The following is a 47,250-nucleotide window of genomic DNA, read 5'->3' on the forward strand; positions in this document are numbered from 1 at the left end:
CGCCGTCATCGGGCCGAACGCCCAGTTATTGCAGAGCGTAGAGGGCAATTACACCGGCGCGCCGGTAAATCCGTCCCTGCCGCTGGACGCCATGCGAACCGCGTTCGGAGCCCAAAACGTCAGCTATGCCCCCGGTGCGTCGCTGGTTGATGGCATGCGCATGCCGGTGCCAGAAACCTTCCTGCATCCTGCCGCCGGGAGCGCCGTTGCCGGGCTCAAGGGCAAATATTTCGACAACAAGACGTTTACGGGCACAGCCAAACTCACCCGTGTCGATCCGGTGATCAATTTCGATTTCTATCGCACCGCGCCCGACGGCTTCGAGCCAATGAATTTTTCCGTCCGCTGGACGGGGGTTCTGGTGCCGCCGGTCGCTGGGACCTACAAGTTAGGCTTCCGGATGCAACCGCCTCGGCAAGGCCAACCCATGCCTGAGGTCAAGGTGTGGGTGGACGGCAAGCTGGTCATCACACCGGAATTGGCTCAGGCCGCCGGCAAGGACCAGGCCTATTGCGGGGGTGGCGCCTGCGCGCAGCCGCCGATGGCGCCGGTCGCCATCACCTTCACCGATACGCGGCCGCACGACATTCGTATCGATTACGTGCGGGCAGCCGAAGACCGTGCCATCTCGCTGGACTGGGTGGCGCCTGTCCAACCGCTGATCGACGGTGCCGTTGCCGCGGCCAAGGCCAGTGACATCGTCGTGGCCTTTGTCGGCCTGTCGCCGGATCTGGAAGGCGAAGAAATGGCGGTCAACTATCCCGGCTTTTCCGGCGGGGACCGGACCAGCCTGGCCCTGCCCGACACGCAGCAGCAGATGCTCAAGGCGGTAAAGGCCACCGGTAAAAAGCTGGTCGTCGTCTATCTGACCGGCGGAGCGATCTCCGACCCTTGGGTCGAGCAAAACGCCGATGCCGTCGTGCAGGCCTGGTATCCGGGCGAAGCCGGCGGCGAAGCCATCGCCCGCGTGCTTACCGGCAAGGTCAGCCCGGCGGGCCGCCTGCCCTACACCGTCTATCGCGATGTCGCCGATCTGCCGCCCTTCGAAGACTATTCCATGAAGCGCCGCACATACCGCTATTTCGACGGCCCGGTGCTATACCCCTTTGGGCATGGCCTCAGCTATACGCGCTTCGCCTATGCCGACGTTAAACTGTCGGCACCGGCGATCTCGGCCGGAGACGCGGTTACGGCCAGTGTCACCGTGCGCAATGCGGGTAAGCGCGACAGCGACGAAGTGGTGCAACTCTATGTCGCCAAGCCAGGCGATGCCGCGAAACCCGTTCTGGCGGGCTTCAGCCGCGTGCATCTCAAGGCCGGCGAAAGCCGCGTCGTCAGCTTCACACTGGATAGCCGCGCCCTATCGCAGGTCGATGCCCAGGGGATGCGCAAGGTCGTGCCCGGCGCGTATATCGTCAACCTCGGTGGCGGGCAGCCGGGCCATGCCGAAACGGTCTCAACTGGCTTGACCGTCAACGGTGAGGCCACCCTGCCGAAATAACCTCCGGCGCGCGTTGTGCGCCGGAAGCAACCGATTACCCCTTTTGGGCCAGCTCCGCCTTGAAGGCGTCCAAACTGAGCGGACGACCGAGGAAGTCCTGGATCAATACGTTGGCGTCTTCCGAACCGCCGGGTTCCAGCACCAGCTTGCGATACCGCACGGCCGTCGCCGGGTTACGGATGCCATCCGCCTTGAACCGCGTGAACAGGTCGAGCGCGATCGCCTTGGACCAGACATAGGTGTAGTAGATGGCGGAATAGCCGTCGAGGTGGCCGAACGCGGCATAGGAATGGGTGCCCGGCACGGGTGGGAACAAGGAATAACGGGCGATCTGCTCGTCATACATTTTCGACAGGTCGAAATCCGGCTTGCGGTTATAGAAGTTGAGCGAGACGGCGGCGTAGGCCAGTTGCCCCTTCCACTGACCGGCCTCTCCGAACCGGCGACCGGCATTCATCTTTTTGACCAGGGCTTCGGGGATGACCTCACCCTTGCTGTTGGACGCGAAGGTTTTCAGCGTATCGTAATCCCAGGTCCACTCTTCAAGAAGCTGCGACGGCGCCTCGATGAAGTCCCATTGCAGATTGCCCATGGACTGGACGCCATAGCGGGTGTGGCCTGAATAGAGGGCGTGGATCAGGTGACCAAATTCGTGCAGGAAGGTCGTGACGTCGTCATGATCCATCGGTCCCGTAGCGGGGAAATTGCATACCAGGGCGCCGACGGGCACCTGACGGCCTTCGATGCCGGTACGGATCGGGAACTGGGCGGCATGGTTGTATTTGCCTTCGCGCGGGCTCATGTCGAGATAGAACCGGCCGACCAGGGTCTTGCCGTCATAGAGTTCCCAGGCCGTGACCGACGGGTCCCAGACCGGCGTTTTCCATGGGCGGAAATCGGCGCCGAACAGGTCGTGGATCAGCTTGAAAATGCCAGTGCGCGCCTTGTCGAGCGTGAAATATTCGCGCACCACCTCGGCATCCACGTCATATTTCTGTTTGCGCAGCCGGTTCTGCATGTAGGCATTGTCCCAGCGCTGCAAGTCCTTGATCGACGGGTCGACCGTCCGCGCGAAGGCCAGCAGTTCGGCATAGTTGGCATCTGCGCCCGGCTTGGCAGCGACATTGACGTCGTCCAGGAAGCGCGCGGCGCGTTCGGGCGAACCGATCATCTTGTCGGCAGTTATCAGAGCGGCGTAGTCGCTGTAGCCCAAGGTCTGGGCCAATTCGTAGCGCTTTTCCAACAGCGTCTTGAGCGTCGCTTCATTGGCCGGATAACCGCGATTGGAGTAGGCCATCAACACCTTGCGGCGGGTTTCGCGCAGGGTGGCGAAATCGAAGACCGGCAACACATCGGGATAGGCAAAAGTGAGATGGACCAGACCATCCGCACCCGGCTTATGCGCAGTGATATAATCCTGCGGCAGGCCGGCCAGCTCTTCGGGCTTAAGCGCGATATCACCGGTGTCGTCGCGAATATTTTTGGCGAACAGAATGCCGGTTTCGGTGATTTCGGTCTGCAAGGCCGTCACCCGCGCCCGGGTGGCGTCGTCCTTATCCACACCGGCCAGACGATAATTGGTCAGCATCTTGTCGAGCGAGAACCGCGTCTTCGCATCAAGGCCGGTCGTCGGTATCGCCGCCAGTCGATCATAGATCGGCCGGGACAAAGAGACCGCCGTGGCGAGATCCGATATCTTCGGCAAGATGGCTTCGGCCGCATCGCGCACGGCCTTTACCGGGCTGGTCTGGGAGACAAGATAGAGTTCGCTGCTGCCATCGCTCAGAATGAGGGACAGGGTGTCGAAGGCGGCAAAATCATCGGCTAGGGTCGCCGGTCCCTCGCGCGCTTCCAACGCCGCCTTGGCCTCATTTGCCAGGGCCAGAGTGGCGTTCCCACGTGCGGTAATGGCGTCGGCGGTGGTCTCGGTCAGGTGCGATTGTGCCAGAAAGGCGTCAACCTTGGTGTCCAGCGCGGTCGGCTTGGCGCGCGCGGACAGGGCGGTGGTGGACAGCAGCCCGGCGGCCAGGGTGAGACTCATGAAATGGCGACGGTGGAAAGACATGAACAGCGCGCTCCCTATGATCAGGGTCGAAGTGTTAACCGCTTCTCGTTCTGCGCGCAATCACCTCTGTTCCGCGACGCCCTCGCGCTTCTTGGGCGCCTTGGCCCCCAGCGCTACGACGGCCATCAGCGCCGGCATCAGCGCCGCCTCCTGGCCCGGCACCGCGAAATAACGCGGCTGCCAGTCCGGCTTGAACTTCTCCTTGTAAGCGCGCAATCCCGCGAAATTGTAGAAGTCGCCGCCGACCTGGTAAATGACCGCCGCAATCTTGTACCAGGCGCGGCTGAGCGGTTTGGCGTCCAACCCGCCCAAGGGCGCCATGCCGAGCGAGAAGTGGCCGTATCCCTGATCGCGGGCATAGAGGATAAGTTGCAGGAACAGATACTCCATCACACTCGGCGGCGAGCCCGGTTCGTATCGCATCAGGTCCAGAGTTAGAAGCGTCTTGTCCTGGGTCGGCCACAGGTTAGCGAAGGCAACGATCTCGCCGCCAATTCTCACCACCGCCACCGGCGTCAGACGCACATAGTCCGGTTGGAAAGACCCCAGGGAATAGCCCTTTTCCTTGGCCGACTTTGTCTTCAGCCATGCATCGGAAACCGCTTTGAGGCGCGGCATGTGCGGCTCAAGAGCCTCCGGCGCTATCACCTCGAACACGGCGCCGAGGCTTTCGAAGCGTTTCAGGGTCTGGCGGAAGCCATACCCTTTCTTGCCGGCCAGATCGAAGGTGCGGGCGTCGACCATGGCTTCCTCCCCCACCTTGTACGGCCACAGGCCCAGGTCGAGAACCAGCGGCAACATGGACGGGCTGATCTGATAGAAGCTGAGGCGCGCATTGGCCATGGAGGCCATTTCCTTCAATTCCCAACACAGGGCAACGGTTTCGGCGCGCGGACCGACCGGCTCTCCCATCACTACCCATTGCTTGCCCGAAACGCCATACATAAGAAATGCGGTCTTATCGTCATTCCACAGGATGTGCTTGTCTCGCAGGAGTGCCAGCCAGGCCTGAGGATTGGACGCTTCCGCCACCACCGCCTTCAACTGTTCCATGTCTTCGGCTTCGGGCATGGGCGGCGTACGCCGGGCGATACCGAACAGGCGGTACAGCGCCAGCAGAACGATGGTCACCAGAATGATGACCACGCCGCGCAGGAAGCGGGACGTATTGGCGTGGTAGGAGAAATTGCTCCACAGCGACTGGGCGTAGGGAACATGTTTGTAAACGAAAAAGCCCAGCCAGATAATAAAGCCAAGGGTCGCCAGACTCACCAGGGGCCACACCGGATTGACGGACAGGCTGAGCAGGTTGGATCGCCGGTTGAAGGCGCTTTTGCACGGTATCAGCAACATCGCGCAAATCGCCAGGGTCGCCGCCGGGACAACCGCCAGTTCGCGGGTAAATGAAAACACCGCGCCGGCACTCAGCAACGCGATGGCCATGTACCAGGCAGTATCGATACGCTCCCACAGACCGCGTGCGACGAAGATCATCAGAACACCGATGACGGTGCCGATGGCATGCGAAAACTCGACGAGCCCCAGTGGCAGCGACCGTTCCACCAGCGGCATGACATCCGGATCGATCGGCGTCAGGACGGACACCAGGAGCAGGCTGCCGATGACGAACAGCATCATGGCGAATACCTTGGGGATAAGCCGCGTCGCGCTGTCGAAGAGGATGTGACGAAGGTCCGGACGTGTGGTCAATCGAGAACCCAATTGAAAGTGATTTCGAAGTCGCGTCCGACCAAGGGCTGGTCGGCGTCGTCGCGATCAACCTTAACAATGATGTCCTGGTCCAGGAAGCGTAGAATAGCGGTGTTGAACCCGTAACCGACCGGATCCTCCCTTACCGGCAAGCAATCCGTGACAGTCAGCTGTGCAGAAATATGGCAGACAACATCGGATTGGCCCTCGACATCATCATCTGCTGCCTGGCCTGGATAGAAATCGTTGGCTTGCGCCATATAGTCCCAGAAGTCGGTCTCGACGGTCGGCAATCCGTTTTGCGGCGGCAGTCGGACAAAAGCGAACTTTTTCGGGAGATATTTCAGGTTCAGCATCGAAGGCAAGGATTTCAGCGCCGCCGGGTGCGCGTCGAGCCAAGCCTGGGCAGTCATCGAACCGCGCAGGGCGCCATAACGGTAGAGCCGGGTGGCGGCCATCACGTCCTTCTGCGCCTCATAGATCGCAGCCATGTGCTCGGCCGCCGCCAGCGAGCCGCTGGCCATGGCTTTGCGAAACCAGGACGTGCGCTCTTCAGGATCAGACGACAACACACCCAGCCGGTCCATGGCGTCCGCATTTCCCCGCTGCGCAGCCATTTCATACTGCATGCGCGCGTGATCAAGGCTTGGACTCCCCTCCAGCCCTTGCTCGAAAATCAGTCCCTGGGCATAGAGCGCCTTGCCACCCCCAGCCGTGCCACCCAACCAACACAGGCTATCCGCCCGTTTGATATCGCGCGGCCGCTCCTCCCCCAGTACATAGAGCAGGCACAATTCGGCCTGAGCATCTGAATTGCCAAGCGTGGCGGCCTTTTCATACCATTTCAAAGCCAGGTCCCGGTTGCGCGCAACGCCATGCCCGCCATCATAGACGCGGGCGAGCAGAACCTGGGATACCGTGTCTCCGCCTTGCGCTGCCAGGCTGAGCCATCGGAAGGCTTCCGCCTGTCCCAGATGCTGACGGCTGGGAAAATAGTAATGCCCCAGCCACGCCTGGGCTGTCAGATCTCCGCCCTCGGCCGCCGCCACTTTGCCGCGCAGCATCACCGCCTTCAATTGCCTGTCAACGGCTTCGTGGGCGGATGCAATGGCGGCACGCGCGGAGGCGTCCGGTTCAGGTGCGGCGACATCTTTAAGGGTATCGAATGGCTGCGCCGGTGACGATTTGGGCGGCAATACCGTATTGGCGGCAAAACCGGCAAGCGGTGTTCCCGCAATGGCCAAGATGGCCACATATATCGAAACTACCGCTATCGTCCGCATGGCCCACCCCCGTTGAGTCGACCGTATTCACCACATTTCGGCGTCGCCGACAAGCTTAGCCCGCCTTGGCGCACCAGTTGTCACGAATATCCAGTTGCCGGCACAGCGACTTGGCCTGATCCTCACCCGCCACGGGACCGAGCTTTAGACGCACCATGGGCTTGCCTGCGGCCGTGGTGATTTTCTGATAGGTAGGCTTATACTGCTCGACGCCAGGGTAACGCGCCTGCAATCCCTGCCAGGCATCGCGCGCCGCGTCCGCCGTGCCGAAGGAACCAATCTGGATGAGGCGGCCCGACGCATTGGCATTCTGCATCTGTTCATTGGCGGCAATGGCCTGGGCGGGTTTGGCGCGTGTGTCTTTGAGCGCTTGAGAGGGGAGCGTTTGAGGGGAGAGCGCTTGTGGGGAGGACACCTGAGTGGCACGCGCTTCTGGCGCCACGGGCCGCGCGGTCAGATCGCCCTGAACGCCGGTATCGAGGGGTTGGCTGTCGCCGCCCGGCGGCAAGGACAGCGGATCGACGATGGCGATCTTGAACTTCGGATTGGCGATCGGACCATCGCCATTCCTGAGCAGGCCGCCCTTGCCCACAGCCAGGTCTTTGGCCGTATTGACCACCAGTTGGACATCTTCGCGGCTGATGCTTTTCGCATCCGCACCATCGGCCGGCGCGCCACGCGCGTCCACCGGCACTTCCTTTATCCGGGCAAGGGATTGCGTCAGCGTACGGTTGTCGCAGGCGGTCAATCCCGCCGTTACGGCAACGGCGGTGCACAAAATCAGCGCTTTACGAAGGGGGGCAAGATCAGTCATAACCCGGATTATGCGCCAACCCGGCCAAAAAAGGGTTAGCGACTATGGTTAATGACGGATTATTGATATGCCGGATACCGCCCAAATGCCCTTCAACACGACCCGCGTTCGCACACTTACCGATCTGCGCTCGGCGGTGGCCGCCTTGCGTGACGGCGGACGCACCGTAGGCTTCGTGCCGACGATGGGCGCCCTGCATGACGGCCATATCGCGCTTGTCCGCCACGCCAAATCGCTGTGCGACACGGTGGTCGTATCGATCTTCGTCAATCCTCTGCAATTCGCCCCGACCGAGGATCTCGATCGCTATCCGCGCGACGAAGCCGGCGACGTCGCCCGCCTCCAGGCCGTGGGCTGCGATCTGGTCTATCTGCCGACGCCCGACGTTCTCTATCCCAAGGGTTTTGTGAGCCGTATCGAAATGACAGGGCCGGCGCTTGGTCTTGAAACCGATTTTAGGCCCCAGTTTTTCTCCGGCGTCGCCACGGTGGTATCGAAACTGTTCAATCAGGTTCGCCCGGGTGTCGCCGTGTTCGGCGAAAAGGATTTCCAGCAGTTGGCGGTGGTTCGCGCCATGGTGCGCGATTTTGACATGGGCATCGACATCGTGGGCATGCCGACAGTCCGCGAACCCGATGGCTTGGCCCTGTCGTCGCGCAATGCCTATCTCAGCGCCGAAGAGCGCGCCATCGCACCGAACTTGCACACCGCGCTCGAAGCCATCCGCGATGGCAAGACAACAATCGATGAAGCGAAGGCCGGCCTGGTCGCCGCCGGGTTCGGTCAGATCGATTACATCGCCCTGCGCGACGCGGACACGCTTGGGGAGGTAACCGGCGATACCCGCGCTCGGCGGCTTCTGGCCGCCCTGTGGCTTGGCAAGACGCGTCTGATCGACAATATTGCGGCCTGATATCTACCAGACCCCGGCTTCCTTGAGCGCCCGCTGCATATCGGGCGGCAGGTCCGTTTCACCTTCGACAATGTCGCGCGGCGCTTCTTCGGGTTTGAGATAGCGCCACCCCTGAAACGGGCGACGCGGCTGGGCTTCGGTCAGGATGTTACGTGTGCGCAACCCGATGCGCCAATGGTCGGCGTCTTCATCGAACGAGACGATTTCGCGCCGGCACAGGATCACGCCCTTGATCACCCAGTATAGCGAACCGCCGTCCAAAAGCTCTTCCCAGCGGGTCGGGCGATTGCGTGTATGGATGTAGGAAATGTCACCGCGCGCCCGCTCCCAGCCCAACAGATCATCCAGGCTGTCCGCCCCTACACACAATTTTACCAGATGAATGTCGCTCAAGAGGAACTAGACCTTAACACGGTTAAAAAACAGGCTTAAATATTTAGAAGCAAATCAGGCGCACTGCTATAGCCAAGCCTGAAAAAAGTGTCCGGCGGTCCGGCGTCTACGCGCGTGCTGATCCGGAAAGTGCCTAAGGAACGTTTGACGTAAACACACATGGCGAAAGACAATCCTTCCCTGCAAAGCGCCCTGGAAAGCCTGTTCGGCACCACATTGGGCCAAGGCGCAAGCCTTATCTCCCTGCCCGGCGGATCGCAGCTGTTTAGCGCCGGGGACGAATCCGATCACCTGTACCTGTTGCGCTCGGGCCGCCTCGGCGCCTTTCGCCACGACGAAGATCATGACGAACTGTCATTGATCGGCATTATTCGCCCCGGTGAGCCGGTCGGTGAAATGTCGCTCATCGCCGGCACGCAACATACCTCAACCGTCATCGCTCTGCGCGATTCAGACCTGCTCGCCATGCCGCGCGACGATTTCTTCGCCGCCATGGAGTCGCGTCCCGAACTGACCCTGGCCTTGTCGAAGAAAATGATCGAACGCGCCAAGCGCGAGACACCCAATGTCACCCCTAACGTCTTCGCCTTCTACGCCATCTGCGAACGGCCGATCCGTGACATTGTCGAGCGGGTCGCGGTTCAGATTCGTGCGCTGGGCTACCGCGTAACCGTGATCGACAAGACCTTTCACGGCACCACGCCAGAAGCCTTCAGCCAGATCGAGGCGGAAAACGACTATGTGCTGCATGTCGCCGAATCCCACGAAAGTCACTGGCGACTGCTGAGCGCGCGCCAGGTTGATCACGTCTTTCTGCTGGCAGATGGCGAAACCGCTCCTGACGCGGCAGCCAGCTCCTGGGAAAAATCCATTCTGCATCGAGCGCCCGATTTGATCCTGCTCTATCCCGCCACCGTCGCCAAGGCGCATATACGTGGCCGGACCAAGGCGTGGCTGGACGTCATAAAGCCGACACGCTGGTTTCACATTCATACGGACGATGTCAGCGACGCGGCCCGGCTGGCGCGCATTGTTGCCGGACACAGCGTCGGCGTGGTCTTTTCCGGCGGTGGCGCGCGCGCATTCGCAGAAATCGGTGCCATTCAGGCCTTGCGCGAAGCCCATATCCCCGTCGATTTCGTCTGTGGGTCCTCCATGGGCGCCATTCTGGCTGCGACGCTGGCGATCGGCTGGGGTGAGGCGGAGATCGACGAGCGGATACGCGACGCCTTCGTCAACACCTCGCCACTCGACGATGTCATTTTCCCCTTCATTTCAATGGTGTCGGGGGCCAAGGTCGATAAACGGCTGGAAACGCATTTCGGCGATCTTCAGATCGAAGACATGCCCCTGCCCTATTTCTGCCTGTCGTCCAATCTGACCACCGGTGTTCTGAAGGTCCACAAAACAGGATTATTGCGTCAGGCCCTGCGCGCCTCCATATCGCTGCCGGGCGTGCTGCCGCCGGTGGTGGAGGACGGCGAAGTGTTGGTCGACGGCGCGGTCATGCGGTCCTTCCCGGCCACCATGATGCGCAATACGCACCTCGGCACCGTCATCGGCGTCGATGTGACACGGGCGCGCGGCCTCGATCCCCGCGCACTGAGCATGCCGAAAAACGTGGGAGCGTGGTTCGCAAGTGGCGACTGGCGTCGCGGCCCGCCGATCGTCTCCGTCATGATGCGTTCAGCCACCATTACCACGGCCGCCGACCTGGCCCTGTCGCGCGCGGCGACGGACCTGCTGATCATCCCCGAACCGGAAGGCGTCGAAATTCGCGACTGGAAAGCCTATGACAAGGCGGTGGAAAGCGGTTATCAGACAACCGTTGCGACCCTGAGCCAGCTCGATTCACCGGTGACGACCCTTCGCAAGATCGGCAAAAGCATCCATCCCAATATCCCGGCCTTCACGCCAGACGACTCCTACGTCGCGACAGCCAAGGAAGTGCCAAAAAAGCAGGGCAAGCTGCCCGTCAAATAGGCAAAGGGGCGTTACGCTTTTCGTAAAGCGTCTAGTCCTTAAGCCCGCCCAGCCGCTTCATGATCAGCCACACCGATATCGAGACGCACAGAATTCCCACGGCGGCGGTGGTGACGGACAGGAAGGTATAGTTTTCGGCGATACCGTTTCGAATGACCGTCTGATCATGAGTGGCTTGCCACCAGGCGGCGGTCGCGACACCCAGACACCCAAGACCAACGGCACTTGCCGACGCAGGCCACAGAGTCTTGACGATCATTTGCCACCAAGTCAGCCCCTCTTCTTCGTGGGTTTCCGACGACAAAGCAATCCGGTCGCCATTCATCATCCAGGCTTCGCTGTCGTCTTCGTAGGGTTCGGCATAGGCACCGACGGCGGGATTAGATGCCGGAGCCGCGCGTAGAAAAGGCTGTTCCGGTTCAGCGTAAGACGGATCGACGCCCTTCGCCGACGCTTCATAGTCCTGGGGCAACGGGCGCTGCATCTGTTCCCGCCAGTTGAGACCGGCCAGTTCAGCGGCATGGGGCGCATTGGATGGTGCTGACATATTGACGGGCGCGGGGCGCGGCACCTCGACAACCTGCGGCGTATGCACCGGCGATGCCGCAGCCGGCGCCGTGGGAATGGGCTTGGCGTAGGGATTCAACGCGGTGATGACGGGCGGCGCCATAGTAGTGGGATTGCCGGGCGTGTAGGACACGACGGGTGTGTCGTCGTCTTCCGGCTCTTGGGCTGTCTTTCCAAGTGTTTCCGCCCTGGATGACAGCTCGAATGGGGTCGATTCGACCGGCGACGGTGAAATCACGCTATGGTGCGTGAATGTCGGCTCAGGATCGGCGACGGGCGCCGCCACCGCCTGTGCCGCTGTAGGCGCAGGCGAAGGGCTAGCGGATAAAGGGCGGCCGAGTGTTCCACCCCCGTATGGCGAATAGAGACGCATCAACGCCGCCGCGGCTTCGGCCTTGCGCTGCTTTTCCGCCTCTTCTTCGGGCGTCAGCTGAACAGGTGCCGGAACCGGTTGTGCTGCCTGCTGGCGGGCACGTTCGTCGGCCTCGCGACGGGCCTGTTCAGCAAGCTCGCGCTCTCTTTGCTCGCGTGCCAGACGTTCTCGATTTTCACGCTCAAGACGTTCACTTTCCAGACGTTCGCGGTCCCGACGTTCCGTCTCCTGACGCTCAAATTCTTGGCGCTCAAGTTGTTGGCGCTCAAACTCCTGCCGTTCCCGATCTTGGCGTTCCCGCTCAAGCCGGGCCTGCTCCCATTTCTCTTCCTGGATCCGGGCCTGTTCCAGACGTTCACGTTCCAAACGCGCCTGCTCAAAGCGTTCGCGCTCGATACGTTCCTGTTCCAGACGCGCCGCCTCTATGCGTAACTGCTCCTGGCGGGCGGCCTCCTGACGCGCCTGCTCGGCATGCTCTTCTTCCAGCCGCAACTGCTCCAGGCGAATTTGTTCCGCACGCCACTGGTCCATCCGCTCCTGATCGAGGCGGACCTGCTCCAGCCGGGCGGCTTCAAGGCGCGCAGCCTCTTGGCGAGCCGCTTCCTGACGCGCCATTTCCTGAATATGCATCTCCTCGCGGACGCGCGCCTCTTCGCGCAGGCGGGCCTCCTCACGCAAACGGGCGTCGTCGGCGGCACGGGCGGCAGCCAAAGCCTCTTCGCGCGCACGCGCCTGCTGGCGCTGCTCTTCCTGGGCGCGGCTTATGGCCGCCTGAACCTCGGCGCTCATCTGCGGTTCCACAGGGGCAGCCGATGGGGTGTCACGCATGGCCAGGTTGGAGATCGCTCCGTGCGGCAGATGCTCCACAACCTGTTCCTGAGGCGGGGTATAGGGCGAAACGTCCGCTACACGCACAACGGTCGGCTTTTCAGCCGGCACCGGCTGTGCCAGTGGCGCGGGGTATGGCGCGCCCAGATCGATAATTTGCCGCTCATGTGCCGCAGGTGCCAGATGTGAAGGTGCCAGATGTGAAGGTGTCTGGGGCACAGGTGCTACAGACAAGTCCGGCGACGGGCTTGCATAGGGATTGAGGTAACTGGGGTCCGGCGCGCCGGGCGCGGACGCATAGGGCTGTGACGGCGCGGTGTAGGGCGCAGGCGTCACAGGCTGTGTCGGCGTTTCTACCGGCGTTGCGGGTGAGAAGGCGGTATCTTCGACGGGCCGTCCAAGCGTGGCGGCTGAATGGCTGGCCTCTTCGGGTGTCAAAAAGAGATTCTTTTCGGCCGCCCGACGACGGATCAGGGGCGCAAGCACATAGGTCTGGCCGTTGAATTCTGCTGAGCGCCAGCTATCCATCGCCAAGGCGGCGTCCGCAAAGCGGCCTTCATTGATACGCTTCAGCACGGTGGATTGGGCGAAATTGTCGGCACCGATATTGAAGCAGAACGAAACAAGGGCATCGAACTGGTTCTGGTTCAACTGCGTCAGGACCAGGCTATTGATCGAGTCCACGATCGGCAGCAGATCGAAGCGTAACAATGCGTCCGCGTCTTCCTGAGTAACGCGGGCGCCTTCGCGGGCGGAGAAGGTGTGTCCATAGCCGAGGGTCCAGCGTCCGTCGGGCAAACGGGCCGCGACCGTACGCAATCCTTCAAAACTCTTGATGAGCTCGACCCCGGCGCGGGAGACTTTATGACGCGCTCTCATCCCTGATCCTTGAACCCCAAATCCAGCATCCGGCGGATATGAACATCTCCGCCAGTGACCCAAAACGATACAGTTCGGGCCGGTACGCCTTAGGGGTAGCAAACCACAGACCGTTTAAGGTTTACAAGAGTATTATCGCCGCCAGTCCTAAGAAACTGAAAAAACCGCAGAAATCCGTCACCAAAGTGACAAAGATCGGCGATGCGCCGGCCGGATCGACACCGAATTTCGCGGCGGTCATTGGAATGAGCGTGCCCGCCAGAGCGGCCATGGTGAAGTTGACCAAGATAGCGCCCGCGATCACCGCCGCCAGCTTCACGTCATGCCAGAACAGCAGCACGACCACGGCGAGCCCAATCGCGACACAGGCCCCGACCAGCCAGCCGGAAATGACTTCGCGCCACAAGGTGCGGGCCGCATTGGCGGCCGTCAGTTCGCGCGCCGACAGGGCGCGAACGGCCACGGTCAAGGCCTGAGTGCCAAAATTGCCGCCGATTGAGGCGACGACCGGCATCAGGGCGGCCAGGGCGACCATCTTGACGATTTCATCCTGGAACGCGCTGATTACCGTCACCGAGGCGAACGCGGTCAACAGATTGATCAGAAGCCACGGCAGGCGCGACTTCACCATGCCTACGATGCCGGTGTCACGGCCTTCCAGGTCCGAAACGCCGCCCAGAGCCAGGATGTCTTCGCGGTTTTCCGCCTGGATGATGTTAACGATATCGTCGACCGTAATCTGGCCGACCAAACGACCGGATGCGTCAACGACCGGCGCCGAGATCAGGTGGTATTTTTCGAAGATATAGGCTACCTCTTCCTGGTCCATATCGACGGTAATTTCTGTCGTCGGGTCCATGAGTTGCGACAACACGGCCTCGCGCCTGGATCGCATCAACACGGATACGGCGATGGCGCCGACCGGCTTGTGCGAGGGGTCGATGACATAGATGTCAAAGAACAGTTCGGGCAGATCCTCGCCCGCTTCCCGCATGTGGTCGAGGGCGTGACCGACCGTCCAGAAACTTGGCGCGGCCATGACCTCACGCTGCATCAGGCGGCCGGCGGTCTCTTCCTCATAGGCCAGCGACGTGACGATGGCTTCGCGTTCGCTTTCTGGCATGGCCGCCAGAACGGCCTTTTGCTGGTCTTCCTCCAGATCTTCGAACACGGCGGCCGCGTCATCGGAATCCAGTTCCTGCAGGACCTCGGCGATATCAGCCGTGTGCAGGGTTTCGATGACTTCCTCACGGATGTCGTCGTCGAGTTCCGGCAGGATATCAGCCAGGGCATCGGACGGAATCCACGGGATAACCTCTTCGCGATAGTCTTCCGATAGAAAACCCAATAGATCGGCGATATCGGCATAATGCAGGGCGTCGAGCAGTTCACGCAGACGCAGGCCGTCGCCGCGATCGGCGGCATCGATGACCAATGAGATGTAATGCGGGTTGAGCGCGTAGTCGTCAGTAAGCGCGAAATCCTCGATCTGCTCCGGCGTGCGCAACTCGGCGTCGATTTCGTCGCGTTCGCGGCGGTCCTTCGGCGCAGGCGTGACCAAGATCTCAGTTTCGGCTGAACCGGCTTTTTGCGGGGTTTCGGACTTCTGGCTCATGGCTCAGGCTCCCCAGCTTGCGCCATGCGCATTTAAAAAGGCCGTATTCCGGATGGTGCGGTCGAGAAGACTCGAACTTCCACGGGTTGCCCCACAGCGACCTCAACGCTGCGCGTCTACCAATTCCGCCACGACCGCACGTCATCCGGAGAGGCGGGCAGATAGCAACACTTTGATGCTTTGGGAAGCCCTTAATCGCAAAAATCTGGGGGTAGTGAAAAATAAGGTCACCGCCAGCGCCGGATTGCCCCGTCAAAGCCTAGTTACCGATGGCCATGAAGTCGTAGACATTGGCCGGGCGGGTAACGACAATGCTGATTTTTTCTTCGAAAATCTGAATTTCGCCGCGGGCGACCGGATGGTTATTGGCCAGTATCCAGACTTCGTCATGCTCATGCGCGTCGAGCGGAATGACGGCGCCACGGCCCATACGCAGCAGTTGCGCCATCGGCAGAACCGAACGCCCCAGCAAGACCGAAATTTCGACGGGAACGGCCCCGACCTGCGAATTTGACACGAAATATGAACCCCAAAACGCCACACCGGCGCCCACATCGACAAGACTCCCTATATTAGGGTCTTGCGTCTTAAAACTTTATGACACATTGAGGCGACATGCTTTCCGAGACGTTAAATCCGCTTCCGTTCGCAAAAAAAGATGGCCTGCCGCCGGAATGGGTCGTGGCGCCGGCGCCGGTCCCCTACCCTGAAGCCCTTGCGGCCATGGAAGCGCGCGTGGCCGCCATCCATGACGGTACGGCGCGCGAACGGGTCTGGCTTGTGGAACACCCGCCGCTGTACACCGCCGGCGTGTCAGCCAGAAAAGAAGACCTGATTTCGCCCGACCGGTTCGACGTGTTCGATGCCGGGCGCGGCGGCCAATATACCTATCACGGTCCGGGCCAGCGCGTGGTCTATGTCATGCTCGACCTCAACGCCCGGCAAAAGGATGTTCGCGCCTTCGTTCAAGCCCTGGAGCACTGGATCATCGACACCTTGTGGCGCTTCAATGTGGAAGGCCACATCCGCGACGGCCGCGTTGGCGTGTGGGTGGAACGGCCAGACAAGGGATACCCCCTGACCGAAGACAAGATCGCCGCCATCGGCATCAAGCTGCGGCGCTGGGTCAGCTTCCACGGCATCAGCCTCAATGTCGAACCGGACCTGTCCCATTTCGACGGCATCGTGCCGTGCGGCATCACCGAATATGGCGTGACCAGCCTTCTCGACCTCGGCCTGCCCGTCACCATGGATGAGGTGGATTACGCCCTGCGTCAGAGCTTCGAAGCGATTTTCGGTCGGGTGGAAGCGGTCTAGATTTCGCGCGCCGCCGTCCGAAAGAGCGTGCGGCCGTAGCGGTTGTCGCCACGCTCCCCCGGCATGACGCACAGATCGATAACGGCCCACACCAGCACAAACACAGCGATAAAGTCGAAAAAGCCGGTCGGACGTGGCCAGACCATGACCACCGCCAGGAGGATGATCGCCGCCCACCAGCCGGAGCGGCCACGGTCATGCAGCCGCTTGGACACCACGCACGCGCCGCAATAGATCAGCACGGGATAAACGATCCAGTTTAGGAATTGCAGGGCGTCGGTTACGACCGACTCATAAACTGCCAGACAAAGCAGCAGCACACCCGCGGCGATGATGGAGGGCACCTGACCCGCCCGCCCAGTGGACGAGAAAAACAGTTCGCTCCAGTCGATTTTCGGGGTCATGGCGGCTCCTAAAACGCAATATCCCTCGCCACTTAAACCATAGTGGCAAGGGATAAAAGCGAAATTCGGCGCTGAGCGTGACGCCCTATTGCGTCAACCGGGTCTTCTTAATCGACTCGAAGATGCTGGACAGGGCCGCGTTTAGCTGTGCCGCACTGGTCAGATCGTAGAAATAGCTGTCCTTGCTTGCGCAGGTGCGCAGAAGGTCAGAATTGCCTTCGATTACCTTGACCGTAAAGACGGTGATGCCCTTGGCCTTCGCGTTGGCGCAGGCCAAAGCGGTCCGACTGTCAATATCCGTCTGCTTGCTGGAAAAGCGACTTTGGGTGTTGTCGCCATCGGTGACGACAATAATATACTTCTTGGTGCTGTCATCGTTCCACGCCACGCCACCCGTCATGGGCACCTCCGGTGACAAGACCTCCATGCCCCACTGAACTCCAATCGTGATGTTGGTATTGCCACCCGAGGCCAAGCTCTGGACGTAGGATCGGGCATTGGCGATATTATCGTTCAGGGGCTGCACGGCCTTAAGGGTCGAGGTATCGCAGTTGCGTGCCGGATAGAGCGAATTGGGAATTAGGGGGTTAGGCGCATCTGCCGACACGTCATAATTCTGTGGGCGGTCGTAGACACATCCGGTCCAGGCATTTTGCACATTGGTGATCGCCGGCGTGGTCACCCATGCAGTGCCGCCAAAAATGCCGGTTGTTTGCTTTGATGTCGCCGGACCATCTGCAAAGCCGTTACCGTAGTTGTTGTTATAGACGATGGTGCCGGCCGGCACGGTCTTGAAACAGGTGCTGGCGTTATTGCTGACCTTGCACTCCTTGAGAATATTGTCTGCGTTCTGATAATCGGCCGCGCTGCCGGTCGACGCCAGTTCCGATTCGACATATTGTGTTGTTACATTCTTGGATGAAGCGGAAACCGTAACGGCGCCTGTTTCGGCATTGACGGAGGTTGTCGGCGTCTGCGGCACGGTCACGGTCACGGTATAGGTCCTGAAAGCGTATTTCAGGATGTTGCCATTGCCGTCGCTGGTTATCAGAGTCGTATTGTAATAGGTGCGATCAACCCCATTGACAGTCTCTACATAGGTCTGGGTGTAAGCCTTCACATTCGCTTGGCACGTGTTCATAGTCGCGGCGTTCGCATAGTAGGACTTGCAGATCTTGTTGTAGGCGTCGCGGATCGTATTACAGGCATAGCCATTGGTGCCGCTCTTACATGCCTGGGAATTGGTCGCAGCACCGCCATAGTTGATATAGGTCAGCCCGACGCCCGGATCGATCTTGACCTGGGTATTGAACGGCACAATGGCCACCTTGGTGCCGGACACGTTGACGCCCGAACTGTTCAGAATGCTGGCCAGCACGCTATCGACCGATGATTTCAGATTGACCATCTTGTTGGCCGACGCCATCGAGCCCGTTACGTCGAGCACAAAGGCGATTTCGGACTTGGACATGGTCGATTGCGCCTTCGACACCACCGAAATATCGAAATGGTCCATGCCGAAGAAAGCGCCGAAAACGGTCGTGACCTTGGCGTGCACGTTGTAGGCCTCGGTCAGGGTGTTGCCAACCGTTTCCGAAGTAAGCGCCTTGTTAATCGCATAGATATCCGGGTTTTTCAGGTTGTCGGAAAACGCGAGGTCGGCTGCCACTCCACGCTGGGCATCGGTGGACTTGCCCATATTCATAACGCGCAAGACCGCGGCGTCAGACGAATCCTGCAATTGTCGGCGTGCAATGATGACCCGGGAAAAGTCGATTGCGCCGCCAATCGCGATCATGATCGCGATTACCGAAAAGGCGAAAATAATGGCGACATTGCCGCGCGTCTGTCTGACGAAGGCGCTGCTGAGGTAACGACTCGCCCGCATTATCCGCTTAGTTATGTCCACCGATAGTGAGGCCATTGTCCCTGCCCTGTCCCAAGTTAGAGATGACAAGTATGACGCAAAAGCCTTAAATTTGGGACAACACCATGTTTACAAAGCGTAAATAGGATTATGCGGTGAGACGGGTCTTATAGATGGTCTTGAAAATGCCACTCATGGTGCTGTTGAGCTGAGCCGCATTGGTCAGGTCGTAGAAATATCCCGGCTCGGTGGCGCAGTCACGCAACATCTTGGAATTACCCGCTATGACCTTAACGGTAAAGACGGTAATGCCCTTGTCCTTGGCGGCCTGACACGCCTTGGCGGTGCGCTTGTCGATTTCGGCCTGATTGCCCGTCCAGCGGTTTTGCGTATTGTCGCCATCGGTGACAACAATCATGTATTTCTTGATATTGGGATCGCTGAATGCCACGCCCTGGGTGTAGGGCCTGTTCGGCGACAGGGTTTCCATGCCCCACTGAATACCGATCGTGATATTGGTATTACCGTCCGGCGTTAGCGTCTTGATAAAATCGCGCGACTTGGAAATATCGGCGTTCAGAGCATGCACTTCCCTTACACCCCCATAGGTGCAGTCGGTGCGCAGGTACAGGGAATCCCATGTGCCGGGATTGGCGGCTTCGCCCGAAACGTCATAATTACCTGTCTGGCTTCGATCGGTGATACAGTTGCCGGTGCCGCCCTGGATTAACTTATCCTTCGTCATCTCGGAAAGGGTGCTGTCATCCAGCCGGACCTGGAGATTGAACGGCACGACAGCAACCTTGCTCTTTGTCACATTGACGCCGTCGGCGTCGAGCAGGCTCTTCAACGCGCTGTCTACCGAGTTCTTGAGATTTGGCATCTTGCCCGACTGGGCCATGGACCCTGTCGAGTCGAGTACGAAGGCGATTTCATAGGTAGATAGATCAACCGTAGCCGTAGATATGACGTGAATCGGGTAATTCTTCTGGCCGATAAAGGCGCCGAAATAAGAGGTCACCACAGCTTGGGCGGCATAGGTCTGGGTCATAGAACTGCCGTCGACCGTCTTGGTTAGATCGCCATCGACATTATAGACGTCGCTATGGACTTTCATATTGTCATGCAGCGTCCGGTCAGCGGCAACTTGCAACTGCGCGTCGCTTGCCTTAGTCATGGCCATGGTGCGTAGGACAGCCGTGTCGGCCGCATCCTGCAAATGACGCTTGGCCAGGCTTGCCCGCGAAAAATCGACGGCGGCGCCCAAGAACCCCATAAAGACGAAAACACAGAGGCCAAACATCATAATGACATTGCCTGAGGCATCGCGGCGCCACAGATGGAAGAACTCTACAAAACGCGCACTCACGATTTGATGGTCGGATTTCACGGCCTATGTCCTCGCTCTGCTTAACGGCGCGTCCCGAAGCGGGACAAACACATGAGGACTTGCAAACCATATACCCACAACCTCCGTTACGCCTATGCGCAGTCGTGCTTAGAGGCGATGGCGTCGGCTGACGGTTACGCGTTTATGGCCCGTCGTACCGAAGCAATCCCGGTGTCCAGGACATGAAGACGCTGGAGTTAGATTGCGGCCAAATTCTATACTATTGAAAAATATATGTAAAATCTGGAACAATCAGATCTATCGCCTGACACAGGCCTGATATGTCCTCAGGTAATGGAGCGGAAAGGGTGAATTCGCCCTTGCCTTCTGGATGGGGAAACGTCAGTTGCAGGGCATGCAACATCAGGCGTGGTACCCGCACACCTGCCAGGGACAAGGCGCCGCCATAACGCGCATCACCGGCAATCGGCGACCCCATTTCGGCCAGGTGAACCCGGATCTGGTGCATCCGGCCCGTATACGGTCGGCACATGACAAGTGCCGCTTCGTCGGTACGGCTCAAAACCTCGAAGTCGGTCCGCGCGGTCTGAGCATCCGGATGATCGGCGTCGCATACCCGCGACCAGGCTTCGCGGCCGATTTCCTCGCGGCGCAACGGATAGTCCATGACGCCCCGGTCCGGCAGATTTTGGGGATTGGATACAACAGCGACATAGGTCTTGGCGAAGGCGCGGCGGATCATCGCCTTGCCGAGATAGGAGGTTGCCGGTTGGGTCTTAGCGACCAGCAATACGCCCGAGGTATCGCGGTCAAGCCGGTGAATAAGATTTGGGCGTTTGCCGTTGGAGCGCGCGAAGGCCCACATCATGTCATCGAGGTTATGCCCACCGCCGCGCCCGCCTTGGCTGGACAGGCCCGACGGCTTGTTAAAGCCCATGATGGCGTCGTCTTCGTACACGATCATCGACTTTACCCAAGCCACCTCGTCCGGTGTGATCGGCTTGGGCGCCTTGCGCGGGTTGTCGCTCTTGCTGATCTGCGGCGGGCGACGGCGGCCACTGGCGAGCGCCTGGCGATGCTGGGGGGACTGTTTGACCATGGCCGATGCCTACCGCTGGCGCGGCCTCACGTCAAATCATTCACGCCCTTTTTGAAAACGTTGGATTTTAGAAAACACTGGCCTGATCATTGCTTTGCGATGGCTGCACGAACAACACAAACAACATGATCCCTCCCAAAAGGGTCAGGCCGAGCAACTGCCACCAGCCGCTGCGGTTAATGTCATGAAGGCGACGCGCGCCAGCCGCCCAGGTGGGTATCAACAAGACCAAGGGCAAGATCAGCCCCAAACCGAGCGGAACCATCCTATTAAGGATGATCGCCGCTATATTGATCAATACCGTCGCCAGATAGAACCACCAGAATTCCGATCGCGCGGCACGGCCATTGAAGTCGGCAAACTTGCGAAAGCAGATCCCTACGGCTTCGCCAAACCCCGCCGGCGCAGGTACGCCCCCAAAGCGATTGGGGCCATTGGGCTTAATAGCAAACACCAGGAACGCAGCGGCTCCAGGCACCAATATAACGAGCAGAATAATCAACCAGTGCCAGATCGAAATTGCACCCATGGCGGTTCCCCCCTTTGCGCCAGGATCAGCGCGTCTGCTTTTTATCCCGCAACTCGGCCCAGTATTCAAGCCGCTGACGCGTCTTGCCTTCGTGCCCCTCCCCCTTGGGGTCATAGAAACGCGGACGCCGCATGCCGTCGGGGAAGTAGTTCTGACCGGAAAACCCGTCCGGATCGTCGGGATCATAGATGTAGCCGGCGCCATAGCCGATGTCCTTCATCAGCTTGGTCGGCGCGTTGAGAATAACGGCGGGCGGATCGAGATGGCCGGTGTCCTTGGCCAGTTTGATGGCCGCTTTGAAGGCGGTGTAGACGGCATTGGATTTCGGCGCCGACGCCATGTGCACCACCGCCTGGGCCAGAGCCAGTTCGCCTTCTGGAGAGCCCAAAACTTCATAGGTGTCGCGGGCGGCATGGCACATGAGCAGCGACATGGGGTCGGCATTGCCGATATCTTCCGACGCCATGCGGATCAGCCGGCGCGCGATGAACAAGGGATCGTCGCCCCCATTGAGCATCCGCGCCAGCCAGTACAGGGCGGCATCAGGATCGGACCCCCGCACTGATTTGTGCAGGGCGGAAATCAGATTGTAGTGCCCTTCCCGATCCTTGTCATGGTTGGGACGGCGCTTTTGCAGGTGCGCCAGCAAGCCATCGCTGTCGAGGGGCTCGGTGAAACCCATGTGATGCAGCGACTCGATCAGACTGAGGATATAGCGCCCGTCACCATCGCTGAGCAGTTTCAGCGTGTCGCGCGCCTCTGCCGTCAGCGGCAGGGCTTCTCCCAGATGGTCCTCCGCACGGGTAATCAGCGAATCCAGCGCCGCATCGTCCAGCCGCTTCAGCACGAAGACCTGACACCGCGACAGAAGCGCCCCGTTGAGTTCGAAAGACGGATTTTCGGTCGTCGCGCCGATCAGCGTGACCACCCCCGCTTCGACATAGGGCAGGAAACTGTCCTGTTGCGCGCGGTTAAAGCGATGGATTTCATCGACGAACAGGACGGTGCGCGCCCCCATGCGGTGCGTTTGCTGGGCGGCTTCAAACACCTTTTTCAGATCGGCAACGCCGGAAAAGACTGCCGAAATCTGCTGGAATTCGTAACCGGCGGCTTCGGCCAGTAAGCGCGCGATGGTCGTCTTACCGACGCCCGGCGGCCCCCACAGAATGAGGCTGGGTAAGAAACCGCGTTCGATGACGCGGGCAATGGCACCGTCAGGCCCCAGGACATGGTCTTGCCCGACGACCTCGGCGATGGTCTTCGGCCGCAGACGGTCGGCCAACGGCTTGGCGGCCTCATCGACCTGCGGCAAGGCCATCCTGGACGGCTCGGTATGGCCGAACAGGTCGGCAGTGGGCGCTTTTGACATGAAACAAATATAGAACGTTGCGGCGTCAATTCAATGGCTTAAATCGCCCCGGGAGGCGCTGTAACCTAGTTGCGGGCCTTGACCGTCTTTTCCTCAAACCCATAAATCGGCTTCAACAGGTCGGCCACGCCATCGATGCGCTCCAGATGCGGATAACGCAAACCGTCATGATAATCGAAACGCACGGTGCGGAAATATTCGCCGTCCTGGAGCATCATCTCTATGATATCGGTATTCCCGGCCTTGTGCGCGGCAACGATGGCATCTTTCAGACGTGCAGCGTCAAAGGCGCGCCCATTGACCGCCAGCACCTTCATGCCCGGTGCCAGTCCCGCCTTGAACCCCGGCCCGTTCCACAGCACGTCGCGCAAGGTGCCATCCTTGCTGATTGCCAGACCCAGGCTGAAGCCAAAGCCGATGCCGCGGCGCGCTTCGTTGCTTTTGATAAAATCGTTTGGCGTATCGTCATAGACCAGCCTGTATCCCGCGCGCGCCAGGCCATCGATCGGCGCACCGCCGCCGGTGCGGGTAATCCGCGTCGTCAGGAAATTGGCCCAGTCATAAGGATAGACGTCGTTCAGTGTGCGGACTACGTCATCAAATGTATAGGGCGCCGGCAGATAGGACCCATTGTGCGTACCGAAGAACGCCCGGGCAAAGTCATCGAGCGACTTACGGCCCTGGGTCTTGTCACGGATAAGGGTGTCGGCATCAAGCCACATCAACCCGCCTTCGGCATAATAGTCTTCCGACCTTTGCCAGGACGGCCATCCTTTGGGGCCGCGATTGGAGATGATGGGGTCGTAGGTGGTGTCTTCCAGGTCGCGCCACTGCCGGGCGGGCAGGATATCATAGGTCGCCGCCGTCACGGCCAGCATTTGAAGGCGCTGGTCGAACGTATACAGGCCTGCCCGGCTTTCCAACACATCGGTCCAATAGGTGGTTCCCCCTTCATAGACCCACAATAACTCGTCGCGCATCGGCTCATCGAAGGTCGCGGTGAACTGGCCTGCCGGACGGCGGAACTTGCCGTCCCAGCTATGGATATATTCGTGCGCGATGATGTTGCGCCCAAAGCCCTTACCCGCCGTCGAGGCGAAATAGCCCGGCTCGATTCCGATCTCCGACGACCGATGATGCTCCAAGCCGATGCCGCCCATTTCGTTAGAGACTGCCACCAGCCAGTTATAGTGATCGTAGTGCCAGCCACCGAACAGCTTATAGGCCTCCTGCACGACCTTGCGGTGGATTTTCAGAACGGCGTCCGATACCTCCAGCTCCTTGGGGTCATCGGCGACCAAGTCCATCGATACAGGCGTACGGCTGCCCGGGTCCATGTCGTAGCGTTTGAAATAACGGCCGGCGATCAGGGGGCTATCGATGAAGTTGTCGTAGGAAATCGGTTTGAAGGTCACGACGTCCCCGTCGCGTTTTTCCGCTTCAAGCGCCGAGCCATATTGCCAGCCCGCCGGCAGGGTCACATGCGCCTGAATGGGAATGCGACGGGTATAATAGCCCGCCGGATACAGGCTTTCATTTTCCCACTGTAGCGTCAGCATGTTGCGGGTGTGGACAATAACCCCTTCGCGGCTGGTCACCGGTGACAGATATTGAAAGTCGGCGACGACCTCGCTGACACCCTCCGGCACCTCAACATGAAAGGCGTTCATGGCAACCGGGTCGCGCCGCCATGCGATTTCCTTGCCATTGGCAAAGACGTGCAGGCCGGCCAGCTTGGTCAGGTCGCTGTCACCCGGCGAATGATGACCAGGCAGCCATTTGGGCGTCAGAAGGGTCAGGCGTCCCGACCCGGCGACGGGAATGACTTCGTGAATAGCGATGACATGATGATCCATGTCGGTGGCATCGACATGGAGTTGAATAATGCCCGGGTAATCAACATCCTGGGGCACCGGCAAAGACGGCGTATCGGCGGCCGGCATGGGAAGAGGCTGCGACGGTTCGGCGGCCTGTACCGCTCCGGCCATAAGCACCGCCCCCGCCAAAGCCAGTCCGGATACAGTCTTCATCTACGCCTCCTCAGATTGAGGCGGCACTATCGATCAGGAATCGGACGACTGTAAAGGCGTTTCAGGTGTAACGGCCGCGCGCTTAGCTGAACGTCGCGGTAATGACCTGACCCTGGCGGACAATGGTAATTTGCCAGCGTCGTGCACCGGCCTTGGTCACGGCCTCGAGATCCGCGGTCGAACTTATCGCCTTGCCATTAATGGCCCGGATAATATCGCCGGGACGCAGGCCAATCGATGCCGCGAACGTCTTGGCGCTGTCGATCGAATAGACCATCACGCCTTTGGGGGCATCGAACGGATCGACGCCGATCTCTTCGGCGACGGCTGGCGACAGGTTGACGACGTGCGCACCCTGGAACGGATTCTGGCCGGTAATGGTGCGTTCATCGCGCGGCGGCGTAGCCGCCGGCGCCTGCGCCTTGACCTTCAGCGAGACGGGTTTGCCGCTGCGCAGGGTGTCGAGCGTCACCGTTTGGCCCACCGACATCAGATCGATACGGTAGCGCAGCGATGCGGAATCATTCACAGGCTGTCCATCAATACGGAGGATGACATCGCCGGTCTGTAACCCCGCCTGGTCGGCGGGGCTGCCAGCATAGACGTCAGAAACCAGAACGCCTTCGGGCCTCTGCATACCCAGGCTGCGCGCGATGTCGCTGGTGACGGTGTCGCCCTTTGCCCCCAGCCACGGCCGTTGCAGATGCGTCGCCCCTCCGGCGGCGCTGTCGACCACCCGCTTGACTAGGGCCGACGGGATGGCAAACCCGACACCGGAAGACGACCCGGAGCCGGACAGAATCATCGAGTTGATGCCGATCAGGCGTCCGCGCATATCGACCAGGGCGCCGCCTGAATTGCCGGGATTGATGGCGGCATCGGTCTGGATGTAGGAGCCGCCGCCCGGACCGACGTCCGTACGGTCGAGCGCCGATATGATGCCGTTGGTCACGGTCTGGCCAACACCAAACGGATTGCCAATGGCCAATACCAGGTCGCCGACTTCAAGGCTGCGGTCGTCGTCCATTTCAAGCGTCGGGAAAACGCCCTTTTCGTCAATCTGCAAAACAGCCAGATCGGTGCGCTCATCCGCCAGCAACAGCTTGGCCGGATATTCGCGCCGGTCATTTGTCACCACCATGAAGACGGTGCCCCCGGCGATGACATGGTTATTGGTGACGACAATGCCATCCTTGCGCACAATGACACCGGACCCGAGCGATTGCTGGACCTGGGCGCGCGGCACGGCGCCGAACATTTGCCAGAACGGATCGACCTGCTGGCGCACCACGCCTTTGGCATAGACATTGACCACGGCCGGCGCCACGGCCTTCACGACCGGCGCGAAGGACGACTTCATGCCGACAACGCTGTCCGGCACGCGACTGGGCGCATTCAGCGTATCATTGAAACCCGTGCCGGAAAATTTCTGCGCATCCTGGCTGTGCGACGGCGAACAGGCCGCCAACAAAGCCAACATGGAAAAAGCGACCGGTGCGCGTAACTTCATGTCCATAACCCCAGAAAAAACCGTGAGGCTATAATGTAAAAATCTTTGCGGCGGTATCAAGGCTTGGCCGCGACGGTATTGCGCCACAATCAGGCCCCACCTCAGACCAGGCGTCAGCCGGCCTTGGGCGTATCGCCGTAAGCACTCTCCATTTTCAGCGACTGCTTGACGCCCGTGGCCAGCCACAGACACAGAAGCGTGCAGAACGCCGCCAACAGAAAGGCCGTGCCGCTATACACCAGTGCGACACCTGGCCGCGTCACGACGGACAGCACATAGCCGAAAATAAGGGGGGCTACGATATTGCCCATGGTCGTCAGGCTCATATTGGCGCCTTGCAAGGTGCCCTGTTCCTTCGGATCGACCTTGCTGCTCATCAGCGACTGAATATTGGGCATGGCCAAGCCGCCCAAGGCGCCGATGGGAATCACGGCGACAAAGATCATCCAGTTGGGCGACAAAGCGTAGCCAAGATAGCCAATGAGCGACGCCACAACGCCAATGTAAAGCGCCTTGCGTTCACCTACTGCCTTGACGATCGGGCCGGTCAACCCACCCTGAACGACGGCGGACATAATGCCGACGACGGCCAGCATCAGGCCGACTTCGGTCGGTCCCCAGCCGAAACGGTAACCGGCATAAAGCACCATGGTGGTGGGGAATACGCTCTGGCCGAACATCAACAGGAAGTACATGACCGACAGACGCATGACCTGAGCCGAGCGCGCCAGGAAACGGAATGCGCCGAGCGGATTGGCCGTGCGGATATTGAACGGCTTGCGCTTGTCCTTCGGCAGGGATTCCGGGAGGACGAACAATCCATATAGAAAATTGCACAGACTAAGCGCCGCGGCGAAGAAAAAGGGATAGTGATGATCGCCGGTGAACTGGATCGGCCCCCAATGAAGGCCGCCGCCCAATATGCCGCCAAGGCTTGGCCCGATAACAAAGCCAACCCCAAAGGCCGCGCCCATGAGACCATAGACACCGGCGCGTTTTTCCGGCGGCGTGACGTCGCTCATATAGGCGTAGGCGGTCGAAATGCTGGCCGATGTCATGCCGGAAATGATGCGCCCCACCAGAAGCCACCACAGACCGGGCGCCAGCGCCATGAAGATGAAGTCGAGGCCGGTGCCGAAGTTTGATGCCAGTACGACCGGCCGGCGACCGATGCTGTCCGACAGACCGCCCTGGATCGGTGAAAAGATGAACTGAGCCAGGCCCCAGGCGCCACCAAATATGCCGGTCCACAACCCGGCATCGGATACCGATCCGTGCAAAAAGCTTAGGATGAGGCGTGGCAAGACCGGAATGATCACGCCAATCGACAGCATGTCCAGGAAGACAGTCACCAGAATGAAAGCGGCGGCAGCCGTTTTAACCGGCGGTGGAGGCGTTTCCGACATGTTCGGTCTTTCTTGTTGTCTTCGATGTGTAGGCGAAATGTGCAGACTTTTCCAGACATGCTTCACGATCAGCGCCGTCGCCCTTGCGGCACACATGTTCGAAAAGCGCTCAATATTTTAAATATGGCATGATTGCCCCCTCCGCGGCTTTATAAGCGGGACAGTCGCCAAATCCTGTCAGGACGACTATTTGCGCAGGGCCTTACCGACGATCTTCAGGCTACCGTCGTTAGGTTCGGGCTTGAGGCCGAGCAGTTTCATTTCCAGCGAATAGACATCGACATTATCGAAACGGCCAAGGGTGACGCCGCGACGGATGTCCGGCCCGTTGGCGATAAACAGAGCCGTCATTTCCGGCGTATCCGGATCATAGCCGTGATTGCCAACGTCGGTGCCCATCGGCGCAAGGCCCCCGATCTGCCAGCCGGGATCGCCCATACAGACAATCTCTGGCACACGGGCATTGGTCCCGAATTTCAGACGGGCAGGAATATCCCCCTTGTGCCAGCATTGCATGTGGTCTGGCTTTGTGCGGATAAGCGCCTTGTCCAGCGCGTCGCCATAGCCCGGCTTGGGGTTGATCATCGCGACCGCGCCGTAATAGACGAGGTCGTAACGGGGATCCTTGCTCGCGAAAGCGGGGATCTGGGTGTCCGTGAACAAGCCGGGTGGCACATCGTCGAGCCGTTGCGATATATAGACCGCACGGTCCTTCGACACCGAAATCATCCCGTGATCCGAAACAACGATAACATTTGCGTCGATACCGCGGGCCTTCAGGCCATCAAGCAGATGGCCGACCGCGGCGTCAGCTTCGGCCAGCGCGGTATTCACTTCAGGCGAGTCCGGTCCCTTTTTATGTCCGGCTTCATCAACGGCATCGATATACAAAATGAACACGTTGGGGCGCTTCGGCTGATCCAGGCGTTGCAGCAGCAGGTCGGCGCGGCCCCGGCTGTCGAGCGCTTTCTGGAAATCCGGCGCATAGTCGACGCGCGTACCGTCGTTTTCCGCCTGCGCGCCCGGCCAGAAGACGACATCTACCTTCAGGCCCGCCTGGGTGGCGCTGGTCCACATCGGCTTGGCTTCACGCCACCAGAACCCATCGGCATTCTTCGTCTTGTCGAACCACGCAAGCGCGGGCGCGGCGTTTGCGCCTGGATAGGTCGGGTCATACATATTATTGGCGACGACGCCGTGATGGTCCGGGACCTTACCCGTCACAAGGGTGTAGTGATTGGGAAAGGTCAGGGACGGAAAGGATGGCCGAAGCGTGCCACGCGCCCCGCCTTCGGCCAGCGCCTTAAGACGTGGCGTCACGCCCCGGTCGTAATAGTCTGCCCGGAAGGCATCGATGGAGATCAGCACCAAAGGCCGGGCCGGCTCGGGCGTGCGATGCGGAAGGCCCGCGCATGCCTGCAACCACAGGCAGGCCACAACCACGATTGCTGATGCCAACTTCCGCATACCACGCGCTCCATACTATTTTGTCTCTGTCTCGCTCGCAGCGCTGCACGTCAAGCCGTCCGATACATAAAAACGCCCCCGGCAGTAACCGGAGGCGTCTTAGTCCTTGATTATGACAAGTGATGGTGTGGAAATCAATCGCTCGTGCGAATGCGGTCTAGAACCGGAGAACAGTATAGCGGGGTCAAGTCATCCGCCTGACTGCTTTCCTGGGATAGGGTCGTATCGCCGGACGTCTCTTGCGTCTCTTCGGCCGGGTCGGCGATGGTATAATCGTCAAGCATGGTTACCCTCCTTAATGCGATGAACAGCGGCACAGGCGCACAGGGCCTGCCCACACCGCAACACTAGGGGACATTTCCAGAAAAATGAAATAACGCTTCATGACGTTTGATCACGCATGCGTTAACAGATGTAACCAAATGGTAAAGAGGCTTGAAACGAAAAAAGCCTCCGGGAGACCGGAGGCTTTTATAATCAGTCGGATGTCGTAAGACGCGCTTACGAAATCCTATTCTTCGTCGCCGGCAACTTCGAAGACGGGACCCGAATCCAGGCCCTTGGCGGCTTCGTCGCGATCGACGAACTCAATGATGGCCATGGCGGCGTTATCGCCGTGGCGGAAGCCAGCCTTCATGATGCGGATGTAGCCGCCGTTGCGGTCCTTGTAGCGAGGGCCGATCACTTCGAACAGCTTGCCGACCTGGGTCACGTCACGGACGCGCGAGATCGCAATACGGCGATCATGCAGGGTGCCCGACTTGGCAAGGGTCACCAGCTTTTCGACGAAGGGACGCAGTTCCTTGGCCTTCGGCAGGGTGGTAACGATTTGTTCGTGCTTGATGAGCGAGGCGGCCATGTTGGCGAACATGGCGATACGGTGCGAAGTGGTGCGACCGAGTTTGCGATAGCCGGAGCCGTGACGCATGAGAAATTCTCCATAAGACCGCGACGCACTCTGGCGGTGCGCGGCCCCAAAAACGAGCCCGAAGGCAAAGGTCAACGGCCGGATGGCCCCTGCCCGCTTCGGACGTCCGGATCGTCAAATCCGGAAATTATCGCGACAAGGTCTTGGTCTTTCGCGATAAGACGAAATGTTATTTTGCGAACAAAACAACGCTTCTAAAAATAGGCAAAGCCGGAAGCGCGTTATCTGCGCTTCCGGCTTTGCTGATGTGTTCCACTATAACCGGCCATACTGACCGCAAAATGGCAGGTCTTAGATCTGGTCTTCGAACTTCTTGGCCAGGTCTTCGACGTTTTCCGGCGGCCAGTTCGGGATATCCATGCCGAGGCTCAAATTCATGGAAGCCAGAACTTCCTTGATTTCGTTGAGCGACTTGCGGCCGAAGTTCGGCGTGCGCAGCATTTCGGATTCCGTCTTCAGGATCAGGTCGCCGATGTAAACGATGTTGTCGTTCTTCAGGCAGTTCGCCGAACGGACGCTGAGTTCCAGTTCGTCGACCTTCTTGAGCAGGGCCGGGTTGAATGGCAACTCAGGCTTGCCTTCTTCAACGACGGGCGCCTTCGGCTCTTCGAAGGTGATGAAGATCTGCAGTTGGTCTTGCAGGATGCGAGCAGCGAACGCCACGGCATCAACCGGCGTGACAGCGGCGTTGGTTTCGACTTCCAGCACCAGCTTGTCATAATCGAGCGATTGACCCTGACGGGTCGGCTCGACCTTGTAAGCCACCTTCTTGACCGGCGAATAGAGGGCGTCCACGGCGATCAGGCCGATGGGCGCGTCTTCCGGACGCAGACGGTCGGCCGGGACGTAGCCCTTGCCGGTTTGAACCGTGAATTCCATGCGCACCGAAGCGCCTTCATCCAGGGTGCAGATCACATGATCAGGGTTCAGAACTTCGATATCGGCCGGAGCATCGATTTGGCCTGCGGTCACGGGACCGGCGCCATTGGCGCGCAGAACCATGCGCTTCGGGCCTTCGGCGTGCATGCGCAGCGCCAATTGCTTGATGTTCAGGATGATGTCGACGACGTCTTCACGGACGCCTTCGATGGACGAGAATTCGTGCACCACGCCATCGATCTGGACGGAGGTGACAGCCGCGCCTTGCAGCGAGGAGAGGAGTACGCGACGCAGCGCGTTGCCGAGGGTCACGCCAAAACCGCGTTCCAAAGGCTCCGCGACAAGACGCATCTTGCGCGAAGGGTCGGAACCCGCTTCGACTTGTGGCTTCTCGGGACGAATAAGCTGTTGCCAGTTTCTTTCGATCATTTACGTCCCTCAAGACAGGAAAGGTCGCCCCGCCAAACAGCGGAGCGACTGAAAAATTGGGTAGAAATAATTAAACGCGACGACGCTTCGGCGGACGGCAGCCGTTATGCGGGATCGGCGTCACATCACGGATCGTCGTGATGGTGAAACCGACAGCCTGCAGGGCGCGCAGGGCCGACTCACGGCCCGAACCCGGACCGGCGACGCTGACTTCCAACGTCTTGACGCCATGCTCGATGGCCTTCTTGCCGGCATCTTCGGCGGCAACCTGAGCGGCGTAAGGAGTCGACTTGCGCGAGCCCTTGAAGCCCATGGCGCCGGCCGACGACCACGACACGGCATTGCCTTGGGCATCCGTGATGGTGATCATGGTGTTATTGAACGAAGCGTTGACGTGCGCGACGCCCGACGTAATGTTTTTGCGTTCGCGCTTTTTAACGCGTGAAGGTTCTTTAGCCATTGGTCAGCTATTCCTTACTTCTTCTTGCCGGCGATCGGCTTCGCCGGACCCTTGCGGGTACGAGCGTTGGTATGCGTGCGCTGACCGCGCACCGGCAGGCCCTTACGGTGACGCAGGCCGCGATAGCAGGCCAGGTCCATGAGGCGCTTAATGTTCATCGAAACTTCACGGCGCAGGTCACCCTCAACCGTGTAATCGCGGTCGATGGCTTCGCGGATCTGCAGCACTTCGGCATCCGAAAGCTGGTTGACGCGGCGGCTGTCTTCGATGCCGACCTTCTTGACGATTTCCTCGGCATTGTGCGGGCCGATTCCGTGAATATATTGAAGCGCGATCTTCACGCGCTTGTTGGTCGGTATGTTGACGCCTGCAATACGGGCCACTTGAGGTATCTCCTGCAACGCGCCCCCATGCTAACGGAGCGCATTTCTTAAAACGAAAGATGACACGTATGCCACACGGCTAAGCTATGACACCAGCCGAGGCCATACGCGTGATTTCGCGGAAGCTGCCCTTATAGAAGGGTTTTGGCTCCCGTCAATGGGTTAGACTAAAAAAAGCAAGAGCAAATCGTATTCACTCATACTTTTTTAAGTTTAGCGAGATGCTCCGCCCCCGGAGGGTGCTTCGCGTCTTTGGTTTTGTCGTCCAGACTGTGCAAGCCCTTTGGTGGGCCACATCGACTAAAACGAAAATTCTGTTGCCGGCCGTTAGGCCAGCGCTGCGTCGATGTGGGCCGCAACGGCATCCACGGAGCCCATGCCATCGACTTCAAACAGTTTGGCCTGAGCCGCATAGTACGGCAGCAATGGCGCCGTTTGCGCGTTATAGGCCGCCAGCCGAACCTTATAGGCTTCGGGATTGTCGTCAGAGCGGCCTTCGTCGGCGAAGCGCTTTTCGATTCGCGCCACCAGTGCCGCCTCGTCCACTTTCAGACGCACAACCTTGTCGATTTTCGCGCCGCGCTCACCCAGCATGGCATCAAGCGCCTCAGCCTGGGCCACGGTACGCGGGAAACCGTCGAATATGGCGCCGCCAGCCGCTTCCGCGGCGGGCAGGTTCGCCTTGATAAGGTCGATCACAATCTCGTCCGACACCAATCCACCAGTCGCCAGGATGTCCTTGACCTTCAGCCCAAGCTCGGTGCCCGCAGCGATGGCCGCACGCAACATATCGCCCGTCGAAAGCTGAACCATGCCGCGCTGAGCGACCAACCGCTTAGCCTGGGTGCCCTTGCCGGCCGCCGGCGGCCCGAACAGGATGATGTTCATCGGCCGATCCTTCCGCGCGTCGGAGCCGTAGCTGTCTTGCCGCCCGTCTTCATCTTGGACTTCTTGATCAGGCCATCATACTGGTGTGCCAGCAAGTGCGACTGAATCTGAGCGACAGTGTCCATGGTGACCGTCACAACGATCAGAATCGAGGTGCCGCCGAAATAGAAGCTGTTACCGAGCGAAGAGATCAGGAATTCAGGCAGAAGACAGACGATAGTGATATAGGCGGCACCGATGACCGTGATGCGCGTCAGCACGAAGTCCATGTATTCGGCGGTCCGCTTGCCCGGACGGATGCCCGGCAGGAAGCCACCGTACTTGCGCAGGTTTTCAGCCGTTTCATCCGGGTTGAATACCAGCGACGTATACAGGAAAGTGAAGAAGATGATCATGGTGGCATAAAGCGCCATGAACACCGGTTGACCGTGCTGAAGCATGCCCGTCATAGACGGCAGCCATTGCAGCCAGCTCGGGATCTTGTCCGGGTTTTGACCGACAAAGGTCAGAACCGATGTCGGCATGAGCAGCAGCGACGAAGCAAAGATAGGCGGAATGACGCCGGCGGTATTGACCTTAAGCGGCATGAAGGACGATTCGCCCCCCATGATGCGGTTGCCGACCTGGCGCTTCGGATACTGAACCAGCAAACGGCGCTGCGAGCGCTCCATGAACACGATAAAGACAATCGCGCCAACCAGGACGGCGACGATCAGAATCAGGACGGCGGGATTGATGTCGCCTGTGGATCCCATGCTAAGCAGGTTACCGACCGTGCGCGGCAGAACCGCAACGATACCGGCGAAGATGATCATGGACGAGCCATTGCCGATGCCGCGCGACGTGATCTGCTCACCCAGCCACATCAGGAACAGCGTACCGCCGGTCAGGGTAGCCATGGCGGTAATAATAAAGAATGGTCCCGGCGCGATGGCAAGGCCGGAAGATTGCATGGCGGCGGCGATACCGAACGACTGGATCAGGGCCAGGACGACGGTCAGGTAGCGCGTATACTGGTTAAGCTGCTTACGACCGGCCTCCCCGCCTTCCTTGCGCAGCTTTTCCCACGGCGCATAGACGGAGCCCATCAGCTGAATGATGATAGAGGCCGAGATGTAAGGCATCAGGTTCAGCGCGAACACGGCCATGCGCTCGACGGCGCCGCCGGCAAACATGTTCATCATGCCGAAAATGCCGCTCGACTGATGATTAAAGGCCTGGGTGAAGGCCGTCATATTGATGCCCGGCAGCGGGATATAGGTGCCCAGGCGGTAGACGATCAACGCGCCGAGCGTGAAGAGCAGACGCTTGTGCAGATCGGTTGCCTTCGAGAAGGCGCCGAAATTCATATTGGCGGCAAGTTGTTCTGCGGCTGATGCCATTAGTGTCCTCAATACGCGGGCGTTTCACGCCCTCTTATGATCCCGACCGGGACGAGTTATGGCCTGGCGATTCTCTGCCGCAGCCCCCAACCCGATCCATATGGGGTACTCATATCAAAAGGTCAAATCTGGTTAACCTCACATTCGCCCGAAAGCGCGATCAAAAAGCGTCGGAGCCCTGCTCCGACGCCTTAAGATGTGAGATTTAAGCTTCGGCCTTAACCGGACGCTTCTGAGTAACCGAACCGCCAGCGGCTTCGACAGCCTTCACGGCGCCGGCCGAGGCCGACCATACGGTCAGGTTCAGCTTGGCCTTCAGTTCACCTTCGCCCAGGAGACGCACGCCGTCCAGTTCACGGCGGATTACACCGGCAGCGATCAGGGCCGCCGCATCGATGACGCCATTGGCGTCGAGCTTGCCGGCGTCGATCGCCTGTTGCAGACGCCACAGATTGACTTCGGCGAGCTTAAGGGCGAACGGATTGTTGAAACCGCGCTTCGGCATACGCATGTAGAGCGGCATTTGGCCGCCTTCGAAGCCGAGCAGCGAGACGCCGGAGCGAGACTTCTGACCCTTGACACCACGGCCAGCGGTCTTGCCCTTGCCGGAGCCGGGGCCGCGGCCAACGCGCATACGGCCCTTGGCCGAACCGGGGTTGTCGCGGAGTTCATTAAGCTTGGTCATTTGTTTGCCTTTCAATGACAGATGCGCTGGCCCTCTCCTATATCCGGATCCGGCCAACTCGGCTGAGTTCTTTGTTCTGGAGCGCAATATGTCCGAAAAGTGCTCACGCTCTATCGGATTGCGCTGTCCAAAGCGGGCCTGTTACAGCAGGCCTGCAAAATAAGCAAGCCCGCGAACCGAAATTCGCGGGCTTGCCAGAGTATCGAGACGATCGTCGACTACTCGACGATCTGGACCATGTGCTGGACCTTGGCAATCATGCCACGGACCGACGGGGTGTCTTCGAGAACGGACACGCGGCCCATCTTGTTGAGACCCAGGCCGGCCAGCGTCGCGCGCTGATCCTTGGTGCGGCGGATCGGCGAACCGGTCTGCTTCACGGTGATGGTCGCCTTTTCGGCAGCCTTAGGAGCTTTCGCCATGACTTAGCCCTCCAGGGATTCAGGCGACGAAGCGCCGTCGGCACGTGACTTCAGGAGGTCACCGACCTTCTTGCCGCGTTTCGAAGCGATCTGACGGGGCGATGATTGCACCTTCAGAGCTTCAAAGGTGGCGCGCACCATGTTGTAGGGGTTCGAGGAGCCGAGCGACTTGGCGACGACGTCCGAGATACCCAGGGTTTCGAGAACGGCACGCATCGGACCGCCGGCGATGACGCCGGTGCCCGGAGGTGCCGCGCGCATTTGAACCTTACCGGCGCCCCAACGGCCGTAACCGTCGTGGTGCAGGGTGCGGCTCTCGCGCAGCGGAACGCGGATCAGCGACTTCTTGGCTTCTTCGGTGGCCTTGCGGATGGCTTCAGGCACTTCACGCGCCTTGCCATGACCGTAGCCAACGCGGCCTTTTTGGTCACCAACGACCATCAGGGCAGCGAACGAGAAACGACGACCACCCTTCACGGTGGCGGCGACGCGGTTGATAGCGACCAGCTTTTCGACGAACTCCGAAGGTTCCTCGGTCCGGTCACGGCGTTCATTGCGATTTTCGCTTGGACGGGCCATTACGATTCCTTAGAAGTTGAGGCCGGCTTCACGCGCGGCTTCCGCCAGCGCCTTCACCCGACCGTGATAGATGTAACCGCCGCGATCGAAAACGACATCCTTGATGCCCTTTTCCAGCGCGCGTTGAGCGACCAGCTTGCCGACTTCGGAAGCGGCGGCCGCGTTCGAACCCTGCTTCTTGTCGCCTTCCAGCGAAGAAGCGGCAACGACCGTGACGCCGGAAGCGTCGTCGATGACCTGGGCGTAGATGTTCTTGTCCGAACGGAAGACCGACAGACGCGGGCGGCCATTCGAGAGAGACTTCAGGCGCGTACGATTGCGTTGCGCGCGGCGAGCCAATTGTTGACGAGGAGACAGAGCCATGACTTACTTCTTCTTGCCTTCCTTGCGGCGAACCTTTTCGCCAGCATACTTGACGCCCTTGCCCTTGTAAGGCTCCGGCGGACGGATCTTGCGGATCTTAGCCGCCAGTTCACCGACCAATTGCTTGTCGATGCCGGCGATCTTGACTTCCGTCTGCTTCGGCGTCGAGAAGGTGATACCCGCCGGCGGATCGATCAGAACCGGGTGCGAGAAGCCGAGCGACAGCTCCAGCTTAGGACCCTGCATGGCGGCGCGGTAACCAACGCCGACCATTTCGAGGGTTTGTTCGAAGCCGTCAGTGACACCCTTGACCATGTTTGCGATCAGGGTGCGCGACAGGCCCCACATCGCGTTATGGCGAGCGGTTTCGCCGCGCGGCGCGACGGAAAGGCTTGCGCCTTCCTGCTTGACTTCGATTTCGTCAACGACCTTCCAGGCCAATTGGCCCTTGGGGCCCTTGACCGAAATGTCTTGACCGTTCAGCGTGATGTTCACGCCGGCCGGCAGAGCGATTGCTTTTTTACCAATCCGGGACATTTTAAAACCTTTAGTGCCTTAAGTGTCCTCGACCGCGTTTTAGTAAACGCGGCAGAGAACTTCGCCACCCACGTTGTTTTCGCGGGCAGAGTTGTCAGACATGACGCCCTTGGGCGTCGACAGGATCGAGATACCCAGGCCGTTCTTAACCGGCTTGAGGTCCTTGATCGACGAATAGACGCGGCGGCCCGGCTTGGACACGCGGGAGATTTCCGCGATGACCGGCTGGCCGTCGAAGTACTTCAGTTCGATTTCGAACTGCGGGAACTCACCCGGGGTCTCGACGACTTCGTAGCCGCGGATGTAACCCTCGTCCTTCAGGACGTCGAGCACGTGAGCGCGCAGCTTGGAAGCGGGGGTCAGCACCTTGGATCGGCTGCGTTGAGCAGCGTTCTTGATGCGAGCGATCATATCGCTGAGGGGATCATTGACGAACATTATATATCCTCCTCTTACCAGCTGGCCTTGGTCATGCCCGGAATCTGACCTTCATTGGCCAGCTTCCGGAGCGCGATCCGGCTCATGTGGAGCTTACGATAGTAGGCACGCGGACGGCCAGTGACTTCGCAACGGTTACGAATGCGGGTTGCATTCGAGTTGCGGGGCAGCTTTGCCAGCTTCAGGCGAGCGGCGAAACGCTCTTCCAGCGGCAGGCTCTCGTCGTTCGCGATCGCTTTGAGGGCTTCGCGCTTCGTGGCGTATTGAGCCACCAGCTTCTTGACCATCTCGTTGCGGTTTACAGCGCTTTTCTTTGCCATGTTATCTCTCTACCCGCCCTTACGAAGTGAACGGGAACTGGAAGTGCTTCAGAAGCGCCTTGGCTTCCTTGTCACTCGTGGCCGTGGTGCAGACAACGATATCCATGCCCCACATTTGATCGATCTGATCGTAGTTGATTTCCGGGAAAACGATGTGTTCCCTGAGGCCCATGGCGTAGTTGCCACGACCGTCGAAGGAGTTGCCGTTCAGGCCACGGAAATCCTTCACGCGCGGCAGCGCGATCGTGATCAGGCGGTCGAGGAATTCATACATGCGGTCCTTGCGCAGCGTGACCTTGGCGCCGACGATCATGCCTTCACGCAGCTTGAAGCCGGCGATGGATTGACGGGCGCGGGTCGGCGCGGGCTTTTGACCGGTGATGGCCGCCAGATCCTTGATGGCCGCGTTGACCTTCTTGGAATCGGCAGTGGCTTCACCGATACCCATGTTCACGACGATCTTGTCGAGCTTGGGAACCTGCATTTCGTTCGTGTAACCGAACTCTTCCTTCATCGCGGTGCGGATCTGATCGAGATAGACCTGCTTGGCGCGCGGGATGTACTTATCAGCCATTGATGACATCTCCCGTCGTCTTGGCGAAACGGACCTTCTTGTCGCCTTCCGTGCGGAAACCGACGCGGGTCGGCTTGCCGTTGGAATCGACGTGGGACACGTTGGAAACGTGGATGGACGCTTCCTTGTTAAGGATGCCGCCGTTCGGGTTGCCCTGAGACGGACGGGTGTGGCGCTGGACCATGTTCAGACCCGAGACGATAACGCGCTCGGCCTGGCCATCTTTGGTGACGACCTTGGCGACGGTGCCCTTGCGGCCCTTGTCCTTGCCGGTCAGGACGACGACGTTGTCGCCCTTCTTAATCTTGGCAGCCATATTAGATGACCTCCGGAGCCAGCGAGATGATCTTCATGTGGTTCTTGGCGCGCAGTTCACGCGGCACAGGCCCGAAGATACGCGTGCCGATCGGCTCGCTCGACTTGTTGACGATGACGGCGGCATTGGTGTCGAAACGAATCACCGAGCCGTCCTTGCGCTGGATATCCTTCGAGGTACGCACGACGATGGCGCGCAGAACGTCGCCCTTCTTCACACGACCACGAGGAATGGCTTCCTTGACCGAGACAACGATCAGGTCACCCACCGAGGCGTAGCGGCGCTTCGAGCCGCCCAGCACCTTGATGCACATGACCCGGCGTGCACCGGAATTATCGGCCACTTCCAGGTTAGTTTGCATCTGAATCATGGTTCAAACTTTCCTAGTTAGTTGGCTTCACGGGGGAGAACTTCCCACGTCTTGAGCTTGGACTTCGGCGCGCATTCGATAATACGAATGCTTTCGCCGGTCTTGTAGCTGTTGGCTTCGTCATGAGCGTGGTAGCGCTTGGACACACGAACCGTCTTTTTCAGGACGGGGTGCAGAACCGTACGCTCCACCTTCACAACCACGGTCTTGTCGCCCTTGTCGGAGACAACCAGACCTTCAAGAATGCGCTTGGGCATGGTCTTCTTTCCTTTAGGCGACCTTACCGCCGGCCTTTTGAGCCGTCAGCAGGGTCTTAATGCGGGCGATGTCCTTACGGATTTCGCTGACGCGGTGGGTCTTTTCGAACTGGCCGGTAGCCTTTTGGAAGCGCAGGTTGAACTGCTCCTTCTTGAGGTCCAGGAGTTGCTCTTGCAGTTGGTCGGCGGTCTTGGTCCGCAGATCGGCGATCTTGGTCATCTCACTACTCCGCGGCCAGGGCGACGCCGGCGTCGAGACGGGTCACGACGCGGGTCGAAACCGGCAGCTTGGCGGCGCCAAGACGAAGCGCTTCACGCGCGATGTCGTCCGGCACGCCGTCGATTTCAAACAGGATACGGCCAGGAGCCACGCGAGCGGCCCAATGGTCGACGGCGCCCTTGCCCTTACCCATACGGACTTCGGCAGGCTTGCCAGTGACGGGCAGGTCCGGGAACACCCGAATCCACACGCGGCCTTGACGCTTCATTTGACGCGTGATGGCCCGACGGGCGGCTTCGATCTGGCGAGCGGTCAGACGTTCCGGTTCAACAGTCTTCAGACCATAGGAACCGAAGTTCAGGGTATAACCGCCCTTGGCATTACCGTGAATACGGCCCTTGAAGGCCTTACGGTATTTTGTGCGCTTGGGAAGCATCATGGGAGTTACGCCTCCTTATTGTTGCGATCGCGGCGCGGGCCACGGTTGTTACGCTCGCCACGCTCGGGACGCTCGTTCGACGACGGGCCGGAAGCCTCATTCGCCCAACGCTTGTCCTGGGCCATCGGATCATGCTCAAGGACTTCGCCCTTGAAGATCCACACCTTGATACCAATGATACCGTAGGTGGTCAGAGCTTCAGCGAAGCCCATGTCGATGTCGGCACGCAGGGTATGCAAAGGCACGCGGCCCTCGCGATACCATTCCATACGGGCGATTTCGGCACCGCCGAGACGACCCGACAGGTTCATGCGGATACCCTTGGCACCCAGACGCATGGCCGATTGGATCGAACGCTTCATGGCGCGGCGGAAGGCGATACGGCGCTCGAGCTGTTGAGCGATGCTTTCAGCGACCAGTTGCGAATCGATTTCCGGCTTGCGGACTTCGACCAGGTTCAGGAACACTTCACCCTCGGTGAGGGCGGCAACGTCCTTGCGCAGCTTATCGATGTCAGCGCCCTTCTTGCCGATCACGACGCCCGGACGGGCGGCATAGATCGTCACGCGGCACTTCTTGTGCGGACGCTCGATGATGATGCGCGAAACGCCGGCGGCGTTAAGCTTTTCCTTCAGAACCTTACGGATCTTCAGGTCCTGGTGCAGCAGCTTCGCATACTCTTGACGAGCGGCGAACCAGCGCGAATCCCAGGTGCGGTTGATACCGAGGCGCAAGCCGATCGGATTAGCTTTCTGACCCATTATGCAGCCTCTTGAGCTTCGGCGCCGAGTTCACGGACCACGATGGTCAGTTCCGAGAACGGCTTCATGATGCGGGAAGAACGGCCACGGGCGCGCGAAGCGAAACGCTTCATCACAATGCCCTTGCCGACATAGGCCTCGGCGACGACCAGGCTGTCGATGTCGAGGTTGTGGTTGTTTTCCGCGTTCGAGATCGCCGAATAGAGCGCCTTGCGGACGTCCTTTGCGATGCGCTTGCGCGAGAATTCCAACTCGTTGAGGGCGCGCTGCACCTTGAGACCGCGGATAGACTGGGCGACCAAGTTCAGCTTTTGCGGGCTGATGCGGACGCTGACCAGCTTAACGCGGGCTTCATTGGTGGCGACGCGGCGAGGGTTTTTCGTCTGAGACATAACTTACCTCTTCTTCGCCTTCTTGTCGGCAGCGTGGCCCGGGAAGTTACGCGTAGGCGAAAACTCACCGAACTTCATGCCGACCATGTCTTCCGACACCAGCACCGGCACGTGCTTTTGACCGTTATAAACGCCGAACGTGGAACCCACGAATTGCGGCATGATCGTCGAACGACGCGACCAGGTCTTGATGACCTCCTTGCGGCCGCTGGCCTGAACGGCTTCCGCCTTCTTGAGGAGGTGACCGTCGACGAAGGGGCCTTTCCATACGGAGCGTGCCATAATTAGCGAGCCTTCTTAACGTGACGCGAACGGATAATGTACTTGTCCGTCGCTTTGTTAGTACGAGTCTTGCGACCCTTGGTGGGCTTGCCCCAAGGCGTCACAGGGTTACGACCACCGGAGGTCTTGCCTTCACCACCACCGTGCGGGTGGTCGACCGGGTTCATGGCCACGCCGCGGACGTGCGGACGGAAACCCATGTGACGGGTCCGGCCAGCCTTGCCCAGGCTTTGGTTCATATGGTCGGGGTTGGAAACGGCGCCGACAGTCGCGATGCAGCTGTCCAGAACCATACGCAGTTCGCCCGAACCCAGACGGATCTGGGCGTAGCCGGCATCACGGCCGACCAACTGAGCGTAAGCGCCGGCGGAGCGGGCCAACTGACCGCCCTTAAGCGGCTTCAGTTCGACGTTGTGAATGATAGTACCGATCGGCAGCGAACGCAGCGGCGCCGCGTTGCCTGGCTTCACGTCGACCTTTTCGGCCGAAATGATCTGATCGCCAACCTTAAGACGTTGCGGGGCCAGAATGTAGGCCTTTTCACCGTCGGCATAGTTGATCAGCGCGATGAACGCGGTGCGGTTCGGGTCATATTCCAGACGCTCGACCGTGCCGACAACATCAAGCTTGCGACGCTTGAAGTCGACGATGCGATACAGTTGCTTGGCACCGCCGCCACGGAAGCGGACGGCGATACGGCCGCCAGCGCCACGACCGCCGGACTTGGTTAAACCTTCGACCAGCGACTTTTCGGGCTTGCCCTTGTGGAGTTCCGAGCGATCGACCAGCACGAGCTGGCGACGGCCGGGCGAGGTTGGGTTGAATTGCTTCAAAGCCATGTTTTCAATCCTTCCTTACAGACCGGTCGTGATATCGATCGACTGGCCTTCGGCCAGGGTCACGATGGCTTTTTTGACGTCGGAACGACGACCCTTGATGCCCTTAAAACGCTTGGTCTTGCCCTTAGTGACAATGGTGTTCACCTTGGTGACCTTAACGTTGTAGATGGCTTCGACGGCCGAAGCGACTTCGTCCTTGGAGGAGTCGAGCGCAACCTTGAAGACCACCTTGTTCAGTTCAGACAGGTTGGTGGCCTTTTCAGTGATGTGCGGCGACAAAAGGACGTCGAAATTGCGAATGGTAGCAGCCATAACTCTTAGGCCTCCACAGCGAAGCGGGCTTCGATAGCTTCCACCGCCGACGTCGTGAGCACCAGCTTATGGCGGCGCAGGATGTCATAGACATTCAGGCCTGCCGTCGGCAGTACGTCGATGTTCGGGATGTTGCGCGAAGCGAGCGCGAAGTTGGTGTCAACCTCGGGACCGGTGATGAACAGAGCGTTCGTCAGGCCCAGCTTCTCGAAAGAAGCCTTGAGGGTTTGGGTCTTCGGCGATTCAACGACAGCCTGATCGAGAATGATCAGCGAACCATCGCGGAACTTGGAAGACAGGGCGTGGCGCAGACCAAGCGCGCGGACCTTCTTGGGAAGGTCGAAGCCATGGTCACGGACAACCGGACCGAAGGCGCGCGAACCGCCGACGAATTGCGGGGCACGGCGTGAACCGTGACGAGCGCCGCCGGAGCCCTTTTGCTTGTACATCTTCTTGCCCGTACGAGAATTCTCGTTGCGGGTTTGGACCTTGTGTGTACCGGCACGGCGCTTAGCCAATTGCCAGTTAACGACGCGGGACAGGATGTCGGTGCGGATGGCTTCGATTCCGAACACAAAGTCGGAAACGTCCACCGAACCGGCCGCCGAGGCGTCAAGCTTCAAAACGTTCAGTTTCATGATTATTCAGCCCCTTCTTGCGCAGGAGCTTCCTCAGCAGCAGCCGGGGCGGAGGCCGCCGACTTGATCGCGCCGGGGAACGGCAGGCCCTGCGGGGCCGCCTTCTTAACGGCGTCACGGATCTTGACGTAGGAGCCTTCAGCACCGGGAACAGCGCCCTTGATGAAGACCAGGCCGCGCTCGGCGTCGATACGGGCAACTTCGAGGTTCAGAGTCGTGACGGTTTCGACACCGTAATGACCCGCCATCTTCTTGCCCGGGAAGGTACGACCCGGATCCTGACGGTTACCCGTCGAACCGTGAGCACGGTGAGACACCGACACACCGTGGGTGGCGCGCATACCGCCGAAGTTCCAGCGCTTCATGGCGCCGGCAAAACCCTTACCGATGGTGGTACCCTGAATGTCAACCTTCTGGCCGGTGACGAAGTGATCAGCAGTCAGCTCAGCGCCGACGTCGATCAGGGCGTCTTCCGACACGCGGAATTCAGTGATGTAGGCCTTAGGCTCAACCTGAGCCTTGGCGAAACGTTGACGCTCCGGATTGGAAACGTTCTTGGCCTTGCGCGAACCGGCACCGAGCTGGAGGGCGACGTAGCCGTCCTTTTCCTTGGTGCGCTGCGCGACGACCTGGCAGCCCTCGAGCGAGAGCACGGTCACCGGCACATGGACACCAGCTTCGTCGAAGAAGCGGGTCATGCCGAGCTTTTTAGCGATCAAACCTGTACGCATAATCGCGGCCCCTTAGATCTTGATCTCGACGTCGACACCAGCCGACAGGTCGAGCTTCATGAGCGCGTCCACGGTCTGCGGGGTCGGATCGACGATATCGAGAACACGCTTGTGCGTGCGGATTTCGAACTGCTCGCGCGACTTCTTGTCGACGTGCGGCGAACGGTTGACGGTGAAACGCTCGATCAGCGTGGGCAAGGGGATCGGTCCCCGGACGGTAGCACCCGTGCGCTTGGCCGTATTGACGATCTCGCGTGTGGAATGATCCAGGACGCGGTGATCGAAGGCCTTCAGGCGGATGCGGATATTTTGACGATCCATATCGCTCGTATTCCCAAAGAGGTGCGTTTAACGCGTCCAGTGAACCATTTCAAAGACCAACTCGCCCTCACAAATGTGAGCACGAACGCGATATCCGCAAAAACAAAGCCCTCGCGGTTTTACCCGCGCGGGCCGTTGATCAAACCGGTCAATTCCTTTTATAAAAGGCCGCCGACCGGGTTGGTTTATGCTTGCAGACCGCGTTTGGCACCTCTTCAGCGCCACAGCCGATCCAACAGAGCGCGCTATATGCCCAAACGACTCGGAAAGGTCAAGGGCCAATTGCGGAAAAGCCTAAGAAAATAACCGGAAGCGAATATTTTGCGCCGCGCGGCAATATATCCCGCGCAGTCTCCCACGCATGGGCAAAGATTAGGCGCGCGCGGCCGTCAGACGCCTGAACCCACGTTGCGCCATGGCCCACATCGCCCTGCCCCATCCGGCCATACTGACCTCCGTCGACCGAATGACATTTACCCTTCGGCGCAAGGACATGCGAACGGCCTCGAATCGCGGACGCGACAACGGAAGCAGGGCGCCGGTCATATCGATCATGCGACTGCCCAGGCGCGGACTATATTGCAGGCTGCCGTCTAAGCACTCGCCGGCATTGGCCGTCATCGGCGATTTGTAGTCTTCGCCCCCCGTGCCAAAATCAAAGGCGACGTAGCCCTGCGGCGCGAGATGCCGAATGATTTGCATGGTGAGCACGATGCCGACCGTATAACGGTAGTAGGCCGGATCATAGGCCGGGAACCAGAGATGGACGCTGGTCGCGTTTACCAGGCTTATCTCGGCGGCGACAAACTTGCCCTCATGACGCAGAACTCCGGCGCGCAGGCCGAAGTCGCTCGCCTCACAGGCCGCCAGACCGGCCAGCAGGTCTTTGGTCCAACCGCAGCCGAAAATATCGTGCAGTCCGCTGCGGCGATACTGGTCGCGCTTGAGGCCGATAACCCAATCGAGCAGGTCTGGTGTGACACGTTCCCAGGAAAAGTCGAAACCACCGAAGTCCTTGACGATGTTGCGCTCGCACCGGGCCACGTTCTTGAAGAACTTGTGGTGCCGGCCGTCCTGCGCCTGATACCAGGCGTCAAAGCCATTGGGCGTGAGGGCGACGCGACGCTGCAAGGACGCCGCCTGGACGGGCCCTTCAAGCGGCCCCACCCACCCCTGAAACTCCAAATGCTTGGCACGGGCCGCCTTCAATATGGCGTTGAAGCAAATATGGTGTCCGGGGGCGCTGATCACACCATGATAGTCGGTGAGCGGGGCCCCCATGGGCAGCATGCGGCCGGCTCGCAGCTGATAGGCGAAATAGCCGATAACCTGACCATCCTCGCGAATGCGGGCGACCGCGGCGCCGGGCACCTTCGATCCTATAGCCTTTACGTAGCGGATGTCGAAATATGGCCCGGTGAGTTCCGGTCGCAGCGCAAGGAAACCGTTCCAGAGCCCGGCGTCTTCGGCGGTCAAATCCGCTGGACGAAGGATATCTATAGTCTGTGGCATCGGTTCCCTGCTTTGGACATATGCATGCTCAAAGCAAGTTCTGTACCAGAATAGGGTTTATAGCGACCTAAGCGACAGGGTTAATGATCTGCGCTGGGACCGATGAACGGTTGGGAGATCAATTTAAACACCTCCATCTCCTCGCACTGGGCGCTATGGAAGCTGAGCGCCGCCCAGAGGGAGAAGTCGATGTCAGGATGCGCTTCGCGCGCGTGGCGCAGACTGCACGCCAGGGCGATATCGGCGTGCGTCATTGTGTCACCGAGCAGCCATCGTGTACGGGCGGCGGCCCGGATGGCTTCCAAGACATCCAACACGGCGTCCATTTGGTCATGGCAACGCTTTAGCCACAGGTCGGATGCCTGCTTATGCAACACCTGCTCGTAAAAGAGAGAGATCGCCTTGTCCGAAAAGCCCGTCGCCAAAGCAATGTAATATAGCGTCTTTTGCCGGTCCGCGCCCGACGCGGCGATCAATGCGTCGTCGCCGCGCGCCCTCACCTCTTCGTCCAGCCAATCCAGTGCATACGCGCTTTCCAGAACGACGGCGCCGTTGTCGAGAATAAGGGTTGGCACGCGCATAAGCGGATTGAAGGGCGCGATCTTGTTCGCATCCCCGAATGTGGACCATGGCCGGTGCTCGTAGGCAAAACCATATACCGTCAGGGCTATACCCACACGACGAACATAGGGTGAGTCGTATTGGCCGATCAAAATCATGCTGCTGGCCTGTATATGTTGCCTGGGTTAGTACGCATCTGTCAGTCTCCGGACCCCGCCCCGCTATCTGGTATTTGGCCATGCGGGTTCCGACAAGTCAAAACACATGACATTGCGTCGAATGACCTTGCGTAACGAAAAACCCCGCCGGTTAGACCGGCGGGGTTTAAGGTGTTCGGTCGATCCGTTTCGCTTCGAGCAGGTGTCACCACCTCTATCGTAGCGATTACGGGTTAAGGGCCTGTGGCCCTTACTCGACGATCTTCGACACGACGCCGGCGCCGACGGTGCGGCCGCCTTCACGGATAGCGAAGCGCAGCTTCTCTTCCATGGCGATCGGGGTGATCAGCTCAACGTCCAGCTCGGCGTTGTCGCCAGGCATGATCATTTCAACGCCTTCCTTCAGCTTCACGATGCCGGTGACATCGGTCGTGCGGAAGTAGAACTGAGGACGATAGTTGGTGAAGAACGGGGTGTGACGGCCGCCTTCTTCCTTGGTCAGGATGTAGGCTTCGGCAACGAACTTGGTGTGCGGCGTGATCGAACCCGGCTTGCACAGAACTTGGCCGCGCTCAACGTCTTCACGCTTGGTGCCGCGCAG

Annotated in this window: 53 protein-coding genes and 1 tRNA gene (1 of these 54 running past the window's edge); 4 read left to right on the forward strand and 50 right to left on the reverse strand. The window is 59.6% G+C overall.

What is annotated here, in order from left to right; translation table 11 throughout:
* Positions 1-1,501 carry the 3' portion of a glycoside hydrolase family 3 C-terminal domain-containing protein gene (locus tag RCJ00_RS20105; protein WP_316224162.1) on the forward strand. 1,211 nt of this gene lie to the left of the window's left edge, so the window shows 1,501 of its 2,712 coding nt (coding positions 1,212-2,712); its start codon lies off the left edge, out of view; its stop codon occupies positions 1,499-1,501.
* A 34-nt stretch (positions 1,502-1,535) separates the two neighbouring features.
* Here RCJ00_RS20105 and RCJ00_RS20110 read toward each other — a convergent pair whose 3' ends face one another.
* The 4 genes from RCJ00_RS20110 to RCJ00_RS20125 are packed head-to-tail and all read right to left on the reverse strand — an operon-like array spanning position 1,536 to position 7,373.
* Positions 1,536-3,566, reverse strand: coding sequence for a M3 family metallopeptidase (locus RCJ00_RS20110; RefSeq protein WP_316224163.1), 2,031 nt, complete (start codon positions 3,564-3,566; stop codon positions 1,536-1,538).
* A gap of 60 nt (positions 3,567-3,626) precedes the next feature.
* Positions 3,627-5,276: a phosphatidylglycerol lysyltransferase domain-containing protein gene (locus tag RCJ00_RS20115; RefSeq protein WP_316224165.1), complete on the reverse strand. Its 1,650-nt coding sequence runs from the start codon at positions 5,274-5,276 to the stop codon at positions 3,627-3,629.
* A complete protein-coding gene (locus tag RCJ00_RS20120; protein ID WP_316224167.1) occupies positions 5,273-6,559 on the reverse strand; it encodes a tetratricopeptide repeat protein in 1,287 nt (428 codons plus the stop codon). The genes RCJ00_RS20115 and RCJ00_RS20120 overlap by 4 nt, the downstream gene beginning before the upstream one ends.
* Before the next feature lie 55 nt (positions 6,560-6,614).
* A complete protein-coding gene (locus RCJ00_RS20125) occupies positions 6,615-7,373 on the reverse strand; it encodes an SPOR domain-containing protein (protein ID WP_316224168.1) in 759 nt (252 codons plus the stop codon).
* Positions 7,374-7,440: 67 nt separating this feature from the next.
* On the opposite strand from RCJ00_RS20125, the gene panC reads away from it, so the two are divergent.
* A complete protein-coding gene (panC, locus tag RCJ00_RS20130) occupies positions 7,441-8,286 on the forward strand; it encodes a pantoate--beta-alanine ligase (protein ID WP_316224169.1) in 846 nt (281 codons plus the stop codon).
* A 3-nt stretch (positions 8,287-8,289) separates the two neighbouring features.
* Here panC and RCJ00_RS20135 read toward each other — a convergent pair whose 3' ends face one another.
* Positions 8,290-8,679, reverse strand: coding sequence for a DUF1489 family protein (locus RCJ00_RS20135; protein WP_316224170.1), 390 nt, complete (start codon positions 8,677-8,679; stop codon positions 8,290-8,292).
* Positions 8,680-8,838: 159 nt separating this feature from the next.
* Between RCJ00_RS20135 and RCJ00_RS20140 the strand changes: the two genes are divergently transcribed.
* Positions 8,839-10,662: a patatin-like phospholipase family protein gene (locus RCJ00_RS20140; protein ID WP_316224171.1), complete on the forward strand. Its 1,824-nt coding sequence runs from the start codon at positions 8,839-8,841 to the stop codon at positions 10,660-10,662.
* Between the two features lie 31 nt (positions 10,663-10,693).
* Here RCJ00_RS20140 and RCJ00_RS20145 read toward each other — a convergent pair whose 3' ends face one another.
* From RCJ00_RS20145 to RCJ00_RS20160, 4 genes are all read right to left on the reverse strand, one after another.
* Positions 10,694-13,309 (reverse strand): glycoside hydrolase family protein, encoded by a 2,616-nt coding sequence (locus RCJ00_RS20145; RefSeq protein ID WP_316224172.1) that lies wholly within the window; start codon positions 13,307-13,309, stop codon positions 10,694-10,696.
* Between the two features lie 121 nt (positions 13,310-13,430).
* Positions 13,431-14,924: a magnesium transporter gene (gene mgtE / locus RCJ00_RS20150; protein WP_316224174.1), complete on the reverse strand. Its 1,494-nt coding sequence runs from the start codon at positions 14,922-14,924 to the stop codon at positions 13,431-13,433.
* A 53-nt stretch (positions 14,925-14,977) separates the two neighbouring features.
* Positions 14,978-15,062, reverse strand: a tRNA-Leu gene (locus tag RCJ00_RS20155).
* A 121-nt stretch (positions 15,063-15,183) separates the two neighbouring features.
* Positions 15,184-15,495: a FliM/FliN family flagellar motor switch protein gene (locus RCJ00_RS20160; RefSeq protein ID WP_411267568.1), complete on the reverse strand. Its 312-nt coding sequence runs from the start codon at positions 15,493-15,495 to the stop codon at positions 15,184-15,186.
* Positions 15,496-15,539: 44 nt separating this feature from the next.
* Between RCJ00_RS20160 and lipB the strand changes: the two genes are divergently transcribed.
* Complete coding sequence (lipB, locus tag RCJ00_RS20165; protein ID WP_316224175.1) at positions 15,540-16,241, forward strand: lipoyl(octanoyl) transferase LipB; 702 nt, start codon at positions 15,540-15,542, stop codon at positions 16,239-16,241.
* On the opposite strand, the gene RCJ00_RS20170 is transcribed toward lipB, so the two are convergent.
* From RCJ00_RS20170 to RCJ00_RS20370, 41 genes are all read right to left on the reverse strand, one after another.
* On the reverse strand, positions 16,238-16,645 hold the full coding sequence (locus RCJ00_RS20170; RefSeq protein ID WP_316224176.1) for a DUF805 domain-containing protein: 408 nt from the start codon (positions 16,643-16,645) through the stop codon (positions 16,238-16,240). The two genes, lipB and RCJ00_RS20170, sit on opposite strands and share 4 nt — an antisense overlap.
* 85 nt (positions 16,646-16,730) lie before the next feature.
* Positions 16,731-18,533: a TadE/TadG family type IV pilus assembly protein gene (locus RCJ00_RS20175; RefSeq protein ID WP_316224177.1), complete on the reverse strand. Its 1,803-nt coding sequence runs from the start codon at positions 18,531-18,533 to the stop codon at positions 16,731-16,733.
* A 127-nt stretch (positions 18,534-18,660) separates the two neighbouring features.
* Positions 18,661-19,902 carry a vWA domain-containing protein gene (locus RCJ00_RS20180; RefSeq protein ID WP_316224178.1) on the reverse strand — a complete coding sequence of 414 codons (1,242 nt, stop codon included), beginning with the start codon at positions 19,900-19,902 and terminating at the stop codon, positions 18,661-18,663.
* 220 nt (positions 19,903-20,122) lie between these two features.
* Positions 20,123-20,962, reverse strand: a complete 840-nt coding sequence (locus RCJ00_RS20185; RefSeq protein ID WP_316224179.1) for an RluA family pseudouridine synthase — start codon at positions 20,960-20,962, stop codon at positions 20,123-20,125.
* Between the two features lie 67 nt (positions 20,963-21,029).
* Entirely contained in the window at positions 21,030-21,491 is a 462-nt protein-coding gene (locus tag RCJ00_RS20190) for a DUF805 domain-containing protein (RefSeq protein ID WP_316224180.1), read from the reverse strand.
* A gap of 25 nt (positions 21,492-21,516) precedes the next feature.
* Positions 21,517-22,809 carry a replication-associated recombination protein A gene (locus RCJ00_RS20195; RefSeq protein ID WP_316224227.1) on the reverse strand — a complete coding sequence of 431 codons (1,293 nt, stop codon included), beginning with the start codon at positions 22,807-22,809 and terminating at the stop codon, positions 21,517-21,519.
* A gap of 116 nt (positions 22,810-22,925) precedes the next feature.
* Complete coding sequence (locus RCJ00_RS20200) at positions 22,926-24,890, reverse strand: M61 family metallopeptidase (protein ID WP_316224182.1); 1,965 nt, start codon at positions 24,888-24,890, stop codon at positions 22,926-22,928.
* 82 nt (positions 24,891-24,972) lie between these two features.
* On the reverse strand, positions 24,973-26,400 hold the full coding sequence (locus RCJ00_RS20205) for a Do family serine endopeptidase (protein ID WP_316224183.1): 1,428 nt from the start codon (positions 26,398-26,400) through the stop codon (positions 24,973-24,975).
* Between the two features lie 113 nt (positions 26,401-26,513).
* Positions 26,514-27,806 (reverse strand): TCR/Tet family MFS transporter, encoded by a 1,293-nt coding sequence (locus RCJ00_RS20210; RefSeq protein WP_316224184.1) that lies wholly within the window; start codon positions 27,804-27,806, stop codon positions 26,514-26,516.
* Between the two features lie 186 nt (positions 27,807-27,992).
* A complete protein-coding gene (locus RCJ00_RS20215) occupies positions 27,993-29,273 on the reverse strand; it encodes an alkaline phosphatase family protein (RefSeq protein WP_316224186.1) in 1,281 nt (426 codons plus the stop codon).
* A gap of 134 nt (positions 29,274-29,407) precedes the next feature.
* A complete protein-coding gene (locus tag RCJ00_RS20220; RefSeq protein WP_023459535.1) occupies positions 29,408-29,557 on the reverse strand; it encodes a hypothetical protein in 150 nt (49 codons plus the stop codon).
* Positions 29,558-29,784: 227 nt separating this feature from the next.
* Positions 29,785-30,201 carry a 50S ribosomal protein L17 gene (gene rplQ / locus RCJ00_RS20225; RefSeq protein WP_316224188.1) on the reverse strand — a complete coding sequence of 139 codons (417 nt, stop codon included), beginning with the start codon at positions 30,199-30,201 and terminating at the stop codon, positions 29,785-29,787.
* 291 nt (positions 30,202-30,492) lie between these two features.
* A complete protein-coding gene (locus RCJ00_RS20230; protein WP_023459533.1) occupies positions 30,493-31,509 on the reverse strand; it encodes a DNA-directed RNA polymerase subunit alpha in 1,017 nt (338 codons plus the stop codon).
* Between the two features lie 70 nt (positions 31,510-31,579).
* Positions 31,580-31,969, reverse strand: coding sequence for a 30S ribosomal protein S11 (rpsK, locus tag RCJ00_RS20235; RefSeq protein ID WP_023459532.1), 390 nt, complete (start codon positions 31,967-31,969; stop codon positions 31,580-31,582).
* Positions 31,970-31,983: 14 nt separating this feature from the next.
* A complete protein-coding gene (gene rpsM / locus RCJ00_RS20240; protein ID WP_316224191.1) occupies positions 31,984-32,352 on the reverse strand; it encodes a 30S ribosomal protein S13 in 369 nt (122 codons plus the stop codon).
* 327 nt (positions 32,353-32,679) lie between these two features.
* Complete coding sequence (locus tag RCJ00_RS20245; protein ID WP_316224193.1) at positions 32,680-33,240, reverse strand: adenylate kinase; 561 nt, start codon at positions 33,238-33,240, stop codon at positions 32,680-32,682.
* Positions 33,237-34,622: a preprotein translocase subunit SecY gene (gene secY, locus RCJ00_RS20250; RefSeq protein WP_316224195.1), complete on the reverse strand. Its 1,386-nt coding sequence runs from the start codon at positions 34,620-34,622 to the stop codon at positions 33,237-33,239. The genes RCJ00_RS20245 and secY overlap by 4 nt, the downstream gene beginning before the upstream one ends.
* Before the next feature lie 205 nt (positions 34,623-34,827).
* The gene (gene rplO, locus RCJ00_RS20255; protein ID WP_316224197.1) at positions 34,828-35,307 is read right to left on the reverse strand and encodes a 50S ribosomal protein L15; all 480 of its coding nucleotides are present in this window, start codon (positions 35,305-35,307) and stop codon (positions 34,828-34,830) included.
* A 218-nt stretch (positions 35,308-35,525) separates the two neighbouring features.
* Positions 35,526-35,729 carry a 50S ribosomal protein L30 gene (gene rpmD / locus RCJ00_RS20260; protein WP_023459527.1) on the reverse strand — a complete coding sequence of 68 codons (204 nt, stop codon included), beginning with the start codon at positions 35,727-35,729 and terminating at the stop codon, positions 35,526-35,528.
* A gap of 3 nt (positions 35,730-35,732) precedes the next feature.
* Positions 35,733-36,308, reverse strand: a complete 576-nt coding sequence (gene rpsE, locus RCJ00_RS20265; RefSeq protein ID WP_023459526.1) for a 30S ribosomal protein S5 — start codon at positions 36,306-36,308, stop codon at positions 35,733-35,735.
* A gap of 9 nt (positions 36,309-36,317) precedes the next feature.
* Positions 36,318-36,671: a 50S ribosomal protein L18 gene (gene rplR / locus RCJ00_RS20270; protein WP_023459525.1), complete on the reverse strand. Its 354-nt coding sequence runs from the start codon at positions 36,669-36,671 to the stop codon at positions 36,318-36,320.
* Between the two features lie 3 nt (positions 36,672-36,674).
* Positions 36,675-37,208, reverse strand: coding sequence for a 50S ribosomal protein L6 (gene rplF / locus RCJ00_RS20275; RefSeq protein WP_316224199.1), 534 nt, complete (start codon positions 37,206-37,208; stop codon positions 36,675-36,677).
* A gap of 39 nt (positions 37,209-37,247) precedes the next feature.
* Positions 37,248-37,646, reverse strand: a complete 399-nt coding sequence (gene rpsH / locus RCJ00_RS20280; protein ID WP_023459523.1) for a 30S ribosomal protein S8 — start codon at positions 37,644-37,646, stop codon at positions 37,248-37,250.
* 14 nt (positions 37,647-37,660) lie between these two features.
* On the reverse strand, positions 37,661-37,966 hold the full coding sequence (rpsN, locus tag RCJ00_RS20285) for a 30S ribosomal protein S14 (protein WP_316224200.1): 306 nt from the start codon (positions 37,964-37,966) through the stop codon (positions 37,661-37,663).
* A 19-nt stretch (positions 37,967-37,985) separates the two neighbouring features.
* Entirely contained in the window at positions 37,986-38,540 is a 555-nt protein-coding gene (gene rplE / locus RCJ00_RS20290) for a 50S ribosomal protein L5 (protein ID WP_316224201.1), read from the reverse strand.
* Positions 38,533-38,856 (reverse strand): 50S ribosomal protein L24, encoded by a 324-nt coding sequence (gene rplX / locus RCJ00_RS20295; protein ID WP_316224202.1) that lies wholly within the window; start codon positions 38,854-38,856, stop codon positions 38,533-38,535. Before rplX ends, rplE begins: the two co-directional genes overlap by 8 nt.
* A 1-nt stretch (position 38,857) precedes the next feature.
* Entirely contained in the window at positions 38,858-39,226 is a 369-nt protein-coding gene (rplN, locus tag RCJ00_RS20300; RefSeq protein ID WP_006273901.1) for a 50S ribosomal protein L14, read from the reverse strand.
* A gap of 17 nt (positions 39,227-39,243) precedes the next feature.
* Positions 39,244-39,483: a 30S ribosomal protein S17 gene (gene rpsQ, locus RCJ00_RS20305; protein WP_316224203.1), complete on the reverse strand. Its 240-nt coding sequence runs from the start codon at positions 39,481-39,483 to the stop codon at positions 39,244-39,246.
* 13 nt (positions 39,484-39,496) lie between these two features.
* Entirely contained in the window at positions 39,497-39,703 is a 207-nt protein-coding gene (gene rpmC / locus RCJ00_RS20310) for a 50S ribosomal protein L29 (protein ID WP_023459518.1), read from the reverse strand.
* A 4-nt stretch (positions 39,704-39,707) separates the two neighbouring features.
* Positions 39,708-40,142, reverse strand: coding sequence for a 50S ribosomal protein L16 (gene rplP, locus RCJ00_RS20315; RefSeq protein ID WP_023459517.1), 435 nt, complete (start codon positions 40,140-40,142; stop codon positions 39,708-39,710).
* Positions 40,143-40,147: 5 nt separating this feature from the next.
* On the reverse strand, positions 40,148-40,903 hold the full coding sequence (gene rpsC / locus RCJ00_RS20320) for a 30S ribosomal protein S3 (protein WP_316224204.1): 756 nt from the start codon (positions 40,901-40,903) through the stop codon (positions 40,148-40,150).
* Positions 40,903-41,295, reverse strand: coding sequence for a 50S ribosomal protein L22 (rplV, locus tag RCJ00_RS20325; protein WP_023459515.1), 393 nt, complete (start codon positions 41,293-41,295; stop codon positions 40,903-40,905). Before rplV ends, rpsC begins: the two co-directional genes overlap by 1 nt.
* 3 nt (positions 41,296-41,298) lie before the next feature.
* Complete coding sequence (gene rpsS, locus RCJ00_RS20330; RefSeq protein WP_023459514.1) at positions 41,299-41,577, reverse strand: 30S ribosomal protein S19; 279 nt, start codon at positions 41,575-41,577, stop codon at positions 41,299-41,301.
* Positions 41,578-41,579: 2 nt separating this feature from the next.
* Complete coding sequence (gene rplB, locus RCJ00_RS20335; protein ID WP_316224206.1) at positions 41,580-42,416, reverse strand: 50S ribosomal protein L2; 837 nt, start codon at positions 42,414-42,416, stop codon at positions 41,580-41,582.
* A gap of 15 nt (positions 42,417-42,431) precedes the next feature.
* Positions 42,432-42,728, reverse strand: a complete 297-nt coding sequence (locus tag RCJ00_RS20340; protein ID WP_023459512.1) for a 50S ribosomal protein L23 — start codon at positions 42,726-42,728, stop codon at positions 42,432-42,434.
* 5 nt (positions 42,729-42,733) lie between these two features.
* A complete protein-coding gene (gene rplD / locus RCJ00_RS20345) occupies positions 42,734-43,366 on the reverse strand; it encodes a 50S ribosomal protein L4 (RefSeq protein WP_023459511.1) in 633 nt (210 codons plus the stop codon).
* 2 nt (positions 43,367-43,368) lie between these two features.
* Positions 43,369-44,097 (reverse strand): 50S ribosomal protein L3, encoded by a 729-nt coding sequence (rplC, locus tag RCJ00_RS20350; RefSeq protein ID WP_023459510.1) that lies wholly within the window; start codon positions 44,095-44,097, stop codon positions 43,369-43,371.
* A gap of 12 nt (positions 44,098-44,109) precedes the next feature.
* Positions 44,110-44,418: a 30S ribosomal protein S10 gene (gene rpsJ, locus RCJ00_RS20355; RefSeq protein ID WP_006273890.1), complete on the reverse strand. Its 309-nt coding sequence runs from the start codon at positions 44,416-44,418 to the stop codon at positions 44,110-44,112.
* Between the two features lie 372 nt (positions 44,419-44,790).
* Positions 44,791-45,930 (reverse strand): GNAT family N-acetyltransferase, encoded by a 1,140-nt coding sequence (locus RCJ00_RS20360; protein ID WP_316224218.1) that lies wholly within the window; start codon positions 45,928-45,930, stop codon positions 44,791-44,793.
* Between the two features lie 80 nt (positions 45,931-46,010).
* Positions 46,011-46,649: a glutathione S-transferase family protein gene (locus RCJ00_RS20365; RefSeq protein ID WP_316224219.1), complete on the reverse strand. Its 639-nt coding sequence runs from the start codon at positions 46,647-46,649 to the stop codon at positions 46,011-46,013.
* 250 nt (positions 46,650-46,899) lie between these two features.
* A partial coding sequence (locus tag RCJ00_RS20370) for an EF-Tu C-terminal domain-related protein (RefSeq protein ID WP_524524935.1) occupies positions 46,900-47,250 on the reverse strand: 351 nt, incomplete at its 5' end.

The organism is Asticcacaulis aquihabitans (assembly GCF_032490435.1).
Lineage (GTDB): Bacteria > Pseudomonadota > Alphaproteobacteria > Caulobacterales > Caulobacteraceae > Asticcacaulis.

Coding starts and splice junctions, on each gene's coding strand:
- RCJ00_RS20200 (WP_316224182.1), bottom strand. CDS start 24,890: ATGAAGACTGTATCCGGACTGGCTTTGGCGGGGGCGGTGCTTATGGCC.
- RCJ00_RS20215 (WP_316224186.1), bottom strand. CDS start 29,273: ATGCGGAAGTTGGCATCAGCAATCGTGGTTGTGGCCTGCCTGTGGTTG.
- RCJ00_RS20245 (WP_316224193.1), bottom strand. CDS start 33,240: ATGAACATCATCCTGTTCGGGCCGCCGGCGGCCGGCAAGGGCACCCAG.
- rpsS (WP_023459514.1), bottom strand. CDS start 41,577: ATGGCACGCTCCGTATGGAAAGGCCCCTTCGTCGACGGTCACCTCCTC.
- rpmD (WP_023459527.1), bottom strand. CDS start 35,729: ATGGCGAAAGCTCCTAAGGCTGCCGAAAAGGCGACCATCACCGTGAAG.
- rplE (WP_316224201.1), bottom strand. CDS start 38,540: ATGGCTGATAAGTACATCCCGCGCGCCAAGCAGGTCTATCTCGATCAG.
- RCJ00_RS20110 (WP_316224163.1), bottom strand. CDS start 3,566: ATGTCTTTCCACCGTCGCCATTTCATGAGTCTCACCCTGGCCGCCGGG.
- rpsH (WP_023459523.1), bottom strand. CDS start 37,646: ATGTTCGTCAATGATCCCCTCAGCGATATGATCGCTCGCATCAAGAAC.
- RCJ00_RS20140 (WP_316224171.1), top strand. CDS start 8,839: ATGGCGAAAGACAATCCTTCCCTGCAAAGCGCCCTGGAAAGCCTGTTC.
- rplV (WP_023459515.1), bottom strand. CDS start 41,295: ATGTCTCAGACGAAAAACCCTCGCCGCGTCGCCACCAATGAAGCCCGC.
- rpsC (WP_316224204.1), bottom strand. CDS start 40,903: ATGGGTCAGAAAGCTAATCCGATCGGCTTGCGCCTCGGTATCAACCGC.
- RCJ00_RS20125 (WP_316224168.1), bottom strand. CDS start 7,373: ATGACTGATCTTGCCCCCCTTCGTAAAGCGCTGATTTTGTGCACCGCC.
- RCJ00_RS20170 (WP_316224176.1), bottom strand. CDS start 16,645: ATGACCCCGAAAATCGACTGGAGCGAACTGTTTTTCTCGTCCACTGGG.
- mgtE (WP_316224174.1), bottom strand. CDS start 14,924: ATGAGCCAGAAGTCCGAAACCCCGCAAAAAGCCGGTTCAGCCGAAACT.
- rplX (WP_316224202.1), bottom strand. CDS start 38,856: ATGGCTGCCAAGATTAAGAAGGGCGACAACGTCGTCGTCCTGACCGGC.
- rplF (WP_316224199.1), bottom strand. CDS start 37,208: ATGTCCCGGATTGGTAAAAAAGCAATCGCTCTGCCGGCCGGCGTGAAC.
- RCJ00_RS20220 (WP_023459535.1), bottom strand. CDS start 29,557: ATGCTTGACGATTATACCATCGCCGACCCGGCCGAAGAGACGCAAGAG.
- rpsJ (WP_006273890.1), bottom strand. CDS start 44,418: ATGGATCGTCAAAATATCCGCATCCGCCTGAAGGCCTTCGATCACCGC.
- RCJ00_RS20190 (WP_316224180.1), bottom strand. CDS start 21,491: ATGGGTGCAATTTCGATCTGGCACTGGTTGATTATTCTGCTCGTTATA.
- RCJ00_RS20340 (WP_023459512.1), bottom strand. CDS start 42,728: ATGGCTGCTACCATTCGCAATTTCGACGTCCTTTTGTCGCCGCACATC.
- RCJ00_RS20175 (WP_316224177.1), bottom strand. CDS start 18,533: ATGCGGGCGAGTCGTTACCTCAGCAGCGCCTTCGTCAGACAGACGCGC.
- rplC (WP_023459510.1), bottom strand. CDS start 44,097: ATGCGTACAGGTTTGATCGCTAAAAAGCTCGGCATGACCCGCTTCTTC.
- RCJ00_RS20120 (WP_316224167.1), bottom strand. CDS start 6,559: ATGCGGACGATAGCGGTAGTTTCGATATATGTGGCCATCTTGGCCATT.
- RCJ00_RS20185 (WP_316224179.1), bottom strand. CDS start 20,962: ATGGTCAAACAGTCCCCCCAGCATCGCCAGGCGCTCGCCAGTGGCCGC.
- rpsK (WP_023459532.1), bottom strand. CDS start 31,969: ATGGCTAAAGAACCTTCACGCGTTAAAAAGCGCGAACGCAAAAACATT.
- rplB (WP_316224206.1), bottom strand. CDS start 42,416: ATGGCTTTGAAGCAATTCAACCCAACCTCGCCCGGCCGTCGCCAGCTC.
- RCJ00_RS20195 (WP_316224227.1), bottom strand. CDS start 22,809: ATGGCCTTGCCGCAGGTCGATGAGGCCGCCAAGCCGTTGGCCGACCGT.
- RCJ00_RS20230 (WP_023459533.1), bottom strand. CDS start 31,509: ATGATCGAAAGAAACTGGCAACAGCTTATTCGTCCCGAGAAGCCACAA.
- rplQ (WP_316224188.1), bottom strand. CDS start 30,201: ATGCGTCACGGCTCCGGCTATCGCAAACTCGGTCGCACCACTTCGCAC.
- rpsN (WP_316224200.1), bottom strand. CDS start 37,966: ATGGCAAAGAAAAGCGCTGTAAACCGCAACGAGATGGTCAAGAAGCTG.
- rplO (WP_316224197.1), bottom strand. CDS start 35,307: ATGACCAAGCTTAATGAACTCCGCGACAACCCCGGTTCGGCCAAGGGC.
- rplP (WP_023459517.1), bottom strand. CDS start 40,142: ATGATGCTTCCCAAGCGCACAAAATACCGTAAGGCCTTCAAGGGCCGT.
- RCJ00_RS20365 (WP_316224219.1), bottom strand. CDS start 46,649: ATGATTTTGATCGGCCAATACGACTCACCCTATGTTCGTCGTGTGGGT.
- RCJ00_RS20145 (WP_316224172.1), bottom strand. CDS start 13,309: ATGAGAGCGCGTCATAAAGTCTCCCGCGCCGGGGTCGAGCTCATCAAG.
- rplD (WP_023459511.1), bottom strand. CDS start 43,366: ATGAAACTGAACGTTTTGAAGCTTGACGCCTCGGCGGCCGGTTCGGTG.
- panC (WP_316224169.1), top strand. CDS start 7,441: ATGCCGGATACCGCCCAAATGCCCTTCAACACGACCCGCGTTCGCACA.
- secY (WP_316224195.1), bottom strand. CDS start 34,622: ATGGCATCAGCCGCAGAACAACTTGCCGCCAATATGAATTTCGGCGCC.
- RCJ00_RS20360 (WP_316224218.1), bottom strand. CDS start 45,930: ATGCCACAGACTATAGATATCCTTCGTCCAGCGGATTTGACCGCCGAA.
- rpmC (WP_023459518.1), bottom strand. CDS start 39,703: ATGACCAAGATCGCCGATCTGCGGACCAAGACCGCCGACCAACTGCAA.
- rplN (WP_006273901.1), bottom strand. CDS start 39,226: ATGATTCAGATGCAAACTAACCTGGAAGTGGCCGATAATTCCGGTGCA.
- RCJ00_RS20210 (WP_316224184.1), bottom strand. CDS start 27,806: ATGTCGGAAACGCCTCCACCGCCGGTTAAAACGGCTGCCGCCGCTTTC.
- rplR (WP_023459525.1), bottom strand. CDS start 36,671: ATGGCTCTGTCTCCTCGTCAACAATTGGCTCGCCGCGCGCAACGCAAT.
- lipB (WP_316224175.1), top strand. CDS start 15,540: ATGCTTTCCGAGACGTTAAATCCGCTTCCGTTCGCAAAAAAAGATGGC.
- rpsQ (WP_316224203.1), bottom strand. CDS start 39,483: ATGCCCAAGCGCATTCTTGAAGGTCTGGTTGTCTCCGACAAGGGCGAC.
- rpsE (WP_023459526.1), bottom strand. CDS start 36,308: ATGGCCCGTCCAAGCGAAAATCGCAATGAACGCCGTGACCGGACCGAG.
- RCJ00_RS20205 (WP_316224183.1), bottom strand. CDS start 26,400: ATGAAGTTACGCGCACCGGTCGCTTTTTCCATGTTGGCTTTGTTGGCG.